Here is a 51,786-nt window from a genome sequence, read left to right as displayed (position 1 = left end):
CCCCCCCCCCCCCCCCCCCCCCCCCCCCCCGCCGGGTAATCAGAATGCCCGAAGAACGCCCCATCATCGGATAGTTCTGGCGTCAGAACCTAACTACACCGATCGTAAGATTTACCTTCCTAATCCGGGTAGCAGAAACGCTAGAAACCCGCGCGGGATTAGCCGCCCCGCGCCCTCTGCAATCGTCTAAAGACCTCGAAACTCGATTTTGACCCCAAAAGCCGGTTAAGGCATTTGCGCAAACTGCTCCAAAAGTTCGGCGTCCCCAGAAACAATAATGATGTCGTTAGCATCTACCCGGGTTTGGGGAGAAGCATATTCAAAAGGCTCGCCCGGAGAGAGCACCCCAATCACCGTGACCCCATATTTGGAGCGAGTATCTAGTTCCGCCAAAGTAAAGCCGTGACAGGCCTTGGGCGGACGCATTTTCACTACCGAGAAGCCCTTACGATCCATCTCGATATAGTCCAGCATCTTGCCCCCTACCAGGTGCGCGGTGCGCACCCCGGCATCATATTCCGGGTAAACCACGTGGTGAGCACCGATTCGTTTTAGGATCGATCCATGTTCTAAGGAAGTGGCTTTAGCCCAGATCGACCCGATCCCCAGATCCACCAAGTTCGCGGTGATCAGTACCGATGCTTCTAGGGCAGTCCCAACTCCCACTACGGCGGCTTGAAAATCGGTGGCGCCCAGCTGCTCTAAGGCTTCAGCGCTGGTAGCATCGGCCTGCACCACCGGTAGGCGCGACTGCCATTGGGTAACGATCCGCGGAGACTTTTCTACCGCCAACACTTCACGCTCTAGGCTCTCTAATGAGGCGGCAACCGCCGAACCGAAACGCCCCAAACCGATAACTAGCACTCCAGATGCGCCAGTATCCCGTTTCGCCATCTGCGTCCTCCTTTTATCCCCAACTGTAGATAATCAAGCGTTCTGCTTCCAGCCTACCCCGCTCGAATACTTCCTAGGCTTGGCGCGCTAAAGTTAGGGCATGGCCAAGGTAAAGACAAGCTATCAATGTTCCGAATGCGGCTGGCAATCTAGCAAGTGGCTGGGGCAATGCCGTAACTGTAAAGCTTGGGGAACGCTAGAGGAAAGCGTCCCGGCTGAGGAATCCGCACCCTCTCGCAATAAGATCGCAGGCAAAACTCCTCGAAATAAGGCTCTGCCCATCAGTGAAGTCGATATTGCTGACGCTAGATTCATCCCCACGGGGATCGGGGAACTAGACCGGGTTCTCGGCGGCGGCCTAGTGGCAGGATCAGTGGTTTTATTGGCGGGCGAACCGGGAGTCGGCAAATCTACCCTCTTATTGGATGTTGCCGGAAAAGTGGCGTCCACCTGGTCAAACAAATCGGTACTGTATATAACCGGAGAGGAATCTGCCGCACAGGTGCGTCTGCGAGCAGAGCGGATCGGCGCCCTGACCGATAATCTCTTACTGGCTGCGGAAACCGAATTGGAAAGTGTCCTGGGGCACATCGATCAATGCTCCCCTTCACTGGTGATTGCAGATTCGGTACAAACTATTGCCTCCGGACAGGTCAGCGGGCAAGCCGGGAATGTCACCCAGGTACGCGCGGTCTGCTCGGCTTTAATCGAGGTTGCCAAAAGCCGCGGAATCCCGATTCTGCTAGTCGGGCACGTAACCAAATCGGGCGGGATTGCCGGCCCGCGCGTCCTGGAACACCTAGTTGACGTAGTTACCCAATTCGAGGGGGATCGTCATACCCGCTTGCGGCTGCTGCGGGCAGTCAAGAACCGTTATGGCGCCACCGATGAAGTTGGTTGTTTTGAACTGGTAGAGAAAGGAATTATCGGGTTAGCAGACCCTTCGGGACTATTCCTGTCACAGACTTCCTCGCGGGTACCCGGGACTTGCGTAACCGTAACCCTCGAGGGACGACGCCCGATGCCTACCGAAATCCAGGCTTTAGTGTCTCCACTGGTGTCTGGGGGGTCAGCGCGGCGCACCACCTCGGGACTGGATTATTCGCGGGTGGCAATGACCCTAGCGGTATTGCAAGCCCGCCTGCGCCTCGCCCTTTCCCAATGTGACGTTTATGTTTCCACCGTGGGAGGCGCCAAAACCAGCGAACCGGCAGTAGATCTGGCGGTGGCGTTAGCCATTACCAGCGCTACCCAGTCACGTCCTCCCCTAGAAAAAATGGTGGCTATCGGGGAGGTATCCTTAACCGGCGAAATCCGCGCTACCGTGGGCGTGGGGCAGCGCCTATCCGAGGCCGCGCGGCTAGGTTTTCGTCACGCTCTGATACCTCGCTTGGGAGCCGATGAAGTTACTGCCCCCAAAGGGATGAAACTACATCCGGTAACTAACCTGGCAGAAGCAGTAATGATCGCCCTGCCCGAGGGGGAGGCTACTTCAAAGTAAAGACGGCTTTCGCGTCGGTGATTTCTTTCCCATAGAGAACAGGAATAGCCCGGTAAGTGCCGGCCTGCGCCATATCGCCCTTCTCGCAACCGTTTGAAGTTTTCCCATCCCACTTGAGGGTGGTGTCATATTCCATGCCGGTTCCCAGCAGCAGTGGCTGTTCTTGAACCTTCCCCTGACATTTCCAAGATTCCCACACCGTGTCTTCACCGGTAATAACTTTTACGCCCACCTTGTCTATAGCCCCATTCATAGTGCAAGGCTGATTACCTTTGGTGTTATGTAAAACTATTTTGAAGTTAACGCCCGCTCCCACCTGGTTTTCAGTCTTTTCCGGCTCCAATTTGTAGCTAATATTTGCCAGCTTACAGGTAGTGGGTTGCGTTACGACCTCTTTTTTGGCTTGTTCGGCTTGCGCACGCTGCTTGCTATCATCGGCAGCCTGCATCCACGACCAGGCGAAACGAACAATTAATGCCACTAGAGCAATCAACACCGCCAAAATTAGCACTGCTACTAGCCGGCGTACCCAAAAAGTTGCTTGCGAAGGGCGTACCCGCTCGGGAGAGCGTCGGCGTTGGTCTGGACTCATGCCCTTAGGTTACCCCAAGCCGCTAGGGGGAAGCCGGATTAACGCCACCGGGAGCAACATTTGCCCCCGGTGAGCCGTCATCGCCGTCATCGATAATGCACCAGGATTCAACTAGCAGCGCGACCACTAGTAGCGCCAGATTCACCAGCGCTAAAGCAATAGTGTTTCCCGCAAACGAACCCGCTATTTCCGCATGACGCAACTGGAACGCCAAGATCAACTGGGACAGTAAGTACCCCAAGAACAAAGCTGACCACACCGCGGAGGCTTGGGCTACCAGCGCTACAATCGGGGCTTTCGCTAGCTGCATCCAGGAGGGTTTCCCGTCACGCAAACGCTTGACGGCCTGCCCAAAAATTGCGAGTACCACCGCCCCGCAAAAGATCAGCACCGTGAGAATGGGGCTGAATTGCAAAGGCGTGCCCCCCATTTTCACTGCCAAATCACTGAGGAAGAATCCCGCCAATAACGCCGTTGCCCCCAGGGCTAACAGGCTAACTTTTCGCAGTGGCCGCATATTATTACTTGGAATCCGCTAGCGGATCGAAAACTGCAGTAGGTTGTGCAGTTCGGTCTGTTTCCGGCTTAACCACCGGGATCGCTCCGGTAGTAGTCGGACGCAGAATCGATTTGCGTTCCACTCTAGATTCGTCTTCCCCGCGAGCATCGCTACTATCGTTAACTTTACCCGCCTCAATATCTAGCGGGAGCGGCTGCGGGGAGTCCTCCGGAGCTGGAATCGGACCGGTAACCAGCCTGCCGGCGTGACGGCCACTGCCCCGCTTCATGGTTTCAGTTGGCTGTTCGTTGCTCGCTCCCTCGGTTGCCTCCATAACTTGGGAGGCGTCACCAGCATCTTCTTGCTGACTGTCATTAGCTTCCCTAGTTTCGCTAGTAGTTCCCGCTTCTGGGACGGTATTCTGCGCTGCAGCCGGATTTTTTTCCTCGTCGGCGCCCGTCTTGGCGCTTTCAGTCTGCGTTGGCGAGGAGGGCGGAGCGGGTACGGGAGGATTAGGCAGCGCTTGCCAGGAATGCTCAGATCCGACTGCAATTTCCGTCAGGTGGTCGGCTTGCTCAAAGTCCGGCATAAATTGCTCGGGATCTGCTTTCTCCCCTACAAAGAAAGCTTTAATCCGCTGCCACCAGCTCTTTTTCTTAGGCTTTGGCGCTATCCTTTCTTGCTTCTCAAATACTTCTTCTGGTTCCTCATCTAAGATCACTGTTGCTTGGGGGCGATCATTACCCAGGTGCGGCAGGGGTAAAGAGGGGGCGGGAGGAGTGGGCTGCGCGGAGGAGGTAGGAGGAAGTGGAAGCGGGGGATCCTGCGCAGAAGGCGCCTCCTCGGCAGCTGCAGGAAGCGGCGAACTAAGCTTATCCACCTGCGATACTTCTCCAGTAGGATGCAACTCTCGAGCATCGTCTAATACTCGCGGCGGAACCGCAGGACGAGAAATTGCCGACCAACGCGGTAAGGGGATTGATCCCGTCCCCGCTTCGGTTAGCGGATGGTTATTGTCTATCCAATCGGGGTAGATCTCTTTTATTCCATCCCGATCCGGGGCATAGTCTGCCAAAACTACCACTTCGCCTACCCCGGTAAGTTCGGCTGCCGGGGCTACCAGCGACCAGGGTAAGAGCACAAAAGCGCGCTGACTAGCCCGCGGATGCGGCAGAATCAAACGCTCATCCTTGCTGGTAACGCCCTGATAATCAATGATGTCTAAATCCAGAGTGCGTGCCCCCCAGCGCTCGCTTCGCACCCGGCCGTGCTCGTCCTCAAGATTTTGCAATACCTGCAAAAGCGCTAAAGGAGAAAGCATAGTGGAGAGGATTACTACCGCATTTAAGTAATCTGGTTGCTCTTCCTGGTGTTCGCTAAGTACCGGAGCCGTCCTCACCAGAGGAGAAACTTCAACTACCCCGATCCCACTAGTTTGCGACAATTGCGCAACTACTTCTCGGAAGGTAGCAGAAACTTCCCCTAGGTTTCCTCCCATGGCCACAACCACTTGCCTAGGGGAGGTGGGAGCCTGTTCTAAAGGATTATCTGCTTCCTCGGGGGAAGTGTCTCCCGGTTCGGCGGCACCCTCCGCCGCGATCTCTGCCAGGGATAAGGGAGCGGTCTCTTCCAAAGGTTCTTCTTCCTCGGGAAGTAGATTCTCCAGACCCCGCCAAATGGTTACCTTTACGTCTTGTTTTTCTAGACCCAAAGGCGCCTCAGGTTTATGTAAACAGATCCGCACTGCCTGGACGTTTTCCAGTTCCAGAGTTTCTTCGGCAATCTGGGTAGCAACTTTTTCTAACAGGTCGCAGGGGGGGCCAGTAATAATCCGGCTAATCAGCGCCGATATCTGCGAATAGTCGACGGTATCTTCGATCCGGTCGCTAGCCCCGGCACCCTGCAGATCTAAGTAAATATCGGCGTCAACTAGAAATAGTTGACCGTCTTGGCGTTCATGATCGAGCATCCCATGCCGTCCGCGTTCCTCAATCCCCACCAGACTAATGTGGTCGAGGTATTGCAAACGTTCACTGATTTCTTCTTGAGTTAGCGACATGCTGCTTCCCTCCACAGTTGCCCCACTGCGACCGCACTAGCTGAAGCCGCAACATTGTGTACCCGAACTGCCCAAACTCCACTCTCGGCGCAAAGCGCACTCACCGCGGTGGTAGCGTCCTCCCGCCGTCTGGCTCCCGCCTTAATCCCCGCGGGCAAAGCATTGTCCCAGCCGGTGGGAACTGCCATTTCTAAGAACCGTTTTCTGGAAGCCCCAATGAGCAAGGGATATCCCAGCTTTGCCAGTTGCTCTAGGTTACCCAACAGCTCCCAAGACTGCTCAGCGCTTTTTGCGAACCCTAAACCAGGATCTAAAATCAGACGCGTCAGATTAACTCCGGCACTTTCGCAGGCCTCAATGCGTTCTTTCAGCCCTTGACAAACCCCGCCGGTCACGTCCCCGCCATAGTCACACAGGCTATCCATAGTTTTGGGGTTACCGCGCATATGTTGGCAAATATAGTAGGCATCGGTTTCGGCTACCACCTTAAGCATCCCCGGATCTAGGGTTCCCCCAGAAATATCATTAATGACCTGTACTCCGGCAGCTATGCCAGCGGCAGCGGTTTCCGCATTGACAGTATCTAAAGAAATTGGCAGCGGGTTGCGAGATGCTTTTAAGTAACCGGCAATCACCGGCAGCACTCGACGTTGTTCTTGCGCGGGACTTAAAGACTCGGCTCCCGGCCGGGTGGATTCGCCCCCAATATCGAGGATATCGGCACCCGCGGCTTCCAACTCGAGGGCGTGGGCAATCGCTTTTTCAGGATTGAACCAATCGCCACCGTCAGAAAAAGAATCTGGAGTGACGTTAATGATCCCCATAACTCTGGTGCGTCCGGGCGTTAAAAAGTCAGGAATCTGGCGGATTGTCATGATTCTAGCCTACCTGGCATTAAACGTGCTTTTGGTCTGGAGGCGGGCAAAAGTAGCATTTCTCCATTCTTCAACCCGATAAAACGCCTAGACTAACTAGTTTGAGCGTATTAGGGAAAGCACTTCCGCCCGCGAGCGCGGGTCAGAACGCATGACCCCGCGCAGCGCTGAGGTGGTGGTACGCGCCCCCGGCTTCTTGATTCCGCGCATGGACATGCAAAGATGCTCTCCCTCGATAACTACCGCGGCGCCCCGCGGATCCAGTTTCTCCATTAAAGCATCGGCGACCTGTGCTGTGAGTCTTTCTTGTACCTGCAGACGATGAGAGAATCCCTCTACTACTCGCGCTAGTTTCGATAGTCCCGTAATCCGGCCTTCACGGGGAATATAGGCCACGTGCGCTACCCCGAAGAAGGGCAACAGATGATGTTCACACAGGGAGTAGAAAGGGATCCCCCGCACCATCACCATTTCCTCATCGTCCACGTGAAACTGTTTTTCGAGGGGCGCTGCCGGATCTGAGTGCATCCCAGAAATTACTTCTTTCCAGGCTCTACCCATCCGTGCCGGGGTTTCCTGCAGTCCCTCCCGATCGGGGTTCTCACCGATCGCGATCAGCAAATCGCGAATCGCCTTTTCTACTCCATCCTGGTTGTAACCCACGAGTTACTCGCCCTCTACCGCTAGATTTTCCGGAATCGGAGCCGTAGCCGGAGTTTGGGAACCAGCAATCGGTTTACCAAAAACCGCTCCGGGGACTGCCCCTTCTTGACCATAGGACCAAACGGTGCGTTCTGCCTGTTTTTGAACCGGAGAGAAGATCTCTTCTAGTTCTTCTTCTAGCAGGGTTTCCTTGTCAATTAGTCGGGCAGCTAAATCATCGAGAATCCCGCGATTGCGAGTAAGGATCTCCCAGGCTTCACGATTGGCAGTATCTAGGAAGCTGCGTACTTCTTCATCGATAGTGCTGGCCACTGCCTCGGAATAGTTTCTACTGGAGATACCATCGCGTCCCAAGAAAGGTTCGCTATCATCTTTACCGAGCTTCACCGGCCCTACCTTGTCGGACATACCGAAATCGGTTACGAGGCGGCGAGCAGTAGCGGTGGCCTTTTCAATATCGTTAGAGGCACCGGTGGAAGGATCCAGGAATACTAGCTCTTCAGCTACTCGCCCTCCCATGGCGTAAACCAGTTCATCTAACAGCTGGTTACGGGTGCGCGAATAGCGATCCTCAACCGGCATCACCATGGTGTACCCCAGGGCGCGCCCACGCGGCAGAATCGTAACCTTGGTAACCGGATCGGTATATCGCAAGGCAGCCGCACAAAGCGCATGTCCGCCCTCATGATAGGCGGTAACCAATTTGTCGTGGTCATTCATAACCCGAGTGCGTCTTTGTGGCCCGGCAATTACCCGGTCGATAGCCTCATCAACTGCCCGCATATCGATCAGATCCGCATTAGAACGAGCGGTTAGCAAAGCAGCTTCGTTAAGCACATTTTCCAGGTCAGCACCGGTAAAGCCGGGAGTACGTTTCGCGATCTGTTCTAGATCCACATCGGTAGTCATCGGCTTGCCTTTGGCGTGTACCTGCAGAATTGCTTTCCGCCCCTTGATATCGGGGGCATCTACGTTTATCTGCCGGTCAAAACGTCCCGGTCGCAGCAACGCCGGATCGAGTACATCGGGACGGTTGGTGGCGGCGATCAAAATGACGTTGGTGTTTTCGTCAAACCCGTCCATCTCTACCAGCAACTGGTTTAGGGTTTGTTCGCGTTCATCATTGCCACCGCCCATACCGGTGCCGCGGTGACGCCCCACCGCATCGATTTCGTCAACGAACACGATCGCCGGGGCGGACTCTTTAGCCTGGCTAAATAGGTCGCGCACCCGCGAGGCGCCCACGCCCACGAACATTTCTACGAATTCCGAGCCGGAGAGGGTGAAGAAGGGAACTTTCGCTTCCCCGGCTACCGCCTTGGCCAGCAAAGTTTTACCGGTTCCGGGCGGACCACACAGCAATACGCCTTTAGGGATCCGCGCCCCCAGGTTATGGAACTTCGCGGGATTGGCCAGGAACTCTTGAATTTCGCGGAGCTCCTCTACCGCTTCATCGGCTCCCGCTACATCGGCGAAAGTAATCTTGGGAGCGGAGGCGTCAAACTTTTTGAATTTGGATTTCCCAAATCCCATCATGCCGCCGCCCTGCATTCGGGACATCGCCCACCAGATCAGGGCAAAGAACAGTAGCAGCGGAATCATCATCTGTAAAAGCGCTGACCACCAAGAACCGGTCGGGAAAATCGAGTTATATCCCTTCTTCAGGTTCCCGTCCTGGATTAGTTCATTTACCTGTTCCGCCTGGGATTGCACAAAGGTAAAAGTGACCTCTTTCGTGGCGCCTTGCGGAATCATCTGGGCATCTTTCCCCAAGTTTTTGGGGGTGTACTTCTTCGATAATTCTAGCTTTACCTGCTGAGTGCCGTCATTGACTATCGCCCGCTCAACGGTTTTGCCTTTTAGTAGCGCTATCCCCTCGGAGGTGTCAATAACGGTAGGCGCCATTACCAGGGAGATCACCCAAAATACAGCGATTATTACTATCGCCGGGATCCCCCATTTCAGCCAAAATTTCTTATTTTCTTTTTTCTTCTTCGCCATTTATCGGTTTCATACCCTATTATCCGGTGCCGCCAGGCGGCGTTATTTCATAGAGACAAGCCTAAACGCTTTGGGCTCCAATTGCTTATTTTGGTCACCCTCAGCCGAATTTTACCCTCGCGAGGTACCGTTTCTTCCCAGTGCGCGGTTCAGTGAACCTGCTTGACCCACTATTGGTAAACATGCGGGGCGAGGGTTCCCACGAACGGGAGATTCCGGTACTTTTCCGCGTAATCCAGGCCGTACCCCACCACGAAATCATTGGGAATATCAAATCCCACGTATTTCACGTCAACTGCAACTTTCGCCGCCTCCGGTTTGCGCAGCAGGGCAGCAATTTCTACCGAGGCCGCGCCCCGCGAAGAAAGGTTGCGGGTGAGCCAATCCAAAGTTAAGCCGGAATCAATCACGTCCTCTACTATCAACACATCCCGTCCCCCCAGGTCGGAATCTAAGTCTTTGAGAATCCGCACCACTCCAGAGGATTTGGTAGAAGCCCCATAGGAGGAAACCGCCATCCAATCAATTTCTAGGGGGGTGTGAATGAGGCGAGCCAGATCCGCCATCACCATCGTGGCTCCTTTGAGCACCCCGACTAATAAGATTTCTCGGCCGCGATAGTCGCGATCGATTTGGGTGGCCATTTCTTGCAGTTTGTCCGCGATTTGCTGCTCGCTGATCAATATCCGCTCCAGCGCATCGCCCATATCATTTGCGTCCATTTTCCCAGTCTATCCTCTCGATTGCGCGTGAAAGTAAAGTTCGTAGGTTCCTGTCACTCGGGTGCAGGTCACTTTCCCAGGCAGTTGGATCGGGCCGGTACCTCGGCGGTGGGTAGCCATAAAATCCACGGCATCTAGTTGAACTTTCCGCAGGTCTGAGGCTCGCGCCCCGGCCTTTAGCGCCGCCAGGCGCCACACCCGCTTGCGGATCGCCGCTGGTTGCGCAAGTAGCCCCTTGGTTTCCAGCGTTACATTCTCTCCCTCACCCCGCTGAGTCTTGGCAAACCAATCGGCAGCTAGGCTGTCTAAGGCATCCAAGTCTGCTTGCAACAGGGCGGCAGTGCGGGCGAGGGCGGGGCGCGGATCTACCCCGAGGGCTTTTTCGAGGGCGGGTAAGGCGTGGTACCGCAGGGCTGACCGCCGCAGAGCCGTACCATCTGCAGCTCTAACTGGTCCTTCGGGATAGTTGGAAGGGTCGTCGATAAAAGACAGTCCCCCTTCGTGGCAAGCAGCTACGGTGTCGCGGCGGGGCAGCGCCAGGAGTGGTCGCAGATAGCCGGCGCGTCTAGCACTGTGTTCTCCGGCGCCCTCATCCCAGCTACGCATTCCCGCAATCGAGCGCGCGCCACTGCCACGTATCAGCCCCAAAAGCACAGTTTCTGCTTGATCGTCACGGGTATGCCCCAAAAGGATAAAAACATTTTCACCCAAAGAACCGTACCTGCTGGCGGCTTCTTCTAGAGCCTGGTAGCGCCTTTTGCGGGCATCACCTTCTTTGCCTTTACCGGCTATTTGCGCATCAGGAAGGGTGAGTAGCTCCACTTGTCTATACCCTAAGCCCGTCAGTATTTCTTGCACTTTTCGTGCTTGCGCACCCGATTCTGCGCGCCAACCATGATCAACGGTGACTGCTACTGGTTTAAATTCCCTCGAAGGTGCCAGACGAATAATAGCATCAGCGAGGGCGAGGGAATCGGCGCCGCCCGAACAAGCCACTACTAAGGTTGCCCGCGCATGGTGTTTTTCTAGATGTTTTAGCTGCGCGAGGACGGCTCTTTCTATCCGTCCTCGCGCGCCTTGCGGTTGCCGGGTCACAGACCTGCCAGTCCGTTTACGAAGTTATCGATGGCGCCGCGCGCGATTGTGCCGGTTCCCTCTTTGAAGGAATCAACAATCACACAGAAAGTGAGAGTTCTACCGGATTTAGTGGTCACGAGACCAGTGAGCGCCCGCGAGTTCTGCAAAGACCCGGTTTTTGCTCGTACATTACCGGCGCCGTTTGCTTGCAAATATCGATCGTGCAAGGTGCCATCTAGGGCTCCAACAGGAAGGGAGGCGACCAGCGGCCGCAGCTGGGGATCGTCGCCGCGAGCAGCTTGTTGCATTAGCGCGGCTAATAATTGCGGTTTGATCTGGTTTTCAGTGGATAGTCCCGAGCAATCATGATTGGCAAAAGCTGCACCCTCGAGTTTTAGATCATTTAAGACCTTTTGGGCAATTTTTATTTCCCCGGAAAAGTTCGTACCGGTTCCGGCTTTCGCTGCCGAAGCTCTGCACAGCACTTCTGCCAGCATATTGTTCGATTCTTTAAGGGTTTCATGCATAACTTCATGCAAGGGAGCGCTTTTTACTTCCCCAATTTTGCGGGCATCGTTGGGGGTAGCACCACGCTGGATCTGTCCCACCTTAATACCCTGGTCTTTTAGTCGTGCCGCGAACTGTTCCGCTGCCGAAAGTCCGGGGTCGGGCAAGTATCCGTATGACAGCTCGGGGTTAGCTAATCCGTTGTTGATCGCGATGGGGGTGGGCTTAGTTTCGTAATTGTCATTGCCTTGGGCTTGCCAGTTCGCAAGCGGATTTTGATCCCCGAAAGCACTCTCGTCCAAGAATAACTGCACCGTAGTAGTTTTCTTGTCTTTGAGTTTTTGCGTGGTTTGGGCCGCCAAGTCTGCTAGTCCGGCATGTCCGGCAGTGGCAGCGGGATTTCCAGAACCTGCCGATAATAGCTGATCCCCGTTTCCTCGTAAGAATAGTTTTTCGCCTGCCAAGTGCGTCGAAGTAGTGAAACGGTAATCGGGTCCGAGAGTTTTCAAGGCAGTTGCCGCTGCCACGATTTTACTGGAAGAGGCGGGGGTCATTAGCTGGTCGGCGTTTACTTGGCCAAGAGTTTTCCCGCTGGCGGTGTCTATTACTATCGCGCCGACTCTGCTTCCCGTCGCCACCGGCATATTGGCGGCCGGGTCGTTGCTATCAGGATTTGGGGGCAAACCGTTTTGCGCTTGGGCGACCAGCTGTTGCATTAGAGGCTGAACTTGCGCCGCGGTAATTTTCGCAGCGTGTTCATTTATTCCTATTACTTCCTTATTGCCGGCATCCGTAAGACTAATCTCCACGGTTTCGGGCATGTCTACCGATTCATTTTCTAAGGTTAGAATCCCTGGCACTAGGTTGTAGGCGTCCAAAACGCCATAACCGACGCCGCTTGCCACCATTGCTACCAGGAGAATTAGCGGTAAAAGTACAGATTTTCGCATTCTTCCCCTCGTTTATGAATTTTCCACGTATTCTTAAATATAAAGCAGATGCCACGACTTCGGCGGTAATACTTTTGCCCCGATTGTCGCACACTTAGCCTATTTGGGCGGGAAGGGGAAAGACACATGGAATTTGATGTGACCATTGAGATTCCGAAAGGAAACCGTAATAAATACGAGGTTGATCACGGTACAGGCCGCATCCGTCTGGATCGTATGCTTTTTACTTCCACTCGCTACCCCGATGACTATGGCTTTATTGATGGAACCTTGGGCGAGGACGGAGATCCTTTGGATGCCCTGGTGGTCTTAGAAGAATCCACTTTCCCCGGTTGCGTGATCCGTTGCCGGCCACTGGGGATGTTCCGGATGCGCGATGAGAACGGTGGTGACGATAAGGTTTTATGTGTTCCTGCTGCTGATCAGCGCGCCTCTTGGCGCACCGAGATTGAAGATATTTCTGAGTTTCACCGCCTAGAAATTCAGCACTTCTTTGAGGTTTATAAAGATTTGGAACCAGGTAAATCTGTTGAGGGCGCCCATTGGGTAGGACGTAAAGAAGCTGAGGAAGAAATCCGGCGTTCGCGTGAGCGAATGAAGCAGTGGGAAGCAGAAAATGGAAAGAAGTATTTTGGCCTAGTCGCTGATTTCTTCGACGGACAGATAACCGAGTAATTTCCTGCCTGCCAGACACGCGGAAAACGCCGATAACCTCAGATAGTGATATATTTCACTTTACGGCATTTTCCGCGTGTTTCTTTTTGTAAATTAACTATACCTCCTTGAAAAGTAGCACTTTTAATCTAAATCTCCTCCGATCTAGCCCTTGTTGCACCTGTTGTTAATGTGAATTTTGTTGTTAGAGGTACGAAAGCGCGGTATTGTGGCAGTTAGTCCGACTTATAACTCCCAAAGTCGCTCTAGGAGGAAAGCTATGAAGCCCCACAATTTTGCGGGACAAAAAGCTGGTAAAAGGGCATTGGTCATTGCGGCCAGTTTCGCTCTAACAGCTTCCGCTTCAATTTTTGCACCCGTAGCATTTGCTTCACCTGCAGATGACAAGGTGGAAGCAGCTAAGGCTGCAGAAACTGATGCCGCTAACTCGGTAGCCGCTATCGAGGCACAACTTGCTCAGGTCAGTGCCCAGACTCAGGACGCCCGCGATCTAGCCGAGGAAGCTGAAGCCGGCTACAACGATGCCATCTCTAACCTGGTAGTCGCCAAGCAGGCAGCAGATAAGACTGCCCAGGATTCTCAAGAGGCACAAGAAAAAGTGGAGCAAGCTCGCAAGGCTTTAGCCGGCCTAGCACGCACTGTTTACACCACGCAAGGATCACTTTCTTCGCTCACTCCCTACCTGAACGCTGATGGTCTGCAGACTGTGGAAATGAGGAAGGTCTCCGTCGAGCTCTTCGGCTCGAAGGCGGATTCCCAGATGCGGACTTTTGATTCGATTGCCAAAGTTGCCAGCGTCCTGCAAGAACGTGCCAGCCAGGCGAAACAGGATCGAGAGCAGGCGGCTAACGAACTTAAAACTCAAAAGGACGCAGCCGACCAACTTAAGGCTGCCTCTGAGAAACAGCTTGCCGATTTGGGTGCGCAGCGTGAGGAGCTAATTAAGCAGTTAGCGGCCGCGCGCGGAGTGACTGAGCAGGCTGAGAAAGAACGCCAAGCGCAGATCGAAGCGGAGCGGAAGGCGCGTGAAGAGGCTGCTGCCCAGGCTGCCCTGAAAGCTGCGGAAGAAAAAGCCCGTAAAGAGGCAGAGCAACAAAAAGCCCGGGAGGAAGCAGCTAAGAAGCAAGCCCAGGAGCAAAAGGAAACCAATAATAGTTCTCCGGCTCCGAAACAAACTTCTACTAGCAAACCCGCCAAAAAGAGCCAGTCGAAAGCTACCAACAAGCCTGCAAACAAGGCGACTAATCAGAAATCGACTTCGCGCGGTAGCGCCTCTCGCTCCGAAATTATTTCTTATGCGAAGAAGTTCATCGGGGTTCCCTACGTATGGGGCGGTTCCACCCCCAAAGGCTTTGATTGCTCGGGACTGACCTCCTACGTATATAAGAACGCTGCCGGGATCACGCTGCCGCGGCGGGCAAAACACCAACGTGGAGCCGGAAGATTTGTTTCTAAGTCGCAAGCCCTACCGGGCGATATGGTGAACTACTCCAGTCACGTTGGGATCTACCTAGGTAATGGCTATATGATCCACGCTCCTAAACCGGGAGATCGGGTCAAGATCGCCCGGGTTTATGGAAATCCCGTATACGTGCGAGTGCTCTAAATCGATACCTCGCGGTAATTAACTAAAAATTAAAATGCCAGGCGGCGGCGCGGAAGGATAATCCCCGCGCCGCCGCCGTTTATCAGCGGATCCAGATATTTCATCCTCAAAAGTTAACAAAAAGATAACAATTATTAATTTTGCTCTTCCTTTCTAAGGCACTAACTGGTACTGTAGAGATGTTCATCGGAAACGTTTCCGACGAAGGGCGGGGGCTACCCCGCACCTACTGATCGACGGTCCAAGGGGGGACGTTAATGTCAAGGAAAACTCGTATTTTGGCAACCTTTGTTGCCAGCGCTTTTGCGTTGACCGGCTTGGCAGCCTGCTCTTCAGGCTCTGATGCGGGCGACGGTAAAGGCAAAGTTTATATGTTGAACTGGAAACCGGAGCAGGAAAAAGCCTTTAAGAAAATTGCTGAGACCTACACCAAAGACAAGGGAGTAGAGGTCAAAGTCCAAACCGTAGGTTCCGGAAACTACGAACAGCAGCTAAAGTCTGAAATCGCTAAATCTGATGCTCCTACCCTGTTCAACGTGAACGGTCCGGTCGGCTTGAAGAGCTGGCAAAAATACACTGCGGATCTCACCGACACTAAGTTTGCCAAGGATCTCAATGATCCCAACTTGGCACTGAAGGGCGAGGACGGCAAGATTTACGGGGTGCCATTGGCAGTAGAAGGTTACGGCATTGTCTACAACCAAGAGATTCTGGACAAGTATTTCGCAATGCCGGGCGCCAAAGCCACTAAGGTAGATGAAATCAATAACTTCGCCAAACTGAAAGAAGTTGTTGAGGATATGCAAGCTCACAAAGCCGACCTCGGAATTGAGGGCGTGTTTGCCTCCACTTCGCTGGCTAAAGGTGAAGATTGGCGTTGGCAGACCCACCTATCGAATATCCCCATGTACTACGAGTATCAGGCGGATAAGGTTACCGATACCGACAAGGCGAAATTCAAGTTCAATAAAGAATTCAAGAATATTTTTGATCTCTACTTGGATAACTCGACTGTTGACCGCAAGCTAACTCCTAACAAGAACGTAGCCGACTCTATGGCTGAGTTTGCACAGGGTAAAGCAGCTATGGTGCAAAACGGCAACTGGGCTTGGAGCCAGGTCGCCGAAGAGAAAGGCAACGTAGTAAAGGAAGACAAGATTAAGATGCTGCCTATCTACACCGGTCACAAGGGTGAAGAAAAGCAGGGTCTGGCAGTAGGTACCGAAGCTTTCATGGCAGTTAATGCCAAGGCCTCGGAAGCGGATCAGAAGGCCACCATTGATTTCATCAACTGGCTCTTCTCCGATCCCCAGGGCAAGAAGGCTGTGGTGGAAGACCTTGGCTTTATTGCCCCGTTCAAGGCTTTCTCTGCTGACGAGATTCCTAATGACCCGTTGGCCAAGGAAGTTGCCGCTTCCCTTAGCAGCGACAAGCTGACTACGGTGCCGTGGATATTCACCACTTACCCGTCCCAAAAGTTTAAAGATGACTTTGGCCAGGATCTAGGACAGTACGCCATTGGCAACCTGGACTGGGACAAGGTAGTTAAGAATTTCCAAGACGGCTGGGCCGCCGAAAAGAGATAACTGAGATATAACCTCGGTTAGATAAAAGAGGGCGAATGCCCAAGCAGGGACAAGGTGGCAGATAGGAACCGCCCGGTTCTTATCTGCCACCTGACCTTAAGTAATACATTCCCCGTCTTCAAAGACATAAACCAACTAGGTTAAAGCTCGATTTAAAGCAGTAAACCCAGTTCTTGTTTGTTCTTTTATCCACCGGCCAAAGGAAATGGATAGACAATGAGGTCGAATTTAAAATATTATTTTCCACTTTTTGTGCTGCCCACTCTGGCAGCCTTTCTGATCGCTTTTCTGATACCGTTCATCGTTGGTTTTTTCCTGTCGTTTTGCGAATTCACCACTATCACCGATGCGACCTTCGTCGGAATTCAGAACTATATAGAAGTTTTTGATTCTCGAGATACTTTTACCTCTGCTTTCCTATTCACCATATTGGTGGTAGTAGTCTCGATAATTACCGTGAACCTGTTTGCTTTTGCGATCGCTTGGATATTAACTCGCAAACTACGTGGAACTAACTTCTTCCGAACCGTGTTCTTTATGCCTAACCTGATTGGCGGAATCGTCTTAGGTTATACCTGGCAGATTATTATCAACGCTTTTTTGCAGAACTACGGCGCGACCCTAGTTACAGACTGGAAATACGGCTATGCAGGACTAATTATTCTGATTAACTGGCAGTTAATCGGTTACATGATGATTATCTACATCGCCGGCCTGCAAAACGTTCCTCCAGAACTCACCGAAGCGGCAGAAATTGATGGAGCCGGTCGCTGGCAGGTTTTGCGCAACGTCACCATTCCCATGGTGATGCCCTCTATCACTATCTGCCTGTTCCTAACCTTGTCGAACACATTCAAAATGTTCGACCAGAACTTGGCGTTAACCGCCGGCGCCCCTTCGGGTAAAACTGAAATGGTCGCCCTCAATATCGTTAACTCGATGTTTAACCAGGTAGGCATGGAAGGCGTTGGACAAGCCAAAGCAGTGATCTTCGTAGTAGTCGTGGTGGCTATCGCCATGTTCCAGCTACGGGCAACTCGTTCAAGGGAGATTGAAGCATGAGCACCACTACCGTTACTGCCCCCGGGCAGCCTGTTGCCAAGCAAAAACCCGTTAAAGACACCGGCAAGTCCGGGATTAACCCGATTGGCAAAGTTATTATTTATATCGTCTTGATTGCTTTGACCTGTATATTCTTAGGGCCAATCCTGTTCGTTCTTATGAACTCGTTCAAGTCGAAGTTCGAGCTGTCAAACAATCCTTTCGCTCTTCCTATGGGAGATACCTTCGTTGGGCTTGAGAACTACGTAACCGGTCTGCAACTATCGAACTTCTTTAGTTCGATATTGTGGTCGTTCGTAATCACTATCGGATCGGTAGCAATTATCGTCATGCTATGTGCGATGACTGCTTACTACATAACTCGAGTAAAGCGTTGGTGGACCAGCGCCCTGTATTACATTTTTGTATTCTCGATGGTGATCCCCTTCCAGATGGTTATGTTCCCCACGGTGCAGGTATCCAGCATCCTGGGCCTAGATAATCCTGTGGGAATGATGGTTCTCTATCTGGGATTTGGTGCCGGCCTTAGCGTCTTCATGTTTGCCGGATTCGTTAAATCGATTCCGATTGATATTGAAGAGGCCGCCACTATTGACGGCTGCAACCCGGTACAAACTTACTTCCGGGTAGTACTGCCGATGCTAAAACCCACTGCGATTACCGTAGCCATCCTCAATACCATGTGGGTCTGGAATGACTTCCTACTCCCCAACCTGGTTTTGGGGCCAGGCAGCGAATATCGCACTATCCCGATCGTGGTTCAGTTCCTGCTGGGCTCTAACGGCAACCGGGATATGGGTGCCCTCATGGCAATGCTAGTGCTGGCGATCATCCCGATTGTTATCTTCTACATTTTCATGCAGAAGTACATTATCGAGGGTGTGGCCGCCGGCGCCGTTAAAGGCTAAGAACCTTAAATCAAGCAGGGATTGGGGCGGAAGGAAAAACACTTCCATCCCAATCCCTGTTATCTTTAACTACTGTCAAACACTTATAGAATCAAGGATTTATTCCCATGTCACAACCGCCACCCGCCGTGACTATCAGGGATGTCGCCGCTGCCGCACAGGTGGGGATTACTACGGTATCTCGCGCCCTCAACAATCAGAGTGGAATATCCCCGGCTACTCGTGCGCGAATCCTCCAAGTTACACAAGATCTTCATTACCAGCCCAATCGGCACGCACAGAACCTAAGATGCCAAAATATCAATAACATTGCAGTAGTAATGAAAGGACCATCCAATCCTTTCTTCCTTTCACTAATTGACCCCCTGGAAAAAGCAATCCGTGCCCACGGCTACCAAATGTCGCTATTACGAGTTCCCCACGAAGCGGATGAGGTAAACATTGGACGCGGTGCCTATCAAGATTCCGAGGCCGCCGGAGTGCTTTTCTTAGGAGGAGAAGCGCGCGAATCAACGGCGATTTTTAATAACTTTCCCCTCCCCTTCACCCTTTGCACTGTGCCACCGGCACCTGCCTGGGATAATTCCGTGGCTGCGGTTAGCGTTGACGAGGCACACGGAATCTCCCTGATCATCTCTCACCTCACTGGTCTCGGGCATCATCGGATTGCCTTTCTCGGCCCTGATCAAAGCGAACGCTCTGTGGGAGCAATCCGGGAAAAGGCTTTTGTTTCTGCATTAAACGCACAGGGAATCACGGCTGAGGAAAAGCTGATTGTAAGAGGGGGAGATGGCGATGATCCCTACTCCTTTAGTTACGGATACCAAATGGCTTCCCGTCTGCTTGCCCGTAAGATTCCTTTTACGGCAGTAGTGGCGATTAGTGACGTGATTGCTCTCGGTGCCCAAAAGGCTTTGATAGATGCAGGACTGAAAATACCGGAAGATGTTTCAATTACTGGTTTCGATGGAATCGAATTTTCCCGCTACACTAACCCCGCTCTAACCACCGTTGAGCAGCCCATTGAGCAACTGGCAGAAACTTCCTGTCGTCTACTATTTGCCCAGATAAATAAGGAACCACTAGAAAGCCCGCAAAGATTATTGCGAGGCAGTCTGTTGATAGGAGACTCTACCGGTCCGGCACCCACGGATTAGCTACCCCTATCTGCTGACGAAATAACTGAGGAATTATGAACCGATTTTTCTCTCACTACGGCTTCTTGGCCGCGCTGCTAACCTTGATTGCTGATGTCGCAATGATCAGCCTTTTTATCTGTATAGCATCGCTGCCGGTGATCACGATCGGGCCTGCTCTTAGCGCAGGCTACTACGTCTTATTACAGATAGTACGGGAAGAGGGCGCGCGACCCGGTTTTACTTTCTGGCGTCACTTTCGCAGCGATTTTCGTTCAGCCTTCGGCGGAGGAGTATTGCTAGTCGCTCTGCTACTAGTGGGAGCCTACCAACTTCAGCTAGTTAAATATCTGCCAGCTTCTCCTACCTGGCATCTAGTAATGCGCGCCGGGGTACTGTTCGGCATGGCAGTAATAACCGCCATTGGAATCTGGTTCTTTGCCTATAGTTCCCAATTCTCGGCCTCGTTTAAGCAAACTTTGCGCAACGCTGCGTTGCTGGCCATCGGACGCCTGCCGCGCACCTTGAGCGCCCTACTTTTCGCGATCTTACCGCTAGCTGGGCTTTACTTGCGTCCCAGCCTTTTCTGGAGCGCCCTGATCATAATGCCTCTTTTCGGCATCGGGTTTGTTCTTTACCTGCAAGCACTGGTTTTAGATTCTCCTCTGAGCGCCCTAAAAAACCCCGACCCCGCTGACTAATTGCATCTAAGTGAGTATCCCGAGGTTCCGATTGTTTCTGCTGCACACGGTATATGCGGGGAAAAGTTTTTCCTCCCGCCCAAGAATTCGGAAAACGTAGCGGCGTTTTCCGAATTCTTATGCCCACCGCACCCACTCGGATAAAACTTTTCCCCGCATCTCGAAATCGCGACCTTTGCGCGCGATACCTCCAAGCGCGGGGCTAGGGTGAGCGTGTGTGGGCGGATTTATGCCGAGGGGTAGGCTTCGGGCACTAAATCCGTGAAAATGCCAGAGCATTTTCCGGATTTCGGGGCGCGAGGTAAAATCCGCCCGCACGCGCGGGAGGCAGCGTTAGCTGGGAACAGGTAAGCACACCGACAACAGGCATTCAGGGGTAAGGAAAGGAATTGCTTGGGGGCTCAGGCTTCCTACCTGAGCCCCCAAGTCCCTAACAGTCCTCGGTAGGGATCCGAGTCAGGGGAAAATACCTGGCATTCTCCCCTAGGCGGAGGATACCTCCCATAACATCCTTCGCCAGAGCGTCAACTTGCAAACGCTCCCCGTAATTTTAGCATCTTCCTGCGTAAACAATGAAGGATTATTGTCAATCAAAATCCTATTTTTTATTATTACTGCTTTGCTTTTTGCTGATCTTGCCGCCCAGCCAAAGCTTTGCGGGTCAGCACTTCTCCCCCGCCCTGGCGGGGATCACCAAACCAGGCTTTATAAAATTGATAGAAATTCAGATTCCCCGGCTGGGCGCAATCGTCGCTGAGTCCGGCGAGGGCATCGGCTGAAGCCAAGTAGGGGGTGTAGTTGTAGAGGGCGGCGGTCGGCCAATTTTTCGGAACTATTTCTTTACTGCCGCAGCGTGAATCCGGGCCGTAACCTAACGTAACCGGTTTGCCAGCTTGCACATCGTATAAACCGGAATCAACCTGGTAACGTCGCCACTGGCGCGCCGCGTAGTACACCTGTGTGCCAAACCCGTAGAACTGGGGGTCACATTGGGTATGATCGGGGCATCCATAGCCCATCGCTATTTCGTATCTCCGTGGGGTAAGCCGGGAAGAAGAAACGGTGATCAGCCCCTGTTCTTTTTGTAGGGTCACCAGAATTGCTTTCGGGTTAATCTGGCAGCTGCGAGAAACCTGGGCGATAACCTCACCGGCGTTAAGATTATCTCCACCCGGTACCGCTTGCGGGCAAAACCGGTCAGGATCATGAGGAGGCAGGCTAGCGCGAAAATCTTTCAAACAGGGAACTTCCACCTCTTGCTTTTTGCTGTCATCATTCGCCTGCGTCATTCCGGTGCTTTCTGGCATGGCCTTAGCTTTACCTGTGCGGCATCCGTATCCCCAGTCCGTAATAAAATCTTGAATCTGGGAGGCGGACAGGGAATCCCAGCGCGTAAACTCTGTTTCGCTGATTAAATCGGTAGCATTAAAACCCTGAGCACTAACCGGAGGCATAGTGGGTTCGGGAATGGAATCAGCGGATTCTTCTTGCCGGATAAACCCATAAATCAGGTTCACCACCAGGGCGATTACTGCCACCAGAACAACCAATATCAAAAGCGCTGCTAGACGGCGCAAACGATATTTTCGGGCAGTATTAATCACCTTCCCATTATCGCTAGATTTAGGTTCGCAGGGCAAAGAGAATAATAAACCCTTTCCGGGCTAAATCTGCGATCATCGGCTTCTACCAGGTCAGATGCACAGGTGGAGGGCTTTCGCTAGACTATAAGGGCGTCGGGCCGTTTAGCCCCGGGCTCCAAAAATTGCCGCTACGAGCGGCCTTAGCGCCGACTGGCGCTTCTCGGTCCGGCGTTCCCCAATCGCCCACGTGATCTAATAGGCTCCGTGAGTGCTTAATCCCCATTAATCCCATTGCCTAGAATTGTTTTGTCCGGTGATGGAAACCAATCCATCACCAGACAAAACCTTTACTTAGTTACTGGATTCTATCCACGCCTCCTGCGCTGAAGCGTGGCGATACCCAGTCCGCACATTAATAGCGAGACCGCCAACAACTCGGCTCCCATATTTGCGCCGGTTCTCGCTAGTCCCTTTCGCTGCGGGGTAGCGGTTTGAGCTTTCTGGTTTGCCGCTTTGCCCCTCGCTTGGGGCTTCAGGTTCTTATGGTCTTTACCGCTTTGACCTGGCTGTTGGGTGGAATCGCCGGGGGAAGTACCTGGATCAGGGGTAGTTCCTGGATCTGTACCGGGATCTGGATTCGTGCCCGGTTCCGGATCGCCTCCGGGGGTCGGCGTTGCTTCCTCAACGGTGATGGTGAAGGTAGCAGTAGCTTTCTCCTCCCCATCCACGTTCAAAGCCGTAACCGTGACTTCATAGGAGCCCGCTTTCTTGGGAGTCCCTAAGATGGTTGCAGTAGCGGCGTCAAAACTAACTCCTTCAGGCAGTCCGGTAACTGCTCCAATAGCCCCGTCTTTAACCTCTAACTTAATAGGAGTAATCATCGAGTCCGCGGTTACGGTTTGGTCGGCTATCGGACTGATCTGCGGGGTAGGCGCTGGAGTGGCGGCATCTCGCGGGGAAATCTTGAGGGCGAGCTTAGCCTGCGCGGCTCTGGGGTATCCAGTTCCGTCTTCGGCTTCCTTGAGGCTAACGGTTACTTCGTAATCTTTGTCTGCCTCAAGTTTTCCAACGGGAGTGCCACTAATCTGACCGGTTTCTTTATCGAATACCAGGCCCTCGGGCAGTCCAGTTACCTCGAAAGTGTCTGCTAGCACCGGATCGTTGCATTCAAATAAATCGGTCACTGAAATCGGGGTGATTTCTTTGCCAACCTGCCCGCTAGCAGCGGCATCTTTCCCTTTAAGTTCGGTGCGGAAATCGTCCTCTAACCAGCGTAGATTAAAACTGAGGTGGGCAATGTCTGCCCATCCGCCCCCATTGGGCTCCATCAATAACCCGATATTGCCATCTTTCTGCACGGTCATAGTGGTATAGCCCGTGCCGCCCGTCTTGAACTGTTTCTTTACCGGCCAGGTTTTACCGTCATCAAATGAGACCCAAACATATCCATTCTTACGCCCATTATCGGTTCCCGAGAACAGCAGCACCTGTGAACGTAAAGTGCCGGGTTTCGCATTTGGAAAAGCTCGAATCACTTGCGCATTATTGTTCTCATCAGCTAAATCATTGCTAACGTGGCAATCTTTCCAGTTTTCCCCGGAATCGATAGAGCTACAGATAATGCGGCCTCCACCAGCTTGGGAGCGCGAAATCAGGATTAGGCTCCCATCGCTTAGTTCAGTAACTTTGTTCTCGTCAAACTTTTTACCCGCAACTACTGCTGGGGTGGGGTTACCAGATTTCCAGGTTTTACCATGGTCATCCGAATAAATCGTGTAGGCAACAATCCCTCCGCTCTTCGGGACGCAGGCCATCTGCTGTAGCAGCCGTCCTTTGTTAGGAGCAGTCATTTTTTGGGTACCGGCACCGGAGGTAGCAAAGCAAGATTGCAATTCCCGCGCTTTTTCCCCTAACACCTGGTCAGTGATTACTCGTTGCGTCCAAGAGTGACCATTGTCGGTAGATACAGACAGCCCTAAGTTCATGGCGTGTTCGCTAGTTTCATCAATTTTGCCGTCTGGAGTGAAAGTATAGGCAGGATTCTTGGCGAATACTCCCGATACCTGGCTGTACACGTGGAAGTTAAAAATAGTGCCACTTTCATGGTCTACTACGTACGACGGGTCGGAGTAGCCTCTTGGGGCGGCAATGTTGCTGCCCACGATTCCGCGGGCAATCACTGTTTCTGGCTGCCAAGTCTTGCCATTATCGGTAGAACGGCGCTGCATAATCGAGTTTTCGTTCGGGGAGTCTCCTCCATTCATGCTGCCGTTCTTCGGGCGGTAATCGTAAGAGGCTAATATATCTCCATTCGGGGCAACGGCGATTGCCGGAATACGGATATTCGCCTGTTTGGAGCTGGTAGCTACAGTGTGCAATTCACTGATTTTAGCTTCCGCTGCCGGATCTGCGTCTTTAGCTTTAGTGCCCGTGTCTGCCTGCGGATATTGCTTTTGGGTATATACAAAAGTTGTGGCAGTAATGCGATTAAGTAGTTGCTGCTCCATTTTCCCGTCAATAGCTAACTTGGCTTCCACTTCACCGCGGGTTAAATCCGCTTCAGTGATGGTGTAGGTCAGTTGGCAGCGGTGAACTGTCCCGACTGCCAGACTTTCACGCTCGCAGCTGCTGGCGGCGCTGTCAGTCAGGTTAGTTAGGGCGGTGTCGGTTACGGGTGCTACTTTCAAAGCATCGTCCCCGTTAGCGTTAACTTCTACCGCGAATTTCAGAACCTCCCCCACCTGGTAGTGAGCTTTTTGCGACTCGGGAGCCAGCTCAAACTTATCCAACTTTAGATAGTTGTTGGCAACCGGCAGCGCCTCGGCTTCGGTGGTCGCATAATAGGTGGCTGTCCCCGTGTATCCGGCATTGGGGTAATACTGCCAAACTATTTCGGGGGTGAATTTACCGGCTTTAACGTCAGCTTCCGTGACTACATGGTAGGGGGCAGCGCAATCCATTTCTCGATTAACTGGCATATTTGACCATTTGCAGCCTTCCCAATTTGTCAGGTTGGAGCTTTTAGCGGACAGTGCCCGTGCTTTGCCAGTCTGGTTAATCAAAGTGGCTTTGAAGTTGATGCGTTCTCCTAACGTCCATTTTTGACCGGCTGGTTTCGGGTTGGTAACGGTAAGGGTGGTCGGAATTTTATTTTCGTTGATTCCGCCCAGACTGGTTTTTTCACCGCCATATTCCACCTCGGAATACATCCGGAAAGTAACGTAGGGGACAAATCCGCCTGCCGTAGCCTCAGCTGGGGTAACTACGTGGGTTAGTTTTTTCGTGATTCCCGCTATATAACATTCCTGCACTTGATTGGGGGCAGCGTTGCGCCATTTGCAACCTTCCGCATTTGCTAAGTTGTAGTTCACTGACTCAAAGGAGGCAGCTTTGGCGGTTTTATTGGTTAGTTTTACCCGGTATTCAACGGTCTGACCGGCTGCTTTAGGATTTCCGGATACTAGGTATAGCTCTATTTTCGCCTGCGGAGTGTCCTTGGTAGCTACTAAAGTAGGCTCTGCCGCATAGGCACTTAAGGGGGTGGCTAGGCCTGCCCCAATTGCTAGGGCTAGGGCAAACAAGATACTGATTACTGGTTTTAAAATGGGGTGCTTCTTTGCGCTCATAAAATTTAGATTAACAATAATGAAATAGTTTTACCAGCAGCAATAGCTTGTAATACTCTAATGTTTTGGTTTTGGAGAAATTGCCGGAGTCTTTACATAAGGAATAATTCTCAATCTTGAATGTGTGGGTTTTCTTTTATAAAGTCAAGCTAGTTATCGTTTCTACTTCAAAGAAGAGGTCTCATTCTGTATCCTGCCTTGTTCCTACCACTCAGCAGACGACGGCGAACTATTTCGGGTCTTGCCCAACGTCCTCTGTTTCCCATTCGGCATTTCAGTCTTTAGGTGTCCCTATGAAGAACTGTGCTAAGACGAGAAACCAGCACCACCCCGCAAAGTTTTCGGCACGTAAATGGGTAATAGCAGTGGTTACGGCACTGGTGGCGGCGTTAGGAATCGGCATCGGAATTTGGAAATATATGCACTCTTCCTTTGCAAAAACTACCTCCTCCACCGGGGAAGCAACTATGTTTAAGCTCTCCGGCGACCCAGTTAGTAACGCCGAGTATCTTCAGGCTGCTCGGGCGGTGAAGCAACAGGTACAGGGGGAATGCGTGAGTAAATATGGTGCTCGCCTTGAGGACGAGGACTTTTGGTCTCGGAGCTATCAGGGACATATTCCGAGCAGAGAAGCGGCAACTTCCGCTTTAGCGCAGCTTAAAAACTGGCGGGCAGCATTCTCTCTTTTCCAAGAAGCTGGTTTGATCAAGGATGCGTCTTTTACGGGATTACAGCGCGATCTTGAGCGAACCAACCAGGAAAATAAGCAAAAGATTGACTTAGGGCAGCCAGTCTATGGCTTGCAAAGCTATGACCTGGCCACTTTTATTAGTTATCGGATTTCATCCTTGACTCAGCAATATGTCATCAATCCCAAGAATCCTGGTATGGAATTTTCCGAGGACGAGTTGCGTAGCTTTTATGCTTCCCGGCAGTGGACGGATAAGCAAGGGCGAAAAGCTGGTTTTGAACAAGTGCGCCCGCAAGCTGTTAAAACACTTCGCGAAGAAAAGCTAACCAAGCTGATTACTGAGCGGGTAGAAAAACTGCTAGTACAAGATTTTTCGATTGAAGGAGCAGCTAAATTGATTGAAAAAGAGTTTAAGTAACGATTTTAGTAATAACCATAGTTTGAAAAAGTGAATAGAAAATAACAATAAAGCAAAAAAGGGGAAGGTAATGTTGAAAGCTCTACGGCGAGCAACTATCCTCGGTTCTTCCATGGCGTTAACGGCGGGTCTGGTTCTCAGTTCCGCCAGCTCCTTTGCAGCAGATGGGGGGGCTAATATGGATAAGGTAAGAGGCACCAGCTACTACGTATCCAGCAGTGCTGGAAACGACCAAAATTCCGGTACCAGCCAGGATAAGCCGTTCAAATCTCTGGCAAAAATAAATGAAATAAAGTTAGGGCCGGGCGATAAGGTCTTGCTTAAACGTGGTGACACCTGGAATGGTCAAGCAATACACGTAACGACAGGTTCTAGTGGCTCTAAAGATGCCCCGATTCAAATCAAACCCTATGGGGATGGTAGTGCTCGTCCGGTGATTAACACCAATGGTGCGGGACGCTGGAATCAGGATTACCACGCCCGAATCGAATCTCACCGCAATAAGGCAGAGATTTCCAGTGCGGTTTTACTTAAAGACGTTAATTATTTGGAAATCTCGGGGTTGGAAGTAACAAATGACCGGGAAATGAATCCGGAGGCTGACCCTAAAGCGTACAATGACGGTTTAGCTTTGGAACGTACCGGGGTAGCCGGGATTGCCGAGAATGGGCCGATGCGCCATATTGTAGTGGCTGATATGTATATCCACGATATTGACGGCAATATCTACGATAAGCATCTGGCTAATGGGGGCATCTATTTCATGGCCCATTACCCAGAAAGTGGTAAGCCCGCCACCGAAGCAGATAAAATTGCTCGCTTCGATGATTTACAGATTCTAAATAACCGGGTTGAAACCGTTAGCCGCTGGGGGATTGCAGCTGGCTATACCGCTTACCAAAACATTATCGACCGTCCGCAAAACGGACCTATCTCTGATGAAATAATCGCTAAATACGGTTCTAGTAAAGTGGTCATTCGCGGCAACTATATTAAGGACGCGGGTGGCGATTCCATCACCACTATGTATTGTGACCGTCCCTTAATTGAATATAACGTTTCCGATGGGGCGGCACGTCACATGAATACCACGGATTACCTGCATCCCCATAACATTAATGGCCCAGCCGGTTCTGGCTGGGGGCGGGTAGCCGCGGGCATCTGGCCTTGGCGCTGCAAGAATGCCATCTTCCAATACAACGAGGCCTTCAACACCCGTCACGCTTTTACCGGTAATGGCGACGGTCAGCCCTGGGATGCCGACTTTGGGGATGGCACTGTATATCAATACAACTATTCCTATGCCAATACTGGCGCTACCATTATGTTCTGTAATAACGGTTCTTTGCATAACACGTTCCGCTACAACATAGCCCACAGTGATGTCCGGGGAGCTTTAGATATCCCCGATCAGAAAGATGCTCACGTCTACAACAACACCTTCATTATGGGTGAAGGATCCAAAATTATTACCCGTGGTCATGCCCCCACCAGAATAGAAAACAATATCTTCTATAAACCAGATGGGGTTACTAAAGTTGAAGAGAACTGGAAGCCCGGAAACCAGATTTATGACCATAACCTGTATTACAACTTTGCTACTACCCCTCAAGATGCCAATAAGCAGGTAGTAGCTAAAGGTACACCGGTTCTGCAGAACCCAGCTGCGGTTGAGATGGCGAGTAATCACCAGGCTCGCATCCATGATGGTTCTACTGCCACCACCGTTTTTGATGGATTCAAGCCGGTAGCGGGATCCGCCGCTATCGGGAACGGCAAAACCATTACTGACGCGAATGGTTATACGGTAGAACACGACTTCTTTGGGACGGCTATTTCTGGTCTACCTACTATAGGAGCAGCGGAAATACCAGTACCTGCTCCGAATCCGACTGCTTCGCCCTATCAAATTGATAATAAAGCGAAGACGATAACCGTGGCGATTGCAGCGGCAGGTAGTAACAAAGCTCCGCTGGTAAAGAATTTCCTCGCCCAATTAGGGTTGCCAGCAGGGGTTAAAGCCAAAGTTATGTCCGGTAACACTCAGCTAGGTATGGATGATCCGATTACCGAGGGCGCGAAAGTCATTATCGGAGAGGGCGCGCAAGCCAGTGAATATACTGTCAAGGTAGTTTCCGATTTTGACTGGGTGCGAGACTATCGGGAGACTCCGGCTGGAAATAATAAATGGATGGGCGTGCAAGGACCATATTGGTTTGCACAGATTAAACAGGGTAACACCTGGGCAAATATGACCACCTATGATAATGACGGTTGGCATAACTGGGCGTATAACCAGTATTACGGTCCTGGTCTAGATCACAACCAGGGCGCTTTGAAAGCTCCAGATCAGCGCGGAAATATTCACGGTCTACTCTCCAGTGAAACTCCCGATACTGCGATGGCTTTTAAGGCTCCTGCTAGCGGAAAAGTAACTTTCAAGATTAAGGACGATGAACCGTATCTGCGTCAAAATAATCATGACCCAAATGCCACGGTAACTGTGTCCCTGATGCTCAATAACAAAGTGCTCAAGAGCGTGGATTTAAAAATTTCCAGGCAGAAAGGCGACTTTGTTTTCAATGAGCAGATTGCTTTGAAAGCTGGCGATTATTTGCGGGTAGTATCCCACAATGAGGGTAGTCTCAAGGCGAACTCGGTTCACATCAGCCCAGTAATCAAATATGTGGAGACTGAATATAACCCTGCTGGGCAGCCAGTTTACGATCCGAATGCTCCAGCTGCGGAAAAACCACAGCTTAGTGGCACAGATTTTACCGTTGAGTATTCTGACGCGGTACCTGAGGCAAAAAGCAAAGTAGTAAAGCCGCAGGACGCAGTGGAATACTCCTGGGGATATCCGCATCCCAACTCTTTACAGTTGGGCGCGCAACAAGTTCAGCTAGTCGCTGACAGTGGCGACGGGAAACGGGAGACCACTATGGTTACGATGACGGTCGTTAAAAAGAAACTGACTGCTCCTGCGGTAACGTTCGATGATAATGACCGTTCCTATACCGTGCCTGATGCCCCTACTTGCCTGGAATATTCGGTGAAAGTAGACGATCAAGAGGCAAAAGTCGCTAAAGCTGGTAAGGTAACGGTTGCCGATTCGGACAAGGACGTGACGGTACAAGTAAGCGTGGCTTCCACCTGTGAGGGATACGAAGCAGGGGTAGCTACTCCTTTCACTCACGTGTTTAAAGCTAACCAGCAGCCTCCGGTAGTGAATCCGCAGGAACCGGGGGACAATCCGCAACAGCCGGGTGACAAACCCGGTACGGATAAACCCGGTAAACCTGGCGTTGATAAACCTAAACCCGGAACTGGTGAGACTAAACCCGGTAAAGATAACTCGGGTCAGCCTGCTGTTGGCGGGAAGAAAACTCCTGGAAGCTCAAATCAGCAAACCGCTAGCACTGGTTCGCAAGCAGGAATGATTGCACTACTAGGGCTAGGATTTGTGGCAGCAGGTTTGGCGGTAGCTCTTCGACGTCGCACAAACTAGACCGATTACAAACAGTAAATCGCGGGCGGGGTGCTCCCCAAAGTGAGCACCCCGCCCGCGGACATTATCTTAATAAATCTTAACGTTTTAGCTGTTGAGATATGCTATTGTGAAATCTGATAATTCCTCATGCTAGTTATCTAAGTCAGAGCAGGTGTAGCAGTGTTGCTTCAAAAACGAAAAAATCCATCTTTATGTTCCTGGGTCAAAGCTGATAAGGCCAGTAAGCGCCGGCAGCGAATAGGCTCAAAACTATTGAAACCTTTAGGGGTAGCCCTAGTAAGTGGGGCGTTGGCTCTGTCGATATCGCTTCCAGCTCCCACGGCTGCGGCCGAACCTCTCGGAGCCTATAAAGCTGACGGCTCCGCTACCCTACCGAAAACTATTCCCAGTCTGGATGCTTGGAAAACTAGTGGCGGAACCTGGACGTTAGCCGAGGGCGCGCGGGTAGTTTCCACCCAGGCGCTTAACGCGCGGGCTAAAGCATTAGCTACAGAGCTCAGCGCCTATTTAGGTTCGTCGGTTCCCGCGAAAATAGGTAAGCGCACTACCGAATTTGATGTGCAATTACTGCAAGATAGGATGCGCAAAGATTTAGGGGCAGAAGGCTTTGAGCTAAAGATTGGCTCCTCGGGCGTGCAAATCATCGGCGCGACTGATGCGGGCGTGTTTTATGGGACTCGTTCCTTTTCCCAGTTGATGCGTCAAAAACAGCTAACCTTACCGGCAGGCTCGGTAGTATCAGTACCTAAATATAAAGAACGGGGGGTAACTCTGTGTGCCTGCCAGCTCAATATCTCAACCGAATGGATTGAGCGTTTCTTGGATGATGCTGCTGACTTGCATATCAATAACATTGTCCTAGAGATGAAACTAAAGTCTGATGCCTATCCTGACACTCAGACCTGGTCATACTACACCCCCGAGGACGTTAAAAAGTTTGTCGCTAAAGCGAAGAGTCTAAATATTGACGTTATTCCCGAAATCAACTCACCAGGCCATATGAATATCTGGTTGGAGAACGCTCCCCAGTACCAACTGGTAGATAAGAACGGCGGATATCACCCCGATCAGCTAGATATTTCCAACCCTAAAGCCCGGGCTTTCATCAAGAAGCTAATCGATGAATATGACGGGGCTTTCGACTCGAAATTCTGGCACATGGGCGCTGACGAATACACCATGACTGGTGGCTACCAGCTATATCCCCAGTTAACGAAGTATGCGCAAGACGCTTTTGGCCCCAGCGCCAACGCCAATGATGCTTTTACCGCCTTTATCAACGAAATTAACACCTATGTAAAAGGTAAAGGCAAGAATCTGCGGATTTTCAATGATGGTCTTTATGACACCGCAAACGTCCAGCTGGATAAAGATATTGTTATTGACTATTGGTTCAAAAAGGGCGGTACGCTAACTCCGCAACAGCTCGCGGAACGGGGATATCAACTAACAAATGTTCCCCAAGCAATGTATTGGTCTCGCGCCTTTGATCCGGCTGGTTACACCTATGCCATGAAGCCAAATAACCTGTATAACAATAAAAATTGGAACGTGGGCACTTTTGATGGTGGCGCCCAGATAGACCCTAACTACGACAAACTCCTGGGGGCGCGGGTATCGCTATGGCCCGATAACATCAATGAAACCGAGAACGAAGTCCAGATGATAACGGCTGATTCTCTGCGGTTCTTAGCCCAAATGACCTGGTCAGCTTCTCGTCCTTGGCCTAAATGGGAGGGCGCTGACGGTATGAAAGCTACCATCGACTCTCTGGGCGATCCTACTACCCGTTCTAAGGTTCAGGCGGCTATGGTTCCCGATGGGGTATACGGTCTGCCAGAATTGGATCCGGTAGCCAAGGGACCTTGGAAGCTGGCAAAAACCTATGATGGTTACTATCAGATTTCCAATGCTGCTACCGGCCAATGCTTGACGATGAGCGAAGGTGCAAAGCATTTAGGTGCGGTCAGCGAAGTTGGTGCCCAGCCTACCTTGGTATCTTGCCGCCCGCTCAGTGAAACCTATAAGAATGCTTTTGCTAGCGGTCGGGAAAGAAACCAACAGAAATGGCAGGTAGTGGTAGAAGCCGATAATAAGGTTTCTTTGCGGAACGCGGTTTCAATCCAGTACCTGGCAGTAGCTGACGGCAGCGAGAAACATGTAGATATTCAGGGAGTTTCGGCTGCGGAAGTAAAGGCTGACGCCACTTTGCTGGAAAAATCATTATCTGGGAGTGGAAATAATCTAGCCGCCGGCAAGGTTGCGCAATTCCCGAAAGATTTGGTGGCCACCAAAGGAAAACTGGCTGATAAAGCTCTGTTCTCCCTGGTACGTGAAAAATCGATTACCGTTGATCAGCCAGAGATTAAGGACGTGAATCCCTCTGAACCGCGGGAAGTTACGGTAACAGTCTCAGCTGCCGATAATGCCAAAGTCGCGCCCTCAGAAATTAAAGCCACCGTGAGTGAAGGCTGGAAGGTTCTGCCGGAAACAGTTCAAATGGCTGAGCTACCTGCGCGTGGCACTGGAACTGCTAAATTTAAGCTGGTAAATACCACCGGAACGACTGGTAGAGCTACCTTTACCTGGAAGATGGGGGATGAGGAGCTAAGCACTACTGTTAATTTGAGCGGAATGCTCGGACCTCGCGTATGTGATGGATTTACCGATTTAAGCGCAGACTCGGAAGAAAAAACCGGTGAAGGCCCTAATAATGGTCGCGTACAAGCCGCATTTGATGGCGTAGACGAATCAGGTAAATCCAATACTTTCTGGCACAGTAAATGGGCTGGCGGAGTAGATCGTTTGCCTCACTGGCTGGTATTTAGTCCGCAACAGGCACTAACTAATCCCGATGGCACTATTAACAATATGCTCTCGGTCGAGTACCTTTCACGGCAAGGGAAAGTGAACGGTCGCATCAAGAGTTACCAGATTTACACCTCTGACACCACGAAAGACGGCAATGCGATCACGGGTTGGACGCTGCAAAAAGAGGGTCAGTGGGAAAATGGAACCGATTGGCAGCGTGCCTACTATGACAATCCGGTAAAAGCTAAATATGTGAAACTGCTGATTACCGACGTGTGGGATGAGGTTGCAGGTAGGGAAGACCAGTTCGCGTCCGCGGCTGCTATCTGTGTATCTTCACAGATGCCGCCTGTCACCTTGACTGCGCCAGCCCAACCCGAGAACCCAATTTCGGTTTCGCCAGCAGTTAAAGTTCAAAGCGCCCCAGCTAATCCGTGGCCAACTGCTGATCCGGCAGCTCCGGCTGCGTCAATCGCGCCCATAGCTGACCAGAGTCTGCAGCTAGGCGCGGCGATTAAAGATATACCGGTGAAGGTAGCTAACGGCACAGTTCGGGAAGTTAAAGGTCTTCCGGCGGGAGTAGTCTTTGACAAGCAAACTGGGGTGATTAGCGGGAAACCGGCTAAAGCTGGAAAATACTCGGTACAGGTTATCGCGGAGAACCCGGATGAAGAAGCAGTGACCGCAGCTTTCACGATTACGGTTACCGAGGAAAATACTCCTGGGGATACTGACAAGCCAGGCGGTAGCGATAAGCCGGGTGATACTGGTAAACCGGGTACTTCCGATAAGCCTGCCCCGGATGGAAACGCCGGTGGTGACGGTAAAGGGAAAGCGCCCGGCGGTGCGTCCACTGGGAACGCAAATGCTCAAGGCAGCAGTCCTGCTTTGGAAGGCACCGGTTCGAATGCGGCAATCGCGCTAGCTGCAGCCTTGGTATTGATAGCCGCAGGGGCAGTGGCGATTAAGCGCCGACGTCTCTAGAGTAGCTAATCATTAATCTGGGGTTGGTAAGCGGAATCTCCGCTTACCAACCCCAGATTCATTCGTGGGGGGGCAAAAACGGGTTAATAGTATTAATACCTCAATGGGAGGGACTAACCCGTAAATGCTTATTTTGGGGCTAATGACGGCCTACTGCCCTGTTTTTGAGCCACCAGATTTTCCCCTAACCGTGGTTGTTACCAGTTCCGGGCATGGTTATGGAACGTGCATGGCTCGGTGTTCGCTGAGAAGTAGTTTTACAAGGTTTAGGTTAAGCGAGAATTGGAAGGGAAGCGTCGCAGGACTATTGCTCAAATAACTATTAGCCCCGGGCAGAGTACCCTCACCTCGCGATCCTCAGCTACTACCCAAAACCGCCAACAGGGTCGCGTTTGGCAATACTACGTTGCCGTTTTAGTTTCGTTTTCTTCCCACGAGGGATATGGCCACGCCCACCAACAATAAGGATAATCCGCTAAGCAATACAACCAGGAATCCGGACTGCCCTGATAAGGGCAGTTTTCCTTCGGGATAGTTGACCACTTTCAGGGTTTTGTCTCCCCCGGTTACGGTGTTTACGTTTCCGTTTTGTTTATCTATTGTTACCGTGCCGTTCGCATCCACCTGGAATTCTATTGCCTGTGGCAGGAGGGCGTATCCGGGGGCGGTTGCGGTTTCTACTAACCGATATTTACCTCCGGGCATAACTGTTAAGTTGGCTTTCCCGTCGTTTCCGGTGGTTATGTTTTGTAATGGTTTGTCCGGGTTATCGGCTTCGTATAGATCGAATTTTACGTTCTCTAGGGGGGTATCTTTATCGGATACTTTGTTTAGAGAAATATCGATTGTCTGTACTTTCAGGTTCGGGATGTAGAACTCACCATTGGGATACCTAATTATTTTACCTGTCCGATAACCAACACGACCATCAGCACCAACCATAAGCGTATAAGAATTAGGATTTAAAATATACCCCGCAGGAGCCGCAACCTCTTTCAACGTATAATTCTTACCCGCCTGCAAACCAGGAAGCTCAAACCCGCCCTCACCAACGGTATACGTATCTATCAGTTTAGTCTCATCAACAGTCCTACCCTCATACAAGGCAAACCTAGCACCACCAACAATCTCACCATCAGCAGCAGTACAAAGCCTACTACGCGTACACCTAGTCACAGTCGCAGAATCCGCAACCCCCAACTTAAACAACCTAAGCTTCACCGCAGGAGGCGCAGCTTTCTTCTGGTTAGGGAAATAAATCTTATTATCTACAAAAAACTCCGAACCATTATCCGTTTGATACTTAGCCTTACCATCAGCATCAACCTCAAACGTGTACGTAGCAGGATTAATGTCATAATTCTCGGGAGCCGCAACCTCTTTCAACGTGTAAGTCTTACCCACCTGCAAACCAGGAATCTTCAAACCATCCTGACCAACAGTAAAAGTCTCCCCAACCTTATGAGCCTCATCAGCCGCAGTCCCCTCATACAAGGCAAACGTAGCGCCACCCAAAATCTCACTACCAGCAACATCGGCAGAACAAGAACCCCACGAACAAACCGCTAAATCCGCAACCCCCAACTTAAACAACCAAACCTCAGGAACCGGAGCCTTCAGGTTCGGGAAGTAGAACTCGTTATTATCGAAGTATTTATACCTTTTACCATTCAGGCCCCCGACTTTACCATCAGCAAAGACTTTAAAGACTGTAGTATCAGGATTCAGCTCATAACCCGCCGGAGCCTCAACCTCTTTCAACGTATAATTAGCACCCTGCTGCAAACCAGAAAGCTCAAGACCGTCCTTACCAACGGTATACTCCCCAACCTTATTAGCCTCACTCACTGAACCCTTATACAAGGCAAACTTAGCACCCGCAACCAGCTCACCATCGCCAGCAGAACACCACGTTCTAGGAGTCATACACTTCCTCACAAGCGCAGAATCTGCAACCCCCAACTTAAACAACTTCAACTTCACCGCAGGAGGCGCAGCTTTCTTATTAGGGAAATAAATCTTATTATCTACAAAAAACTCCGAACCATTATCCGTTTGATACTTAGCCTTACCATCAGCATCAACCTCAAACGTGTACGTAGCAGGATTAATGTCATAATTCTCGGGAGCCGCAACCTCTTTCAACGTGTAAGTCTTACCCACCTGCAAACCAGGAATCTTCAAACCATCCTGACCAACAGTAAAAGTCTCCCCAACCTTATGAGCCTCATCAGCCGCAGTCCCCTCATACAAGGCAAACGTAGCGCCACCCAAAATCTCACTACCAGCAACATCGGCAGAACAAGAACCCCACGAACAAACCGCTAAATCCGCAACCCCCAACTTAAACAACCAAACCTCAGGAACCGGAGCCTTCAGGTTCGGGATGTAGAACTCACCATTGGGATACCTAATTATTTTACCTGTCCGATAACCAACACGACCATCAGCACCAACCATAAGCGTATAAGAATTAGGATTTAAAATATACCCCGCAGGAGCCGCAACCTCTTTCAACGTATAATTCTTACCCGCCTGCAAACCAGGAAGCTCAAACCCGCCCTCACCAACGGTATACGTATCTATCAGTTTAGTCTCATCAACAGTCCTACCCTCATACAAGGCAAACCTAGCACCACCAACAATCTCACCATCAGCAGCAGTACAAAGCCTACTACGCGTACACCTAGTCACAGTCGCAGAATCCGCAACCCCCAACTTAAACAACTTCAACTTCACTCCGGTAGCTACCGGGGCGCGCCTGGGGGATAGGCAAGCAGCGCCCGAGCATTGCGAGCGCGCGCTATTCGCAGAGGTACTTTGAGCCGCGGAAGTTTCAGCAGCTCCCTGATTGCGGGAAGCTGCCAATGCCCTCCCTGCCTTCGGGCTAGCGGAAACATTAACAGGGTCTAGAACTGAATGGTAAAAGCTGTTAGCGGTAGAGAACTCCGCCGGTTTTATCTGAGCATGCGCAGACACGGTATTGTCGGAAACAGTATTAGCGTCAACCTTGGGAGCCGGGGAAGCGGAATCATCTGCGGAAGTAAAAAATAAAGTGCCCGCCAACAAGGACGCGAACAGTAGCCCCAGAACCGAAGCCACCCCTAGGGTACGTCTATTAAGAACCGAAACTTTGCCGCTTTCGCTAGTAGCAGTGCCGGTGTTTCCATGATCAGCAGCTAGCTGACTAGGCTGAATGTCATTATCCGCAGTGTTCAAATCAGCATTTTTACCGTTCATGTTACTTCCTGTGCGTTTCACGGCTACCTCATCACATAGTCGGAGGGAAAACTAGCATCATTTTATCTAACTATGTGTCGTTATATATCAACCAATTTAGCATTGCCGTTCTCTAATAAAAAGTCATAATGCAGGATAAAGCCTACCGGGGCTTTCCTGTCCTATTACCCTGACCTTACTTCCCCATTTTCGCAAGTAAACAAATTTGGGAAGATACCCTTTTTAGGCCGTTAGTCCGCATTTTTCCTTCAGTTTCTAGCTCCCTACCAACATCGCCGGTTATCCGGTGCTTAAACTCCCATTTGATTACCGCCCCTTGGCCAGCAAAACCCCAGATACACTACCACCTCTCGTTAGTATTTTTGCAGTTAAATCCAGATTTATTTCCCCAAAAAGTTAACGGAAGTAGAATTTTAGATTACGAACAAAAGTTGGATACTCTAAAGGCGGATGGTTCTTCGCCAAGGAGGCACGAATGCTGTTCAAGAAGAAGCAGAAAGAAGAAGATTTCTTCGACCTATTCACGAAAGCGGCACAAAACTTAGATGCCGCATCCGAACTATTGTTGAAAATCACCCAGGTTGATTCTTTCGAGGAACGCAAGGAGCTACGCTCCCAACTCCACGATCTAGAGCATGACTCAGACGTGATTACTCACCGCACCATGAGCATGCTGAATGCAACTTTCGTTACTCCCATGGATCGGGAAGATATCTCCCTGCTAACCGGCGCCTTGGATGATTGCATGGACGGAATCGATGAGGCCGGAGACTTAATCGTCCTCTACGAGATTCAGGATATTCCTCGCAGGCTAGAAAAGCAGGCAAATATTTTGCGTGAATGCGCCCAGGAAACAGCTCTCGCCATTCCCAAGCTGCGGGGAGGACGCGACCTTAAAGATTTCACGGTGCACATTAACAGCCTAGAGAACAAGGGCGACAAACAGTACCGGAAGATGCTGGCAGAAGTATTTGCTTCCGAAACTGACCCTATATACGTAATCAAGATTAAGGACGTAATCGAGTCGCTAGAAACCGCGTGTGATTCCTTTGAAACCTTAGCCAACGCGGTTGAGGCTATCTACATCAAGGAGTCTTAAACCGTGGATATCACCTTGGGGTTGGTGATCGCGGTCGTCGCCATTGCCTTAATCTTCGATTTCACCAATGGCTTCCATGACGCCGCTAATGCCATCGCTACCTGTGTTTCTACCCGCTCAATGCGCCCTAAAGCCGCTCTTTTAATGGCGGCAATCATGAACATTATCGGGGCGATGCTAGGCACCGGCGTAGCCCAAACCATCGGTAACGGGATTATTGATATTTCCCATTTCACCGAATCCACTTCGCTGGCTGACCGCCACCATGGGCTGGTGGTAATTCTGGCGGCGCTGGTCGGGGCAATCGCCTGGAATATCATCACCTGGTATTTCGGGCTGCCATCTTCGTCTTCCCACGCCCTGATCGGAGGCATGGCGGGAGTGGGACTGGCCGCGACTATCACTGTGAAATGGATGGGGATAGTCAATCACGTACTAATTCCTATGGTAGTTTCGCCTCTAATCGGGTTTTTCACGGCTTATTTCGTCATGCGGTTTTTACTTTCGGCGCTCCAACGAGCCAGCTATCACCGCACTATGAACAACTTCCGTTTCCTGCAACGCTTTTCCGCGGCAGCGATGGCGCTTGGTCACGGTTTGCAGGACGCCCAAAAAACCATGGGAATTATTACTATGGCGCTACTAGCTGCCGGCTATCATGCTACCGACGCCAATGGCTCCATGCAGATTCCTTTTTGGGTAAAACTGGCTGCCGCCGGTGCGATTTCTCTGGGCACCTACTTCGGCGGTGGGCGAATCATGCACACCTTAGGATCGAAGGTTATTGACGTTACTCCCGCCCACGGCTTCGTGGCAGAAACTACTTCCGCTACCATTCTCTATTTGACCGCATTCGTTTGGCACGCTCCGATTTCCACTACGCAGTCGGTTTCCTCCGCCATCATGGGGGTGGGAGCCACTAAGCGCCTTTCTGCAGTACGTTGGGGAGTTGCCGGCAATATTGCGATTGCCTGGGTGCTGACTTTGCCCGGCGCCGCACTCATTGGCGCTATCAGTTATTTCCTGATCCACGCAGTTTTCCCCTATTAAGGGATAATCTGTAAGTGATGAGTGCCTATCCGTTTGCCCAGTTGAAACGGTACCTTACCCTTTTTTGTGCCCTGGCTCTAGCAAACTGCGGATTCTTGAGCGGATGCGCTTCGCAACCAGTTGCCACTTCTGATCTTAAAGTGGGCGACTGTTTTAACATGGCAGAGGAAGTGCTCACCGGTGCGCAACCCGCTGGACAGGTGGAACGGGTAGATTGCCAACACTCCCATAACTCACAAGTGGTGGGCATAAAGAAGCTATCGGGCAATAGCTACCCGGGACAAAAGCAGCTTTACGACCTGGCGCTTAAAGAATGCGCCCGAGAGTTCGAAGGTTTTGTGGGGATTAGTTATCGCGATTCCAAGTGGGATTTGTATCCACTAACCCCTACCGAAACTACTTGGCAGGATAAGAGCGAACGCAAACTTACCTGCGTGGCATTGAGCTTGCCAGAGCAAAAAGGTTCCTTAAAGGATTCAGGATAGTAATTTATTAGAATCCCTCTCCCCTTGGCGGTGCTGTTTTATTGCTGCCTCAGGTATATTCCGGGCTTTACGTCCTAGTAAGGTTTACCTTACAATGACTATTGTCGTAATTCGTTAGGTGAACATAAGTTCCCGAATTAATATTACGAATTCACGAGAGGACTGGGTTATGAGAATCGCCTTTGCTGGCAATCCTAATAGCGGCAAGACCACTATGTTTAATGCATTAACCGGGAAAAAGGCCAAGGTAGGCAACTGGGGTGGGGTTACCGTCGGACAAGCTGAGGCTAAACTAAGAAATGAGCTCAGCGGTAATCGCGATGCCACGGCCGTGGATTTGCCCGGTGCGTACTCCATGTCCCCCTTTACCCCGGAAGAATCCATCACCAGTAAATACGTTCATGACGCGGCCCCGGACGCTATTGTCAATATCGTTGATGCCACCAATCTGCGCCGCTCGCTATTCTTTACTACCCAACTGCTGGAGTTAGGGGTTCCTATCGTAGTCGCCCTCAATAAGAGCGATATTAACGATAAGGAACAGACCCAGATTGACGCCCAGAAGCTGCAACGTGAACTGGGATGCCCGGTAATACCTACGGTTTCCACCGCAAAAGAGAACAACGGCCTAGATCAGGTTCTGCGCGCAGTTTTTACTCAGGAAGGGAAAAAACAAAAAGCCCCCTACCTGCAAGCAGATATTGATCTTACCGATAAGCAGGCAGTCGATATAGAAGACCGGCGCCGCTACCAGTTCGTAGACTCGGTAGTGGACGCGGTCGAAACCCGGAAAGTGAAAGTTGCCGCTCACACTCGTCAAGACACCCTAGACGCGGTACTAACCAACAAATTTGCGGGGATAGCAATCTTCGCGGCGATTATGTGGGCGGTATTTGCGATTTCTCAAACTTATCTTGGCCCCCTTATCGCCGACTGGTTAGTCGGCTGGATCGAAGCCTTCCAAGACTGGGTCAGCGAACAAATGGCGGATTCTCCTGCCCTGTTACGCACCATCATTGCCGACGGTCTCATTGGCGGGGTAGGTGCGGTAATCGGATTCCTCCCGTTAGTGATGGTGATGTACTTCCTGCTGGCACTATTAGAGGAATCCGGATATATGGCACGGGTAAGTGCCGTTCTAGATCCCATCTTCAAGCGGGTGGGGCTATCCGGTAAATCTGTAATCCCCATCGTCATCAGCACCGGTTGCGCCATTCCCGGGATTATGAGCTGCCGGACCATCCGCGATGAACGCGAACGTCGCGCCACCGCGATGCTAGCTTCCTTCATACCCTGTGGAGCAAAAATCCCGGTGATTGCGCTATTTGGTGGAGCCTTCTTTGCCGGGTCTGCTTGGGTGAGTTGGGTCAGCTACTTTGTAGGGCTGTGCCTGATTTTCCTGGGGGCACTACTGGTAAAGATGGTCACCGGACACAAGTTCCGGAAAACTTTCTTCATCATGGAACTACCTCGTTACCGGGTTCCTTCCCTGTGGAATGCCACCTTGTCGATGCTAGAAAGGGCGAAGGCTTACATTATTAAGGCCGCTACCATCATTTTGGTGTGTAACCTGGTAGTCCAACTTATGCAAACCTTCAATTGGAGTTTCCAAGTAGTCGAAGAGGGTGCGGAAAACACTTCGATCCTGGCTTCTATTGCTACCCCCTTCTCCTTCTTGCTCATTCCACTAGGTTTTGGCACCTGGCAGCTGGCAGCGGCTGCGGTCACTGGGTTTATCGCCAAAGAAAACGTAGTCGGCACCTTGGCGGTGGTATATGGTCTAACCCGCTTTATCGATACCGATGAACTAGCAATGACTGGTGGAGCCAACACCGTTGCTGCCACTATGGGGCTTACCTCGGTAAGCGCCCTCGCCTACCTGTTCTTTAACCTGTACACCCCGCCCTGCTTCGCCGCTATCGGCGCCATGAACTCCGAGATGCGCGATCGTCGCTGGTTGTGGAGCGCCATCGGATTGCAGTTCTGCACCGGTTACACCATTGCCTTCCTGGTCAATCAAGTGGGAACGCTGGTGGTGTACGGGCACCTGGCGGCCGGATTCCTCCCGGGGCTACTGGCAGTAGCCATAATGGCCGGGGTGATTACCCTAATCTCCCGGCAGATTCACGCCAATTTCTCCGCTCAATACAACCTGCACCAACAAGTTGAGAAAGCCGCCTAAGAAAGAGGAAGCGAATTGAGTACAATTATTGCCAGCCTGGCACTAGTGGCGATTGTCAGTGGAGCCATCACCTATATCGTCAAAGAGAAGCGCAAAGGCACCAAATGTATCGGTTGCCCGATTTCCTCCTCCTGCACTTTCAATCCCGAGGTTGCACCCAGCTCCGGAAACCGTCATAATCTGCAAATAGTAGGTATCACTAACCAAGCAGGTGAACCGAAATGTCACTGTCACTAGCGTGCCAGACAAAAGAGGCCTGCCAGACTAAGGAAAGAATGAATCTTCTGGAAGCTATCGAAGGTCAAACCTATATCGTCAAAGATATAGCTACCGATGACCCCGAGATGGATAGTTTCCTGTTTCGCTTAGGATGCTACAGTGGCCAAGAAATCACGGTTATTTCCCGTAAACGGAAAATGTGCATCGTGGTGATCAAAGACAGCCGCTACAGTATCGATAATCAAATTGCCGCAGCCATTATGATTTAGCGCGCCGGCAGAGCACCTTTGATAACTGCTACTTCGGCCGATTTTCCTACCTGGGGGCGTGGCCGGTAAAAGATGCGAGAGGGGGCTTGAGCCGAGCGAAGCGAGGGTCACCGGGGTCCCCCGAGCGCTTTTACCGAGCCAGCCTCACATCTAGCGCTAATCCGTGGACAGCAAAAAAAGGGGTTCCGCCGGTGGATTTTTCCACCGGCGGGATCCCTTTGATTTTCAGCTATTGTGCCTTTGCCCTAAGGCGGGCATGCAATCCTTAGCGAGGATCGTCAGTCGCTAGATCTTTCGTCAGCGAGCTATCCAAGGGGATGGACGGCCCCATCGAAGTAGAAACGGCGATCTTCTTGATGTACAGACCCTTTAGGGCTGCCGGACGCAGACGCAGGATCTCATCCAGAACTGCCTGATAGTTCTCTGCCAGCTTCTCGGCATCGAAAGAGCTCTTACCCAGCACTACGTGTAGGTTGGCGTGCTTATCAACCCGAAAGTCGATACGACCACCCTTGATCTCTTTAACTGCCTTAGCAACATCCATAGTGACGGTGCCGGTACGAGGGTTCGGCATCAAGCCACGCGGGCCGAGAACGCGACCGAGGCGTCCCACTTTACCCATCATGTCCGGGGTAGCTACCGCCACATCAAAGTCCAAGTATCCACCTTGCACTTTTTCGATCAGTTCATCGCCGCCGGCTTCGTCGGCTCCAGCCTCTAACGCTTCCTTGTCCTTGGGGCTATTGGCAAAAACCAGGACCCTAACGGTCTTACCAGTGCCATTAGGCAAAGAAACGGTGCCCCGGATCATCTGATCCGATTTACGCGGATCAACCGTGAGCCGGAAAACCGCGTCAACGGTGGAATCGAACTTGGTGGAAGAAATTTCCTTGGCCAAGCGGAAAGCCTCTAGCGGTTGGTAGAGACGATCCTTATGAACTTTCTCAGCAGCCTGGTTAAAGGCTTTCGAGTGCTTTTTCATCTGCTTTTCTCCTTGCAGGTTGTGGTGAGGGCGCACATTCCCCTCCACGGTTTATAGTCTTTTTTAGCTGTTCGCCAGGCTAGCCCTCGACGACAACTCCCATTGAACGAGCCGTTCCCGCGATAATCTTTGCGGCCGCATCGATATCATTCGCGTTCAGGTCATCCTTCTTTTGCTCGGCAATCTCTTTAACCTGGGCCATGGTCAGCTTTGCCACCTTATTGGTGTTCGGAGTACCAGAGCCCTTAGCGATCCCAGCAGCTTTCTTAATCAACTGGGCAGCCGGCGGGGACTTGAGAACAAAGTCAAAGGAGTGATCTTCGTAGACACTGATTTCTACCGGGATCACGTTCCCGCGTTGATCCTGCGTAGCCGCATTGTAGGCCTTGCAGAACTCCATGATATTTACCTGGTGCTGCGAAAGCGCGGGGCCTACTGGAGGCGCCGGGTTTGCAGCACCGGCCTCGATCTGTAACTTGATCAGGCCGATTACCTTTTTATTCTTGGCAGGCATATAGGGTCCTTCTCAATATAATTTCTTGATTTTACTTTCCCGGCGGTTGCCGGAAACTCTTTGCGGTCTGGCAATTTTTCCGTAGAAAAACTACCAGCACAGTCGTCCATTCTAAGGGCGCACCCGTCCTTACAACCAATTAGGACTGCTCACTGTGAGCAATTAAATCTTTGCTACCTGGTTAAATCCAAGCTCTACCGGAGTTTCGCGATCAAAGATAACCACCAGAACTTTAAGTTTCTGCTGGTCAGGCATGATCTCTGAAATGGTAGCCGGCATAGTCGCAAACGGGCCGTCGGTAACAGTTACGTTCTCTCCGACCTCGAAATCAACCTCAATAACTGGCTGTTCCGGCTGCTTGGCCTGGCTGGCGCGCTCATCTTGCAGTTCCGCAGCCTTAATGGAGGCAGGAGTAGGCGCCAACATGGAAACTACTTCGTCCTCGGTCAAAGGCATCGGATGCTGCGAATCACCCACGAATCCGGTGACCGCGGGCGTGTCCTTAACTACCCGCCAAGCATCGGGGGCGTCCTCGACTGCTTCCATCCGCACGAGGGCGTAACCGGGAATCCGTACCCGATCCACCACTTTACGTTCAGTGGATTTCACCTGGACGACTTTTTCCATCGGTACTTCAATCTGGTAGATCTGATCTTCCATATTGAAAGTAACGATTCGCTGTTCCAGATTGGCTTTCACCCGCCGCTCATATCCGGAATAGGTATGCAGAACGTACCAGTAGCCGGGCAGAAACTCAAGTTCCTCGCGCAACTTGTCTTGTTCAGCCTTAGAAAGCTCTTCCGCAGTAGCCGAGGGGGCGAGCTCTTGATCTTGGGGGGTATCCGTGAGTTCTATCTGTGCGGGAACGGTTGCTGGTTCGGCATAAGCTTCTTCAGCGGGAGCGGCCGGCTCTTCTGGGGTGTTTTCTACCCTGGCCTCGGTTTCTGCTGCCACCGGTTGCTCATTATCAGCAGCCTGTGCACTCACTTCAGCGGAGGCACCTGCCTCTGAGGAGAATACGGGATCGTTGCTCACAGTGTTTTCTTCCTGCTCCTTATTGCCTGTTTGCAATTCTTGCTCCTTAATTAACCGCCAAATACCTTGGTTACTAGCCAGGCGGTGATGACGTCGACAACTCCTGAAAAAGCCATCATTGCCAGCACAAACACAATCACAACCACAAAGAAAGTGGTGAGTTCATCGCGGGTGGGCCAAACAACTTTTTTTAACTCGGCAATGACCTGTCGCACGAACTGCACGATGCGACCCCAAAAACCATTTTTTGTCGCTTTTGCGTCTGCCTCTACGGAGGCTGCGCCCTCGTTAGGTGCCAAGATCGTTTCCTCACTTGCTGTCTTGGAGCTCCCGTCGAAGCCCCTATTTCGTCCTGTACCGGGCCCGGCACAGGTTTCAAATTTGCAGGGCAGGCGGGACTCGAACCCACAACCTACGGTTTTGGAGACCGTTGCGCTACCAATTGCGCCACTGCCCTTCCAGCCATCAGGCTGACCGAATACGGTGCTAAATAAGTTTATGGGGTTTTACTGGTCACGTCCAACCTACGGGCACATAGTGGGGAAAAACGCATATTCTGACTCCCCTCGGCAAGCTAGCGGCTACTACTGACAACCACACCGGACACAATCAACTACACATTTTGGTCGTAGCAGGTAAACAATCGCCAGACGTGGCAAAATGGGGATATGCACAAACAGCTAGAACACAGAATCTCGAATCGTCTTGCGCAAATATCTCCTTCTGCCACTCTGGCAGTGGATGCGGCCGCGAAAGAACTCAAAGCTCAGGGACGCCCGGTAATCGGATTTGGCGCCGGGGAACCCAACTTTTCTACCCCTGACTATATTGTTGAGGCCGCACAGGCTGCTTGCGCGGATCCCGTTATGCATCATTACAGCCCGGGGAAAGGCCTGCCCCAGTTGCGGGAAGCGATCGCGAAGAAGACCCTGCGGGATTCTGGTTACGAAGTTGACCCCAATACCGAAATCATTGTTACTAACGGTGGCAAACAGGCAGTTTTCGAGGCTTTCTCGGCCATAGTAGAGGTCGGCGACGAAGTCCTAATGCCCGCCCCCTATTGGACGACTTACCCGGAAGTTATCAAGATCGCCGGCGGGGTTCCGGTTTCGGTAATGGCTGGAGCAGATCAACACTATAAGGTGACGGTCGAACAACTAGACGCCGCTAAAACTGAGAAGACTAAAGCTCTTTTAATAGTCAGCCCCTCTAACCCCACCGGCGCGGTCTATGACGCGAATGAACTAAAAGCTATTGGCCAGTGGGCATTAGACAACGGGATCTGGGTGATCACGGACGAGATCTACGAACACCTAATCTATGACGGGATTCATGCCGAACATATTGTGAAACTGGTTCCGGAACTGGCAAAACAAACTCTGGTGCTAAACGGGGTAGCCAAAACTTATGCCATGACCGGCTGGAGAGTCGGTTGGATGATAGCTCCGCCGGATGTAATCAAAGCCTGCGCCGCTTTCCAATCCCACACCACCGGGAACGTCTCGAATATTGCGCAGCGGGCGGCATTGGCGGCCGTGAGCGGTCCGCTCGACAAAGTTCAGCAGATGCGAGAGGTCTTCGATCGGCGGCGTCAGCGGATGGTGGAGCTACTACGCCAGGTCCCAGACCTCGAAGTCCCTATGCCGCATGGCGCTTTTTACTGTTACCCCAGTGTAGAACGTATTTTGGGACGCGAAATCGCGGGCGAAACCCCACAGACTTCCGCCGAATTGGCTGATCTAATGCTCCGCAAAGTCGAAGTGGCGGTCGTTCCTGGCGAGGCCTTTGGCCCTTCCGGTTTCTTCCGGCTTTCCTACGCGTTAAGCGATGAAGATCTAGAAGAAGGCGTCGGCCGCATAGTCGATTTTCTTAATCAAGTAAAATAGGTTGTCCTTACTACCCTCTCTTTAATCTATAATGATTAGAGAGAGGGGCGCCTGAACGCCCCAACCGAACGGCTATCACCAGAGAGGGCGGCGAAGTGCGCAAGTTTGCAGCAGTGGCAATTGTCTGTACCGCCCTTTGTCTTGCGGTTTTAATCGGAACGCGGGCTATGGTGCTAAACGGAGTCTATGATTTGGGCCCGGCAGTCAACTTTGAACCCCAGATTCCGGTTGCTACCCAGCAAGCTCCGCAGCTTCCCCCCAGTGCTCCCGCTCCCAATAAGGGGGACAGCCATGAGTGAGAAACTCAGCTACCCGGGCAATAGCTATCCCGGAGGCTCTAGCGGTTCCCCAGTTCCGGCTCCCCCTACGCTGGCGGCTAGTCAGCCTCGTCCTGCCGTGCAATTACCTGGGGATCAGCCCTTGCCGCAGATCCTCAACCCTGCCAACGCTGCCCCACCTTCCCCTCTTTCCCCCTCCCTACCGCCCGTAGCAACCACCCCGCCGCCCTCTGGGGAACGCGCCGCCTATCAAAGTCGTCCCCGGCGGGTAGTGGAAAAAACTATCAAGCCTCAAAGCAATACCCCCAAGTTGCGGATTACTAACCTGCGTAACCGGATGCTGGTGCATTCGGTATTGATTTCCGGATTCGCACTCACCATCGTAGGGCTGATTATGTTGGTCAGTGGAATGTTTCAAATCTCCCACGCCGAGCGTTCTCAAACCGAGCTAATCACCAATGATCTGCGCAATTTCGTAAAAGCCGAAAGTGGCAAATCAAACGGAGGAATAGTTTCAGCCAAAGATGCCTTAAGTAAGTTCATTGCTGCCGAAGATGCGCCCTACAACGGTAGTCTGTTGGGATTTTCGGCCGGGCAATTAATTGGGCAAAAAGGTGCGCGCGATTCCGCCGCCCATCAAGATGCGCAACTTTTGGCAGAACTAGCCAGCTATTCCGATATCAACTCGGCCAGAATGTTTATGCTCCGCACCGATCAGGCCACCTATGCGGTGGGAATGGTGCCGATTAGCGCAGCCGATACCGATGATGCCCTGCTGGCGATCGTCTCTAACTATTCGGCTGATATTACCCCGACTCAAACCCAACTGTTATTGTTTGCTGGCATTTCCTTCTTGGTCTTAGCCCTGGTGGGTTTGGTAAATGTACGCGCTTCCCAGTCACTGCTTGCCCCTATTGGCAGGTTGCGAAATTTGATGGCGTCTATTACCAGCGAACAGGATCTAACTAAGCGTTTGCCGGTAGAAGGTGATGATGACCTAGCAGATGTTACCCGGCAGATGAACTCGATGATTGCCCGCCTGCAGTCCAGTTTCGACGAGCAACGCGATCTGCTAAATGATGTGGGGCATGAGCTGCGCACCCCCATAACCGTGGTTCGCGGGCATCTAGAACTGCTAAACCCTGGCGACCCTCAAGATACTGCCCGCACCCGCGAACTGGCTTTAGAAGAACTCTCGCGAATGCACCGGCTAACCGAAGACCTGATTACCGTTGCCAAGAGTGATCGCCCCGACTTTATCCGTCCCGAACGGGTAGATATCGGCGATTTACTGATGGATGTCTTCGAAAATGCCACCCAATTAGGCAATTTCAACTGGCGAATCGATAACCTCACCATCGTCCCCACCACCGCTGATCCCCAACGCCTGCAGCAAGCATTACTCGCCCTCGCCCAAAATGCTTCTAAGTTTGCTACCGCCGGCACCGTAATTGCTCTGGGGGCGGGGATTGATTATCAGCAACCCCTACTGGATCAGCAAGGTAATCCGGTGCCCGCCGACACTATCACCGCTCCCAGCCTGCAGATGCTCTCGCAAGTTCCCCCGGTGGAAGGCACCCACCGCCTCAACCTGTGGGTACGTGACCAGGGAATCGGTATTGACCCCAAAGATCAAGAGCAAGTCTTTAGCCGTTTCATGCGGGTCAATCACTCCTATGCGGGATCCGGTCTGGGGCTTTCCATCGTAAACGCCATAGCGCAAGCCCATGGGGGAATTCTGCAAGTCCGATCCGCGCTTTCAGTTGGTTCGGTCTTTAATATCAGCCTGCCGATTTCAAATGATGATTGCAAAGATGAATTACAAGGAGAATAAAACATGACCAGTATTTTGGTGGTAGAGGACGAGCCCGGCATCTCCTCTTTTGTCGCTAAAGGACTAACTTCCGCCGGATACAACGTGACTGTAGTCGACAAAGGTGCAGACGCGATCTCGGGGGCTCTAGGCGGCGATTATTCCCTAATCGTCCTCGATATCGGCCTTCCCGATATGGACGGTTTCGAAGTACTAGAGCAGATTCGCGGTCAGGGAGCCACTTTACCGATTATTGTATTGACCGCCCGTTCATCGGTAGAGGACACTGTTTCCGGTCTGGAACAGGGTGCTGACGATTATATGTCGAAGCCTTTCCGTTTCGAGGAGCTGCTAGCGAGGATCCGGCTGCGGCTGAAGACCGCCAATTCTGAAGATCCCACCAATATGGTGCAAATCAATGTGGGGGGTCTGCACCTGGATTTGCGTACCCGCTGCGCCACCATTGACGGGGAACCGGTAGAGCTCTCAGCCCGCGAGTTCACGATGCTACAAGCCTTCATGGAACACCCTGACCAGGTTCTTTCTCGTTCCCAACTACTAGATATGGTTTGGGGATACGATTTCGACCCCGGCTCGAATGTGGTGGATGTATATGTACGTTACCTGCGCCGCAAGATTGGTTCGGAACGCATCGTAACCGTCCGTGGCATGGGATACCGCCTGGTAGTGATGTAATTTTTCCCTGCATTTTTGGGGTATATCACGGCTATCAAATCTTATAATTAAGTGCTTTGCTAGCTACCTATACCAATCGTTTATTTTCCAGTTACTACCAGAAAGAAAAAGATGACAACCGGTCGTTTTACTCTTCCCAGTGAAGAAAACTTTGCAGAAGAAACCGCACGTATCGGCGAACTTTGGGGCGCTGACGCCATCCGTAACGCAGATGGTACTCACCTTGACGAGGACGTGCTGAAGCTCGGGAAAAAAGTCTATTCGGCATATTTCCCCACCCGTGGACATAACGAGTTCATCAGTAAACATATGGAGCAGACCCCGCAGATTTACCTGCTATCTCAGCGGGTACTAGCGGAAGCTGATTCAGTGTCTATTCCCTATATGCAACGTTTCTATAGCGAACAGTTGCAGGCTAACCAAGACGCAGATCCCAAGAAATACTGGGAAGTTATTGACCGTACCACTGGTGAGGTTGTTGATCCTGGCAACTGGGATGTTGATTTCACCTTGCAGGTAGTGAAGATTTCTGATGCCAAGCCGATGCACGAATACACAGTGACTTTCCTGGCTTATATCATTTGGGATCCGGTGGAAATGTATAACCACCTGACTAATGATTGGGGGGACAAGGAACACGAGATTCCTTTCGATATTCGTAACCCCGAAACCCACCAGTTCGTGATGGACACTTTCCGTAAGTGGCTAAAGGATAATCCCCAAACCGATGTGGTACGGTTTACCACTTTCTTTTACCAGTTCACCCTGGTTTTTGATGAGAAACATCGGGAAAAAATTGTGGACTGGTTTGGCTATGCGGCAACCGTGTCACCGGAAGCTCTGGCCGAGTTTGAAAAAGCCAAGGGATACCAGATTCGCCCTGAAGATTTCGTAAATGGCGGAACCTATAATTCGACTTTCTGTATCCCCAGCAAGGCGCAGTTAGATTGGATTGATTTCGTCTCTGATTTCGTCCATGAAAACGTGAAAACCATGGTCAAGGACACTCATGATGCCGGTAAAGAGGCCATGATGTTCTTGGGGGATCAGTGGCTGGGCACCGAGCCCTATCGTGATGGTTTTGAAAAGCTTGGTTTAGACGCAGTGGTGGGTTCGATTGGAGATGGCACTACCACCCGCATGATTTCTGATATTCCCGGGGTTAAATACACCGAGGGTCGTTTCCTCCCCTATTTCTTCCCCGATACTTTCTACGAGGGTAATGACCCTAGTATTGAAGCCTTGGATAACTGGCGGAAGGCACGGCGCGCGATTTTGCGTAGCCCGATTGCCCGCATGGGTTATGGCGGTTATTTGAGCTTGGCCGCCAAATTCCCGAAGTTTGTGGACACGGTAACCGATATTGCTAACGAGTTCCGCGATATTCACGAGCAAACCGACAGTGAACCTGCTCAAGGGATTTTGAACGTGGCGATTGTGAATGCCTGGGGCAAGATGCGATCTTGGCAAGCATTTACGGTGGCACACGCCCTACCTAATAAATACAACCATTCCTATTACGGCATTTTGGAAGCACTATCCGGGATGCGGGTTAATGTGCGTTTTATCAGTTTCGAGGACGTGTTGAGTGATGGGATTGCCAGCGATATTGACGTGCTAATTAACGCCGGCCCTTACAATACTGCGTTTACTGGCGGGGACGTGTGGAATGATGGTCGCCTGGTTTCCATTATTCGCTCCTGGGTACGCCAGGGGGGCGCTTTTGTGGGGGTTGGTCAGCCAACTTCTAGTGACCGTCCCGGCCGCTTCTTCCAGTTAGCGGATGTGCTCGGCATTGACGAGGAACGCTACCACACTCTTTCGGTCGATAAGTATTTCCCCGAGGTCGTTTCTGAGCATTTCGTGACCGCTGATTTGGATAAGGGGGCGGCGATTGATTTTGGCGAACCGGTTCAAAATACTTTCCCCATCAGCGAAGACACCACTTTGATTTGCGCTGAGGACGGGCAGGTACAGTTGGCAGCTAACGAGTACGGTAAAGGTCGCGGGGTTTATATTTCCGGTCTTCCCTATTCGGCTGCTAATGCTCGTTTGTTGGAGCGGGTCTTGTTCTTCGCTTCTCATAACGAGGAAAAATATGCTGCCTGGAGTTCTTCTAATCCTCATTGTGAGGTGGCAGAGTTCGTTAAGGCCGGCAAGTACTGCGTCATCAACAACACCGAGAATCCGCAATCAACGGTAGTTTATTTGCCGGGAGGTCGCGAGGAAAGCTTCGATCTTCCTGGTAGTGGTATTGCTTGGCGGAACATTTAAGTAGCCCGATTTAACGGGTTCGCCTAAGCATTTCGGGTGGGTGGCATGAACAATGCCACCCACCCGATTTTTGGGTTAATACCCAAATTGTGTGTATTTTTCGGGCGTGTCGGGTTGGTTTAGTGT

The 51,786-nt window shown here is 51.5% G+C and carries 39 protein-coding genes and 1 tRNA gene; 22 read left to right on the top strand and 18 right to left on the bottom strand.

The features are described from left to right. Window positions 1–225 precede the first annotated feature (225 nt). Entirely contained in the window at window positions 226–894 is a 669-nt protein-coding gene (locus L0M99_RS08665; protein WP_024059665.1) for a potassium channel family protein, read from the bottom strand. A gap of 100 nt (window positions 895–994) precedes the next feature. On the opposite strand from L0M99_RS08665, the gene radA reads away from it, so the two are divergent. Next, window positions 995–2,395 carry a DNA repair protein RadA gene (gene radA / locus L0M99_RS08660; RefSeq protein WP_024059664.1) on the top strand — a complete coding sequence of 467 codons (1,401 nt, stop codon included), beginning with the start codon at window positions 995–997 and terminating at the stop codon, window positions 2,393–2,395. On the opposite strand, the gene L0M99_RS08655 is transcribed toward radA, so the two are convergent. The 9 genes from L0M99_RS08655 to dacB all read right to left on the bottom strand — a co-directional run bounded on the left by L0M99_RS08655 (window position 2,382) and on the right by dacB (window position 12,340). Continuing rightward, a complete protein-coding gene (locus tag L0M99_RS08655) occupies window positions 2,382–2,987 on the bottom strand; it encodes a hypothetical protein (RefSeq protein WP_024059663.1) in 606 nt (201 codons plus the stop codon). The genes radA and L0M99_RS08655 overlap by 14 nt on opposite strands. Before the next feature lie 22 nt (window positions 2,988–3,009). Next, window positions 3,010–3,504, bottom strand: a complete 495-nt coding sequence (locus L0M99_RS08650) for a DUF3180 family protein (RefSeq protein ID WP_024059662.1) — start codon at window positions 3,502–3,504, stop codon at window positions 3,010–3,012. 4 nt (window positions 3,505–3,508) lie between these two features. Then, window positions 3,509–5,545: a 2-amino-4-hydroxy-6-hydroxymethyldihydropteridine diphosphokinase gene (folK, locus tag L0M99_RS08645; RefSeq protein ID WP_238128377.1), complete on the bottom strand. Its 2,037-nt coding sequence runs from the start codon at window positions 5,543–5,545 to the stop codon at window positions 3,509–3,511. Then, window positions 5,536–6,420, bottom strand: a complete 885-nt coding sequence (folP, locus tag L0M99_RS08640; protein WP_024059660.1) for a dihydropteroate synthase — start codon at window positions 6,418–6,420, stop codon at window positions 5,536–5,538. The genes folK and folP overlap by 10 nt, the downstream gene beginning before the upstream one ends. A gap of 96 nt (window positions 6,421–6,516) precedes the next feature. Then, window positions 6,517–7,083, bottom strand: coding sequence for a GTP cyclohydrolase I FolE (gene folE, locus L0M99_RS08635; RefSeq protein WP_024059659.1), 567 nt, complete (start codon window positions 7,081–7,083; stop codon window positions 6,517–6,519). 3 nt (window positions 7,084–7,086) lie between these two features. After that, a complete protein-coding gene (ftsH, locus tag L0M99_RS08630) occupies window positions 7,087–9,084 on the bottom strand; it encodes an ATP-dependent zinc metalloprotease FtsH (RefSeq protein WP_024059658.1) in 1,998 nt (665 codons plus the stop codon). A gap of 170 nt (window positions 9,085–9,254) precedes the next feature. Beyond that, window positions 9,255–9,806: a hypoxanthine phosphoribosyltransferase gene (gene hpt / locus L0M99_RS08625; RefSeq protein ID WP_024059657.1), complete on the bottom strand. Its 552-nt coding sequence runs from the start codon at window positions 9,804–9,806 to the stop codon at window positions 9,255–9,257. Between the two features lie 9 nt (window positions 9,807–9,815). Further along, window positions 9,816–10,901 carry a tRNA lysidine(34) synthetase TilS gene (tilS, locus tag L0M99_RS08620; RefSeq protein ID WP_024059656.1) on the bottom strand — a complete coding sequence of 362 codons (1,086 nt, stop codon included), beginning with the start codon at window positions 10,899–10,901 and terminating at the stop codon, window positions 9,816–9,818. Beyond that, complete coding sequence (gene dacB, locus L0M99_RS08615) at window positions 10,898–12,340, bottom strand: D-alanyl-D-alanine carboxypeptidase/D-alanyl-D-alanine endopeptidase (RefSeq protein WP_024059655.1); 1,443 nt, start codon at window positions 12,338–12,340, stop codon at window positions 10,898–10,900. Before dacB ends, tilS begins: the two co-directional genes overlap by 4 nt. Window positions 12,341–12,466: 126 nt before the next feature. On the opposite strand from dacB, the gene L0M99_RS08610 reads away from it, so the two are divergent. The 7 genes from L0M99_RS08610 to L0M99_RS08580 all read left to right on the top strand — a co-directional run bounded on the left by L0M99_RS08610 (window position 12,467) and on the right by L0M99_RS08580 (window position 20,014). Continuing rightward, the gene (locus L0M99_RS08610) at window positions 12,467–13,015 is read left to right on the top strand and encodes an inorganic diphosphatase (protein ID WP_238128376.1); all 549 of its coding nucleotides are present in this window, start codon (window positions 12,467–12,469) and stop codon (window positions 13,013–13,015) included. A gap of 259 nt (window positions 13,016–13,274) precedes the next feature. Beyond that, window positions 13,275–14,621, top strand: coding sequence for an NlpC/P60 family protein (locus L0M99_RS08605; protein WP_024060093.1), 1,347 nt, complete (start codon window positions 13,275–13,277; stop codon window positions 14,619–14,621). 257 nt (window positions 14,622–14,878) lie between these two features. Further along, window positions 14,879–16,207: an ABC transporter substrate-binding protein gene (locus tag L0M99_RS08600; RefSeq protein WP_024060092.1), complete on the top strand. Its 1,329-nt coding sequence runs from the start codon at window positions 14,879–14,881 to the stop codon at window positions 16,205–16,207. A 216-nt stretch (window positions 16,208–16,423) separates the two neighbouring features. After that, window positions 16,424–17,269, top strand: coding sequence for a carbohydrate ABC transporter permease (locus L0M99_RS08595; protein ID WP_024060091.1), 846 nt, complete (start codon window positions 16,424–16,426; stop codon window positions 17,267–17,269). Next, the gene (locus tag L0M99_RS08590; protein WP_024060090.1) at window positions 17,266–18,177 is read left to right on the top strand and encodes a carbohydrate ABC transporter permease; all 912 of its coding nucleotides are present in this window, start codon (window positions 17,266–17,268) and stop codon (window positions 18,175–18,177) included. The genes L0M99_RS08595 and L0M99_RS08590 overlap by 4 nt, the downstream gene beginning before the upstream one ends. 107 nt (window positions 18,178–18,284) lie before the next feature. Next, complete coding sequence (locus tag L0M99_RS08585) at window positions 18,285–19,334, top strand: LacI family DNA-binding transcriptional regulator (RefSeq protein WP_024060089.1); 1,050 nt, start codon at window positions 18,285–18,287, stop codon at window positions 19,332–19,334. Between the two features lie 35 nt (window positions 19,335–19,369). Beyond that, window positions 19,370–20,014 carry a DUF624 domain-containing protein gene (locus L0M99_RS08580; protein WP_024060088.1) on the top strand — a complete coding sequence of 215 codons (645 nt, stop codon included), beginning with the start codon at window positions 19,370–19,372 and terminating at the stop codon, window positions 20,012–20,014. Window positions 20,015–20,625: 611 nt separating this feature from the next. On the opposite strand, the gene L0M99_RS08575 is transcribed toward L0M99_RS08580, so the two are convergent. Together L0M99_RS08575 and L0M99_RS08570 are read right to left on the bottom strand one after the other, a co-directional pair. Next, window positions 20,626–21,618 carry a hypothetical protein gene (locus L0M99_RS08575; RefSeq protein WP_024060087.1) on the bottom strand — a complete coding sequence of 331 codons (993 nt, stop codon included), beginning with the start codon at window positions 21,616–21,618 and terminating at the stop codon, window positions 20,626–20,628. Window positions 21,619–21,962: 344 nt separating this feature from the next. Next, on the bottom strand, window positions 21,963–25,223 hold the full coding sequence (locus L0M99_RS08570; RefSeq protein WP_024060086.1) for an exo-alpha-sialidase: 3,261 nt from the start codon (window positions 25,221–25,223) through the stop codon (window positions 21,963–21,965). A gap of 293 nt (window positions 25,224–25,516) precedes the next feature. Between L0M99_RS08570 and L0M99_RS08565 the strand changes: the two genes are divergently transcribed. The 3 genes from L0M99_RS08565 to L0M99_RS08555 all read left to right on the top strand — a co-directional run bounded on the left by L0M99_RS08565 (window position 25,517) and on the right by L0M99_RS08555 (window position 33,638). Continuing rightward, complete coding sequence (locus L0M99_RS08565; RefSeq protein WP_024060085.1) at window positions 25,517–26,332, top strand: hypothetical protein; 816 nt, start codon at window positions 25,517–25,519, stop codon at window positions 26,330–26,332. Between the two features lie 70 nt (window positions 26,333–26,402). Continuing rightward, window positions 26,403–29,840 (top strand): right-handed parallel beta-helix repeat-containing protein, encoded by a 3,438-nt coding sequence (locus L0M99_RS08560; protein ID WP_024060084.1) that lies wholly within the window; start codon window positions 26,403–26,405, stop codon window positions 29,838–29,840. A gap of 162 nt (window positions 29,841–30,002) precedes the next feature. Further along, window positions 30,003–33,638, top strand: a complete 3,636-nt coding sequence (locus L0M99_RS08555) for a family 20 glycosylhydrolase (RefSeq protein ID WP_238128374.1) — start codon at window positions 30,003–30,005, stop codon at window positions 33,636–33,638. Between the two features lie 414 nt (window positions 33,639–34,052). Here the strand turns inward: L0M99_RS08555 and L0M99_RS08550 are convergent, their stop codons facing one another. After that, window positions 34,053–36,878 (bottom strand): MSCRAMM family protein, encoded by a 2,826-nt coding sequence (locus L0M99_RS08550; protein ID WP_238128373.1) that lies wholly within the window; start codon window positions 36,876–36,878, stop codon window positions 34,053–34,055. 475 nt (window positions 36,879–37,353) lie between these two features. On the opposite strand from L0M99_RS08550, the gene L0M99_RS08545 reads away from it, so the two are divergent. From L0M99_RS08545 to L0M99_RS08520, 6 genes are all read left to right on the top strand, one after another. Further along, a complete protein-coding gene (locus tag L0M99_RS08545) occupies window positions 37,354–37,977 on the top strand; it encodes a DUF47 domain-containing protein (RefSeq protein ID WP_024060081.1) in 624 nt (207 codons plus the stop codon). A gap of 3 nt (window positions 37,978–37,980) precedes the next feature. Continuing rightward, a complete protein-coding gene (locus L0M99_RS08540; RefSeq protein WP_024060080.1) occupies window positions 37,981–39,027 on the top strand; it encodes an inorganic phosphate transporter in 1,047 nt (348 codons plus the stop codon). Window positions 39,028–39,044: 17 nt separating this feature from the next. Next, window positions 39,045–39,512, top strand: a complete 468-nt coding sequence (locus L0M99_RS08535) for a septum formation family protein (protein WP_038110357.1) — start codon at window positions 39,045–39,047, stop codon at window positions 39,510–39,512. 169 nt (window positions 39,513–39,681) lie between these two features. After that, entirely contained in the window at window positions 39,682–41,694 is a 2,013-nt protein-coding gene (gene feoB / locus L0M99_RS08530; protein WP_238128372.1) for a ferrous iron transporter B, read from the top strand. Window positions 41,695–41,709: 15 nt separating this feature from the next. Next, the gene (locus L0M99_RS08525) at window positions 41,710–41,931 is read left to right on the top strand and encodes a FeoB-associated Cys-rich membrane protein (RefSeq protein WP_024060077.1); all 222 of its coding nucleotides are present in this window, start codon (window positions 41,710–41,712) and stop codon (window positions 41,929–41,931) included. Continuing rightward, entirely contained in the window at window positions 41,916–42,182 is a 267-nt protein-coding gene (locus L0M99_RS08520; protein ID WP_024060076.1) for a FeoA family protein, read from the top strand. The genes L0M99_RS08525 and L0M99_RS08520 overlap by 16 nt, the downstream gene beginning before the upstream one ends. Window positions 42,183–42,447: 265 nt before the next feature. On the opposite strand, the gene rplA is transcribed toward L0M99_RS08520, so the two are convergent. The 5 genes from rplA to L0M99_RS08495 all read right to left on the bottom strand — a co-directional run bounded on the left by rplA (window position 42,448) and on the right by L0M99_RS08495 (window position 45,170). Then, entirely contained in the window at window positions 42,448–43,164 is a 717-nt protein-coding gene (gene rplA, locus L0M99_RS08515; protein ID WP_038110638.1) for a 50S ribosomal protein L1, read from the bottom strand. Between the two features lie 79 nt (window positions 43,165–43,243). After that, window positions 43,244–43,678, bottom strand: coding sequence for a 50S ribosomal protein L11 (gene rplK / locus L0M99_RS08510; RefSeq protein ID WP_024060074.1), 435 nt, complete (start codon window positions 43,676–43,678; stop codon window positions 43,244–43,246). 162 nt (window positions 43,679–43,840) lie between these two features. Continuing rightward, window positions 43,841–44,665 carry a transcription termination/antitermination protein NusG gene (nusG, locus tag L0M99_RS08505; protein WP_316087080.1) on the bottom strand — a complete coding sequence of 275 codons (825 nt, stop codon included), beginning with the start codon at window positions 44,663–44,665 and terminating at the stop codon, window positions 43,841–43,843. Window positions 44,666–44,763: 98 nt separating this feature from the next. Continuing rightward, on the bottom strand, window positions 44,764–45,012 hold the full coding sequence (secE, locus tag L0M99_RS08500; RefSeq protein WP_024060072.1) for a preprotein translocase subunit SecE: 249 nt from the start codon (window positions 45,010–45,012) through the stop codon (window positions 44,764–44,766). Between the two features lie 85 nt (window positions 45,013–45,097). After that, window positions 45,098–45,170: transfer RNA gene (locus tag L0M99_RS08495), tRNA-Trp, on the bottom strand. 211 nt (window positions 45,171–45,381) lie between these two features. Between L0M99_RS08495 and L0M99_RS08490 the strand changes: the two genes are divergently transcribed. The 5 genes from L0M99_RS08490 (at window position 45,382) to gnpA (ending at window position 51,660) form a co-directional block, all read left to right on the top strand. Continuing rightward, window positions 45,382–46,599 carry a pyridoxal phosphate-dependent aminotransferase gene (locus L0M99_RS08490; protein ID WP_024060071.1) on the top strand — a complete coding sequence of 406 codons (1,218 nt, stop codon included), beginning with the start codon at window positions 45,382–45,384 and terminating at the stop codon, window positions 46,597–46,599. Window positions 46,600–46,694: 95 nt separating this feature from the next. After that, window positions 46,695–46,898 carry a hypothetical protein gene (locus L0M99_RS08485; RefSeq protein ID WP_024060070.1) on the top strand — a complete coding sequence of 68 codons (204 nt, stop codon included), beginning with the start codon at window positions 46,695–46,697 and terminating at the stop codon, window positions 46,896–46,898. Beyond that, on the top strand, window positions 46,891–48,711 hold the full coding sequence (locus L0M99_RS08480; protein WP_024060069.1) for a sensor histidine kinase: 1,821 nt from the start codon (window positions 46,891–46,893) through the stop codon (window positions 48,709–48,711). The genes L0M99_RS08485 and L0M99_RS08480 overlap by 8 nt, the downstream gene beginning before the upstream one ends. Window positions 48,712–48,714: 3 nt before the next feature. Next, a complete protein-coding gene (locus L0M99_RS08475; RefSeq protein WP_024060068.1) occupies window positions 48,715–49,386 on the top strand; it encodes a response regulator transcription factor in 672 nt (223 codons plus the stop codon). A 111-nt stretch (window positions 49,387–49,497) separates the two neighbouring features. Next, the gene (gene gnpA / locus L0M99_RS08470; RefSeq protein ID WP_024060067.1) at window positions 49,498–51,660 is read left to right on the top strand and encodes a 1,3-beta-galactosyl-N-acetylhexosamine phosphorylase; all 2,163 of its coding nucleotides are present in this window, start codon (window positions 49,498–49,500) and stop codon (window positions 51,658–51,660) included. The last annotated feature ends 126 nt before the right edge of the window (window positions 51,661–51,786 follow it).

The organism is Varibaculum cambriense, assembly GCF_022133705.1.
Taxonomy (GTDB): Bacteria; Actinomycetota; Actinomycetes; order Actinomycetales; family Actinomycetaceae; genus Varibaculum; species Varibaculum cambriense_A.
The sequence above is the reverse complement of the archived record's forward strand: the minus strand, read 5'-3'. Positions and strand labels throughout refer to the sequence as shown.

Bases quoted from the DNA above. Each gene is read 5' to 3' on its own strand.
- folP (WP_024059660.1), bottom strand. From the start codon at position 6,420: ATGACAATCCGCCAGATTCCTGACTTTTTAACGCCCGGACGCACCAGA.
- dacB (WP_024059655.1), bottom strand. From the start codon at position 12,340: ATGCGAAAATCTGTACTTTTACCGCTAATTCTCCTGGTAGCAATGGTG.
- hpt (WP_024059657.1), bottom strand. From the start codon at position 9,806: ATGGACGCAAATGATATGGGCGATGCGCTGGAGCGGATATTGATCAGC.
- L0M99_RS08480 (WP_024060069.1), top strand. From the start codon at position 46,891: ATGAGTGAGAAACTCAGCTACCCGGGCAATAGCTATCCCGGAGGCTCT.
- L0M99_RS08580 (WP_024060088.1), top strand. From the start codon at position 19,370: ATGAACCGATTTTTCTCTCACTACGGCTTCTTGGCCGCGCTGCTAACC.
- L0M99_RS08550 (WP_238128373.1), bottom strand. From the start codon at position 36,878: ATGAACGGTAAAAATGCTGATTTGAACACTGCGGATAATGACATTCAG.
- L0M99_RS08600 (WP_024060092.1), top strand. From the start codon at position 14,879: ATGTCAAGGAAAACTCGTATTTTGGCAACCTTTGTTGCCAGCGCTTTT.
- L0M99_RS08545 (WP_024060081.1), top strand. From the start codon at position 37,354: ATGCTGTTCAAGAAGAAGCAGAAAGAAGAAGATTTCTTCGACCTATTC.
- radA (WP_024059664.1), top strand. From the start codon at position 995: ATGGCCAAGGTAAAGACAAGCTATCAATGTTCCGAATGCGGCTGGCAA.
- L0M99_RS08650 (WP_024059662.1), bottom strand. From the start codon at position 3,504: ATGCGGCCACTGCGAAAAGTTAGCCTGTTAGCCCTGGGGGCAACGGCG.
- L0M99_RS08665 (WP_024059665.1), bottom strand. From the start codon at position 894: ATGGCGAAACGGGATACTGGCGCATCTGGAGTGCTAGTTATCGGTTTG.
- L0M99_RS08560 (WP_024060084.1), top strand. From the start codon at position 26,403: ATGTTGAAAGCTCTACGGCGAGCAACTATCCTCGGTTCTTCCATGGCG.
- L0M99_RS08590 (WP_024060090.1), top strand. From the start codon at position 17,266: ATGAGCACCACTACCGTTACTGCCCCCGGGCAGCCTGTTGCCAAGCAA.
- L0M99_RS08565 (WP_024060085.1), top strand. From the start codon at position 25,517: ATGAAGAACTGTGCTAAGACGAGAAACCAGCACCACCCCGCAAAGTTT.
- rplA (WP_038110638.1), bottom strand. From the start codon at position 43,164: ATGAAAAAGCACTCGAAAGCCTTTAACCAGGCTGCTGAGAAAGTTCAT.
- ftsH (WP_024059658.1), bottom strand. From the start codon at position 9,084: ATGGCGAAGAAGAAAAAAGAAAATAAGAAATTTTGGCTGAAATGGGGG.
- folK (WP_238128377.1), bottom strand. From the start codon at position 5,545: ATGTCGCTAACTCAAGAAGAAATCAGTGAACGTTTGCAATACCTCGAC.
- L0M99_RS08595 (WP_024060091.1), top strand. From the start codon at position 16,424: ATGAGGTCGAATTTAAAATATTATTTTCCACTTTTTGTGCTGCCCACT.
- feoB (WP_238128372.1), top strand. From the start codon at position 39,682: ATGAGAATCGCCTTTGCTGGCAATCCTAATAGCGGCAAGACCACTATG.
- L0M99_RS08490 (WP_024060071.1), top strand. From the start codon at position 45,382: ATGCACAAACAGCTAGAACACAGAATCTCGAATCGTCTTGCGCAAATA.
- L0M99_RS08610 (WP_238128376.1), top strand. From the start codon at position 12,467: ATGGAATTTGATGTGACCATTGAGATTCCGAAAGGAAACCGTAATAAA.
- rplK (WP_024060074.1), bottom strand. From the start codon at position 43,678: ATGCCTGCCAAGAATAAAAAGGTAATCGGCCTGATCAAGTTACAGATC.
- L0M99_RS08475 (WP_024060068.1), top strand. From the start codon at position 48,715: ATGACCAGTATTTTGGTGGTAGAGGACGAGCCCGGCATCTCCTCTTTT.
- L0M99_RS08520 (WP_024060076.1), top strand. From the start codon at position 41,916: ATGTCACTGTCACTAGCGTGCCAGACAAAAGAGGCCTGCCAGACTAAG.
- L0M99_RS08570 (WP_024060086.1), bottom strand. From the start codon at position 25,223: ATGAGCGCAAAGAAGCACCCCATTTTAAAACCAGTAATCAGTATCTTG.
- L0M99_RS08535 (WP_038110357.1), top strand. From the start codon at position 39,045: ATGAGTGCCTATCCGTTTGCCCAGTTGAAACGGTACCTTACCCTTTTT.
- L0M99_RS08585 (WP_024060089.1), top strand. From the start codon at position 18,285: ATGTCACAACCGCCACCCGCCGTGACTATCAGGGATGTCGCCGCTGCC.
- L0M99_RS08605 (WP_024060093.1), top strand. From the start codon at position 13,275: ATGAAGCCCCACAATTTTGCGGGACAAAAAGCTGGTAAAAGGGCATTG.
- L0M99_RS08655 (WP_024059663.1), bottom strand. From the start codon at position 2,987: ATGAGTCCAGACCAACGCCGACGCTCTCCCGAGCGGGTACGCCCTTCG.
- gnpA (WP_024060067.1), top strand. From the start codon at position 49,498: ATGACAACCGGTCGTTTTACTCTTCCCAGTGAAGAAAACTTTGCAGAA.